Genomic DNA, 55,646 nt, shown 5'->3' on the forward strand with positions numbered 1-55,646 from the left:
ACAGCGACTGGTCCGACGGCGGCTCGCCGATCGAGTCCATGCTGGACGCGGCCCGGATGCTGGGCCGCGAATATCTGGCCTTGACCGACCACTCCCCCACCCTCAAGATCGCTAACGGCCTCAGCGCCGAACGCCTCACCGAGCAGTTGGAGGTGGTCGCAGGGATCGTGGCCGCGCAGGCCCCCGGGACAGGCGCAGGCCACCCCCCGGTCCGCCTGCTCTCCGGCATCGAGGTCGACATCCTGGAGGACGGAGCGCTGGACCAGGCACCGGAACTGCTAAACCGCCTGGACATCGTGGTGGCGAGCGTGCACTCGAAGCTCCGCTCGGACAGCCGGACCATGACCCGGCGGATGCTGGCCGGGATCGAGGATCCGCACACCAGGGTGCTCGGCCACTGCACCGGCCGCCTGCTGAACGGCTCCCGCGGAACGAGGCCGCCCTCGGACTTTGACGCGAGGCGTGTGTTCGCGGCATGCGCGGCGAACGACGTCGCCGTCGAAATCAACGCACGGCCGGAGCGCCAGGACCCCCCGGATGAACTGATCCAGCTCGCGCTCGACGCCGGCTGCCTCTTCAGCATCGACAGCGACGCGCACGCTCCGGGCCAGCTGGACTTCCTGCAATACGGCGCGGAGCGGGCCGCCCGGAACGCCGTGCCTGCGGAGCGGATCATCACCACCTGGCCGCTGGAACGACTCCTCGAGTGGTCCGGACGCGGAGAGTAGCGGCCGGGGCCAGGCGGGCGCGGCGCTTAAGCAAGCAACAACACAGCAAGCGTGATCATCACGACGGCGATTGCGGCGTCGAGCACCCGCCAGGCCGCCCGGCGCCGGAACAGGGAGGCCAGGAAGCGCGCCCCCGCGCCAAGGGCGGTGAACCACGCAATGCTTCCAAGGCCAGCGCCGGCCGCGAACCACCAGCGTCCGGACTCGCCGTGGGCGGCCGCGAGCGACCCGAGCAGCAAGACGGTGTCCAGGTAGACGTGCGGGTTCAGCCAGGTGAAAGCCAGGCAGGTGGCCAGTACGGCCGCCCTGCTGCCCGGGGGCTTATCCCCGGGCAGGTCCAGTTGTTCCCCGCCGATCGCGCGCCGGGCCGCGAGCGCTCCGTAGACGAGCAAAAACGCGGCTCCCGCCCACTTGATCACCACGAGGGCGGCGGGCGCCCGGTCCAAGAGGACGCCGATGCCGGCGACGCCCAGCACGATCAGCACCAGGTCCGAAACGGCACAGACAGCCACCACCATGGCCACATGGGAGCGCTGGATGCCCTGTCGGAGGACGAAGGCATTTTGCGCGCCTATGGCCACAATGAGCGACAGGCCGGCGGAGAGGCCGGAAAACAGGGGAAGGATCACCCTTCGACGGTAAGCGCCGGGCAAAGATGAAGCCAGCTAATCTTTCTGTTGCCACATAAGGTTGGCTAATGATGGACATCTCCCCCGAGCAGGCCCGGACGCTGGCTGCCATCGTCACGCACGGAAGTTTCGACGCCGCAGCCGCCCACCTATCCGTGACCCCCTCGGCCATCAGCCAGCGGATCCGTGCCCTCGAGGCCGCTGTCGGCCGTCCCGTGCTCACCCGGGCCCGGCCGGCGGGACTCACCGAGTCCGGCCAGGCGGTGGTGCGGTTTGCCCGGCAGCTGGAGCTCCTTTCCGCAGACCTTGCCGAGGAGCTGCGGCCGGAGGAACCGCACGGGCGGACGCGCCTGGCCCTGGTGATCAACAGCGATTCCCTGCATACCTGGGCGCTGGCCGGACTGGCCGCGGTGGCGGGAAGGGTCCAGCTCGAGATTCTCCGGGAGGACCAGGACTATTCGCTGGGCCTCCTGCGCAGCGGCGCAGCGGCCGCCGCCATCACCACCACGGCCGAGGCGGCGCCCGGCTGCACCTCACGGCGGCTGGGTGTCATGCGCTACCTGCCGGTCTGCACCCCCGGTTTCGCCGCCCGGTGGTTTTCCGGCGGCGCCTCGGCGGCTACCCTCGCCGCCGCCCCGGTCATTGTTTTCGACCGCAAGGATGATTTACAGGACCGATACCTCCGGTGGGTGAGCCGCACGGCATTGAACGCGCCCCGGCATTACATTCCGGCCGCCCACGAGTTCGGCGAAGCCATCCGCTGGGGGATGGGCTGGGGGCTGCTCCCCGAAATCGAAGTATCGGAGGAACTGCAGCGCGGCACGATGACGGCACTGGATCCCGCGGCGCACGTGGATGTCCCACTCCACTGGCAGCAATGGCGGCACGGATCGGCCGCACTTGACGAGGTCGCGGCGGCCATCCGGGCCGCCGCCCGCCCGCTCCGGTGAATCAGGGCCGCTGAATCTGCGCCGGTGCGCCGGGCCGGGCGCGGCGCTGGGCTTGGCTGCATTTTGGCAGTAAACCGACTAGACCTGACCGATTCCCGCCAGCTGCCGGGCCGCCGCACGGGCTAGATTGGCAGCATGGCAACAACAGCCGAGACAGGCTCCCCCTCCCCGGACAGCGCACATCCGGACAATACCCACCCGGACGGCACGCACCCGGACAGCACGCACGAAGCGGCCTCGCATGCCGCCCCACCGGCCGCGGCGCAGGCAACCCGCCGGCCCGGGCAGATCAGCAGGCTCGGAATCGCCGCCGTCGTCGTCACCGTGGTGCTCTGGGCGTCGGCCTTCGTGGGCATCCGCGCGGTCGGCCCCAGCTTCTCCCCCGGACCGCTGACCCTGGGACGGCTTGCCGTGGCCGCCGTCGTGCTGGGTCTCGTGGTACTGCCGCAGTTCCGCAAGACCGCCGTGCTGCCCCGGGGCCGTGAGTGGTGGCCCATCCTGGCCTACGGCGTGATGTGGTTCGGCGGCTACAACGTTGCCCTGAACGCCGCCGAACACATGCTCGACGCCGGCACCGCCGCCCTGCTGATCAACGTCAACCCCATCCTCGTCGCCGTGATGGCCGGGATCATCCTGAAGGAAGGCTTCCCGCGCTGGCTGATCATCGGCAGCCTGGTGGCCTTCGGCGGCGTGGCAGTGATTGCCCTCGGTTCCGGCCAGCGCTCGACGGCGGACGTTGCCGGCGTGCTGCTCTGCCTGCTCGCGGCCGCTCTCGCGGCGGTGAGCGTGATCGTGCAGAAGCCGGTGCTCCGGAAGTTCCCCGCGGCCCAGGCCACCTGGTTCGGCATCATGGTAGGCGCCGTGTGCTGCCTGCCCTTTAGCGGCCAGCTCGTCGCTGAACTGCAGGCGGCGCCGCTGCCCGCAACGCTGGGGCTGGTGTACCTGGGCGTCTTTCCCACTGCGATCGCGTTCACCACCTGGGCCTATGCGCTCTCGCTGATCGACGCCGGACGGCTTGCCGCCACCACCTACCTGGTGCCCGGGACCACCATCCTGATCTCCTGGCTGGTGCTGGGCGAGATCCCCACCATCTGGGGCCTCGTGGGCGGCGTGATCTGCCTCGCCGGCGTCGCGCTGACCCGGCGCCGTTCCCGGCCGCTGCGGGGCGCACCGGCCAGGGCATAGAGTTCCGGGTATGCCCGCATCACTCCCTCCCGGCCTGCCGATCGTGCCCAGCGGGAACGACGACGCAGGCCACAACCACGACCGCCACCACGGACCGTTCCCGATGTCCGAGGACGAATTCGAAGCCGCGGTGGGCGACGCCCTGGACCGGATCCCGCCGGAATTGGCGAAGACCATGAACAACGTGGCGGTCTTCATCGAGGACGACTACACCCCCCAACCGGACGAGGACCCGGACACGGTTCTGCTGGGCCTCTACGAGGGCGTGCCGCTGACCGAGCGGGATTCCTGGTGGGACGCCGGTTCGCTGCCGGACCGGATCACCATCTACCGCCAGCCGATCCTGGACCTCTGTGCCTCCCGCGAGGACGTGGTCGAGGAAGTGACGGTCACCGTGGTCCATGAGATCGCACACCACTTCGGCATCAGCGACGAACGGCTGCACGATCTCGGCTGGGGCTAGCCGCCTCCGGTGGGACTAGCCTTGGAATCATGGGACACGACCACAGCCACTCACATGGGATCACGGCGACCGGGAAGCACCGCAAGCGCCTGATCGCCGTGCTGGGCATCACCCTGTCCGTGGTCCTGATTCAGGTCGTGGGCGCCCTCGTTTCCGGTTCGCTGGCCCTGCTCGCCGACGCCGGGCACATGCTCTCCGACGCCGCCGGCGTCTTCATCGCGCTGCTGGCGGCCTGGATTGCCGCGCGGCCGGCGAGCGATGCGCGGACCTACGGCTACCAGCGGGCGGAGGTCCTGGCCGCGCTGGCCAACGCGCTGGTCCTGATCGTCATTTCCGTGGTCATCTTCACCGAAGCCATCCGGCGCCTTGGCTCGGCTCCCGAGGTCCACACCGACGTTATGCTGTTCGCCGCCGTCCTGGGCGCGGTCGCCAACCTGGTCTCGCTGATGATCCTCCGCGGCGCACAGAAGGAAAGCCTCAACGTCCGCGGAGCGTACCTGGAAGTCCTGGGCGACCTGTTGGGCTCCTTCGCCGTCATAGTCGCGGCCATCGTCATCATGGTCACCGGCTACCAGGCCGCTGACACCATCGCCTCGATCCTGATCGCGCTGATGATCCTGCCCCGGGCGTGGCACCTGCTCCGGGACGTCGTGGACGTGCTCCTCGAAGCCACTCCCAAGGGCGTGGACGTCCAGATGATCCGCGAACACATCCTGGCCGTCGACGGCGTGGTGTCCGTCCACGACATCCACATCTGGACGATCACCTCAGGGGTGCCGGTCTTCTCTGCCCACGTGGTCGTGGAGGACGCTGCGCTGGGCGCCCGCGGCGCCGACAGGGTGCTGGACAAACTGGTCACCTGCCTTGGCTCGCACTTCGACACCGAACATTGCACCTTCCAGCTCGAACCGGCCACCCATGCGGAACACGAGGCGCACCAGCACGCCTGACCGGCCGGCGCAGCGGTGTACGGGTACATCTGCCCCGCCCCGGCACCCGCCGCAATGCTCGACACGCCCCTGCGAATGTGCCCAAATGACATTGTTGTTGTTTATGTTATTGATGTGACTCTTGTTGCCAAAGTGGTAGTTGGCACGTAGCCTCTTCCCTGCTGGGCGATCCGCAGAGGGGCTTTTTCATGCGCCAATTTCAGACCTCGCTCGCGCCAGCCTGACTGCAACGAGGTTTTTCCATGAGTTGGACCGGACCCGGCGGCAGGGCCGCCGCCCTGTGCACCGCCGTCGTACTGCTCGGAACGTTGGCGATCCCCGCCCAGGCCGCCCCGGCCGCCACGAAGTCGGTCCCCGGCCTGAGGATGCCGGCCGCGCCGGACCTCCCGACGCCCGCGGACATCGCCGCGGCGAAGGCCAGCGAAAGCGCGACGGCGGATCAGGTCAACCGGATCGACCGGATCCTGGCCGACGCTTCCGCGGCCAAGGAGGCCGGCCTGGCCACCTCGCTCGCCGCCAACAACGCCTACGTCGATGCCCTGGTGGAACTCCAGATCCGGCGGGATGCCGCCGAGCTGGCGGAAGCCAAGGCCGCCGCCGCCGAGTCTGAGCAGAAAAAGGCGCGCAAACTGATTGGCCAACTCGCCGGTGATCTCTACCGCAATGGCGGGATGACGCCGGCGCTCGGCAACCTGGTCGGCGGGAACGGCGAGGCGCTGCAACAGGCCGCCACGCTGGAGGCGGTGGCCGCCAGCCGCACCCGCGCCTTCCAATCAGCAGAGACCGCCGCTGCCGCCGCCCGGTCGTCGAAGGATGCCGCCGCCGAGGCCGACCGCGCCGCCGATGATGCTGCCCGCACCGCGGAGTCCCGCAAGGCCGACGCCGAACGCGCCGACGCGGACCGGCAGAAAGCAGTGTCAGAGGCCGCGGCGCAGCGGACGGTCCTGGTCGGCCAACTCGCCACCCTTCGCAACACCACCGTGGCGCTCGAATCAGCGCGGGTGGACGCACTCGACCGGCAGCGCCAGCAGGCACGGCTCGCGGCCCTGACACGGGAGGCGGCGCCCACCGGACAGCCTGCCCGGGCAGCGCAGCCGGCACCGGCCACCCCGGGCCGGCCGTCCGGCACGACGCCCAGGCCGCCCGCACCGCCGGCCTCAGCCGCGCCGCGGCCGGCGCCGACCGTCCCGGCGCCACGGGATCCCGCGCCCGTCCCGCCGTCCCCGGCTCCTCCGCGGGCCCCCACGCCGGCCCCGCCGCCTCCGGCCCCGGTGGCCCCGGTCCCGGCCCCGGCCCCCGGCGGTTCCAACCAGACAGCGCTGTCCTCGGCCATGGGCAAGGTGGGCGCGCCCTACTTCTACCAATACGGCGGAACGGGCGCCTACGGCTTTGACTGTTCCGGTCTGGTCCAGAACGCGTTCGCCGCGGCCGGCAAGAGCCTGCCCCGCACCGCCGCCGAGCAGTTTGCGCAGGCGCCGGTGAAGGTGCCGCTTGCCGCAGCGCAGCCTGGGGATCTGCTGGTCTGGGGCTCGGCCCCGGGGTTCTACCACGTGGCCATCTACCTTGGCGGGGGCCGTGTAGTGCAGGCGCTGAACCCGGAGAGCGGGATCACCGTGACGGACCTCGCGTCCATGGCCGGGATGCAGCTCTACCCCTACGCCGCCCGGTACTGATGCCCGGAACGGCGTCGCCCGGATGCCCTAGGAGAGCACGTCCTTCGTAGTGAACCGGGCGTAGGCGAGGGCGCCGAAGACGGCCAGATAGCCGCCCTGCAGCAGGGCATTGGCGGCGAACGAGTCCCAGACGATGGGCTGGCGCAGTAAGTCGGCGAAGTCGAGCCAGCGGTGGGTAAAGAGCCACGGGTGCAGCCACTCCAGTTGGGGCAGCGCATCGGCGACCTGGGAGACGACGGCGAACACCACCGTTGCCGCCATCGCGCCGACGGGCACGTCCGTGAGGGTGGACATGAACAGGCCGATGGCGGACAGCCCCACGAGGGACACGGCCAGATAGGCGGCAATCAGCAGCAGCCGCCCCAACGCCTCGGCGGCGCCGATCGAGTCCCCTGACAGCAGGGTCACGGGACCCACCGGGAAGAGCGCGGCGCCGATGCCTGCCCCGACCAGGGCCACCGTGAACGGGGCCGCGACGGCGAACACGACCGCGCCCGCGAACTTGGCCACCAGCAGCCTTCCCCGCCCGGCCGGGGCCGCCAGCAGGTACCGCAGGGTTCCCAGTCCTGCCTCGCCCGCCACGGTGTCCCCGGCGACCACCCCGATCGTGAGCGGGAGGAACAAGGGGACGGCGACCAGCATGGCCGTGACGCCGGCGAACAACCCGTTCTGGCTGATCCGGTCCAGGAACGCGGGCCCGCGCCCGGGCGGCACCGCCGAGGAGAGCCGCACGGCCACGGCGATCAGCACCGGAATGGCGGCCAGGGCGAGCAACATGGCCCAGGTCCGGCGGCGCCGGAACAGGACCCCCAGCTCGGAGCCGAGCAGCCGCAGGGTCGGGGCCGTGGCAGGGCCCGCTGCCCCGCCCTGCACCGTCGAATCACTGGGCAACGTCGAACCCCTCCCCTGTCAGCTCGACGAAGCGGTCCTCGAGGCTGCCCTGTTCCACGGTGAAGCCGCGGACCCGGACGTCGGCCGCTACGAGGGCCGCCACCAGCTGTTCGGGCGTGGGGGCGCCTCCGGCGGGGCCGGAAGGCAGCGGCGCATAGAGCACCTCGCCCGCGGCTGCGGATCCCCCGCCGTCGGGCTGTCCGCTGCCAGAACCACCGCCGTCGGGGGTCAATCCCAGGCCGGCCATCACCCTGGCCGCGGCGCCGGGGTCGGGCGTCAGCAGCCGGACCCTGGACTGCCCGGCCTGCCGCAACCCCGCCAGCGGGCCCTGGGCCACCAGGCGTCCGGCACTCATGATGGCCGCGTGCGTGCAGATCTGTTCCACCTCGGCGAGCAGGTGGCTGGAGACGAACACCGTGGCGCCGTCCGCGGCCAGGGACCGCACCAGGTGCCGCACCTCGCGCGTGCCCTGCGGGTCCAGGCCGTTGGTCGGCTCATCCAGCACCAGGAGCTCCCGGGGTGCCAGCAGGGCATTGGCGATCCCCAGCCGCTGCTTCATGCCCAGCGAATAGGCCCGGACTTTCTTGTCCGCGGCGTGCGCCAGGCCCACCCGTTCCAGCGCGGTGCGCACCCGCGCGCGCCGCGTCCCGGCCTGGGCCTCCGGATCGGCGGCGTCGAAGCGCAGCAGGTTCGCGGCTCCCGAGAGGAAGGGGTAGAAGGCCGGCCCCTCGACCAGGGCGCCCACCCGCGGCAGCACGGTGCGCAGTTGCCGCGGCATCTCCTCGCCCAGGACGCGGACCGAGCCGCTCGACGCAGCTGCGAGGCCCAGCATAATCCGGATGGTGGTGGTCTTGCCGGAGCCGTTGGGGCCCAGGAAACCGAAGACCGAGCCCCGGGGTACGGCCAGGTCGACGCCGTCGACCGCCATTTGCCGGCCGAAGCGCTTACTCAAGCCCCGGGTCTCGATGCTCAGTTCGGCGGACGGCAGTTCGGGTAACGGCGCGACGGCGGTCACCGGGCGGCAGCCGCGGCCTGGAGCCGTTCCAGCGGGACCGACCCGGCGAAGACGCGGCCGTCGTCGAGGATCAGCACGTTCAGCAGGGCGGTCGAAAGGAGCCTGCCGCCGGCCACGGGCACCGTCGCCTGGGCCAGCAGCGACGCCGCGCTCCCGGGGCCGCCCTGCTGCTCCGGCCCTCCCTTGGCCGGTGCTGCCTTGGTCAGGGAGCCAGCCGGCAGTTCGACGACGGATTCCCAGCCGGTTCCGCTGACTTTGACCTTGTCCTTCGACGCCGTGCCGGGGGCCTTTGTGGCTGTGCCCGGGGCCTTCGTGGCAGTGCCGCGCTTTTCCTTGGCGCCGGTCGCCTTGTGGTCCGGGACCGGGAGCTCCTTGACGGTGGCACCCGGGGGCGGGCTGAACTGGAAGATCGCGGCGTCCGGCGCCTGCAGCGAAAGTTTGGTGAACGCGACGCTGAACGCCGGATCGGACTGGCCGCGGGCCTTCACTTCAACGCCGAGCGGCATTCCGCTCTGGCCGTCCACCGAAATCGAGACGGAGGCCAGCAGCGTGGCCGTGGACCTGGGGGTGAGCACCAGCTGGTAGGCGGGGCGGCCGGCGACCTCAACATCCGTCCCGACGCTCACATTGCTGCTCCGGTCGAGGGCGGCGAGCAGCTTGGCGGCCAGGCGGTCCGGGGTCGGCACGGATTCCTGTCCGGACGGGTGACGGCCGCCGGCCGGGAGGACCGCGTGCGCGGCGGTGTTGTCCTTGGAGTTGTAGAACCAGAGCTGGTCGCCGTGCCGGATGACGTCACGTTCGGCGAGCCGGTCCAGCACTTGGATGCGGGCACTGTCCGCCCCGTCGCGGTAGACCCGGGCCGTGTGCGGTCCTGTCAGCAGCTCCAGCCAGGCGGTGTCACCGGACGCGGTTCCCGGGCCGGTTTTGGGAAGGTCGGGCAGGCCCAGGTCCGAGGTCTGTTCCAGGGTTCCGGAGAAGGACGGGTCGCGGTGCTGGGCGATCAGCTCCAGCACCTGCTCGGGTGATTTGGCGGGCAGCGGGTCCCCCGCGCTGGCCGGCAGGGATCCCGCCAGCACCCCGGCGGCGATCACGGCGGGAACGGTTGCGGCTGGCAGCCAGCGCAACCAGGTACGGGTCATTGCGACCGCGCTCCATCTTGGCAGCTCATGTTTCAACATTACGCCCGGATGCGGCCGGCATCACCGTGTCCCGGCAGATTCCTCCGGGGCAACGCCCGCCGGTGGCCCGCCGCCGTTCCGCGGCCCGTCCGGGACTACGGTGCCGGCGGCGCCGTCGACCGTGACGGCCTGCCCGGTGACGATCAGCGAGGTGGCGTCCGGGACCCCGACGATTGCGGGAATCCCGTACTCCCGGGCGACGACGGCGCCGTGCGAGTTGGGGCCGCCCATTTCCATCACGAGGCCGCCGGCAGTCAGGAACAGCGGCGTCCAGCCCGGATCCGTGGAGGGTGCCACGAGGATCTCGCCGGGCTCCAGCCGCGCCCCCTGCGGCTCAAGGATGACGCGGGCGCTGCCGGTGACGGTGCCGGCCGATGCGGGCGTGCCGGTCAGCACTCCGGGGGTTCCTGCCCCCGCCCCGGCGGCGCCGTCCTGCAGCGCCTCCGGTTCCGTCCCGTCCGAGAGCAGCACCCGCGGAATGTGGCGGCGGCCCAGTTCGCGGGCATAGGCTGCGCGGCGTTCCGCGACGAGGTGCTGCAGCTGGCTCCCGGCGAGACCGTTACGGACCTCGATCAGGTCCAGGAAGAAGACGTCGTCCGCGTCCGTGAGACGTCCGGACGCCACCAGCTCCGTCCCGATGGCCTGGAGCTGTCCCCGCACCGCGGCCATCGCCTCGACGATGTGGTACTTCGGCAGTTCGCGCAGCCCGGCGAACATCCGGGTGCGCTTCAGTGCCGCCCGCACCAGCGCGGCCCGCAGCCTGCCCCGCTCCCCCGCGGCGGCGACCAGTCGCTCCACCTGGGCCTCGGCGTCGCGCGCCGCCTTGCTGAACTGCCGGTCCGGGGCCTGGCCCGGATCCTCCAGCCGCAGGTAGTTGGCCAGGACGCCGAGGAGGTGGGTCGGATCGTCGGACCAGCGGGGCATCCCGAGGTCTATTTCCGCCACCGCCCGGTGACCGTAGCGGCCCAGGAAGCCGGCGATCCCGGATTGCACGACGGCGGGCAGCGTCCGGTCGCGGTAGCGGCGGACGAGGTCCGGCACGACGGCATCATCGAAGCCTGCGCCGTCGAAGACGGCGGTTGCGCTGGCGTCGGCCCGGATGGCCGAGGCGAGCCGCCAGAGGGCCAGGTCCATTTCGGTGGTGACGTTGTTGGGCAGCCCCCGCAGGACCGGCTGCAGCGCACCTGGGCCGCCGGCAGGTCCCAGCAGCCTGCCGGCGGCCGCGAGCAGGGCAAAGCCCAGGGCCGGCAGCGGGAGGACATTGGGCACCACCGGGAAGAGCTCCCGGCCCAGGATGCGCTCCACGTGGTCCAGCCGCTGCACCGCGGTGGACCCGGCGGGGACCACCAGGGTGCCCCGGAACCGTTCGCCGAACTGTTCCGCCCGGCGCAGCGCGACCTTGGGCCTGAACAGGGCACGAAGCAGCGACCCGGGCACCCTGGCCCGCGCCGCCACGGGGCCGATGTGCCGCAGCAGCCGCCACGGGGACCTGCTGGTGACGGAAAACCGGGGGTCCCCGAACAGCTCCCGCAGCACTGCCGCGGAGCGGGCTTCCATCACGTCGAAAACCCGGGGCACGATGGCCCGCCCGACGGTACTGCGCACCACCGGGGTCAGGTCGAAGAAGAGCCGCTGCCCGGCCTGGACATACGGCGTCGGCCCGTCGTGCGGTGCGGGAACCTCGAAATGCGCCGCCCGCGCCACGGACGAAGCGATCAGCCGGAAGCCTGCCAGCCCCATCGGGGTCAGTGGCCGGGTCAGGCCCTGGGCCAGGCTGAAGCAAAGGTAGACGCGGGTTCCATCGCGGACCGGCGCCCGCTCCGGCCGCTCCGGCAGGGGGTAGAGCGTGGTGATGGGACGCGACTGCGTCAGCCATGCCGCTCCGCCGCTGTCGATCGCCCATTCGAGGTCCTGCGGCGCCCCGAAGTGCACCTCCGCGCGGCGGCCGAGCAGCTCCAGGCCCAGGAGCTGGACGTCGTCGACACAGGGCTGCGGGCCCGCGCCGGACCGGGCGGTCCGCTCGGTCCGCTCCGTTCCGCCGCCCGGCACCGGCCGGATCACCACCGCTTTGCTCCCGATCCGGCGCTCGAGAATTCTCCGGGTGCCGCTGTCAATGACGAAGTGGTCCGGGTTGACCGCCCCGGACACCACCGCCTCGCCGAGGCCCGGGCTGGCATCGATGACCGCCTCGTGCCGCCTGCCGGTGACCGGATTGGCGGTGAACAGGACGCCGGCCACGGCTGCGTCCACCATCCGCTGGACCACAACGGCGAGCGACACGGCCGCCGGACTGATCCCCTGGATGGCGCGGTAGCTCACGGCGCGGTCGGTCCAAAGCGAGGCCCAGCACTGCCGGACGGCGGCCAGGACCGCGTCGGCGCCCACGACGTTCAGGAAGGTGTCCTGCTGTCCGGCGAAGCTGGCGAACGGCAGGTCCTCGGCGGTAGCGGACGAGCGGACCGCCACCGGGGTGTCCGGTCCCAGCGCCGAATAGGCCTCTCTGACGGCCTCGGCAATGTCGGCCGGGATGTCCACGGCCAGGACCAGGCGGCGGGCGGCGGCGGCCAGTCCGGCGAGTCCGGGAAGGTCCCCCGGTGCGGCCGCGGCCAACCCGGCGTGGACGGTGTCGAGCCCTGCACCCGAGGTGGCGCGCCGGTAGGCCTGTGTGGTCAGGCAGAAGCCGGCCGGCACCGGGAGCCGTGCGCGCAGCAGTTCGCCGAGGTTGGCGGCCTTGCCGCCGACGGCGTTCAGCAGTTCCGCGCCGACCAGCTCCAAGCCGAGCACCAGCCCCGGGCCATGCCGGGGCGCGTTTGGAACGGGTAACTGCTCCACCTGCCGGCCCTCCCTTCACTGGGGAAGCGCGTGCTCCCGGGTCCGGGCTACGAGTCGCCGAGCATCGGTCCGAAGCTGGGCCGGTCGGCCAGCCGCGGGTCATCCCGGTCCGGAACCACCATGACGGGGCCCTTCGCGTGGTGCAGGATGCCGTCCGAGGTGGATCCCAGCAGCATCCCGGCGAAGCCGCCGCGGCCGCGGGTGCCCACCACCACGAGTTCCACGTGCCGGCTCGCCTCGACGAGGATGTCGATCGGCGACCCGTCGACGAGCTGGGTTTCGACGTCGAGCCGGGGGAAGTGGCTCTTAATCCAGGCCACGCCGGCGTCGAGCTGGACCCGGATATCGGCAAAGAGGGCCTCGCGGTCCATCGGGGCCGGAACCCAGGCAAGCGAGCCGCTGTACTGCGGAACGGCGCAGACCAGGCGCAGCGTCGCGGAGAGGCGTTCAGCCTGGGCGGCCGCTTCGAGGACCGCCACCCGGGCCTGCTCGGAGCCGTCCACGCCCACCACCACGACGTTTTCCACCGGCTGGTGGCCTGACTTTTCCCGTTCGGCACGGACGTGTTTGTCCTGCGTGGTTTCGCCCAGCCGGTCGCCGCAGATCAGCGGCACCGTGACCGTGGGGCATTTGGCGTGGGCGGGAAGCGCGCTGCTGACCGAACCGAGGAGCCGGCCCACGAAGCCGCCCCGGCCGCGGGTTCCGAAAACCAGCAGCTCGGCGGTTTCCGTCATTTCCAGCAGGACACCGGAGGCGTCGCCATTCTCCACCGAGGCATCGACGTCGATGGAGTACCCGGCGACCTTGTCCAGCGCCTGCTTCAGGATGGCCTCCGCGCCCTCGCGGATTACCGAATCGTCCACCGTCGCGTACCCGCCGTCCAGCCCGGACGCGGCAAAAACCGGCACCGAGTAGGCGGTCACGATGTGCAGCGGACGGTGCCGGCGCTCGGCTTCCCGGGCCGCCCACACCAGGGCGCAGTGGCTGTGGTCCGAGCCGTCAACACCGACCACTATGCCCCGAGGAGCGGAGCCGTGGCCGGCGGCGTCCCCCGCCGGATCCGGATGCACCTGTTCTCGGGCCATGGGGTCCGCCTCCTCGCGTTACGTGGCTGTGTTGCGGCTATTCTGCCAGAAGAGTCAGGCCGCGGCTTCCACCCGGGACGCAGGCAAGGTTTACCCAGTGTTTACACGGCCTCCGTGGCCCCGGAAACCCGCGGATCATTGGTTAATGCGTCTGCCGGAACCCGGACAAACCGGCGAAAACCCGCATAAATACAATGTCGGGCCGGCCCTGTTCACAGCCCGCAATCTTGGGTATCCTCTGAGGCATTGCTGAACCGAGACTCGTCTTTCAGATCGCAGCCTCCCCTGTGGAGTGCGTCGGGACGGATCGCCGGAAAAGCGTTCCGGGCATGGGCCCGGAATCCGCATCATTCGAGGAGGGACCCCGCAGTGTCGAGCATGCCTGTGTACGGCGGAATCGAACGGACCAGCACTGTGGTCATCGGCACGGGCCTGTCCGGGCTGGCGGTCGCCAGCGAGCTGCAGCGCCGGGGGGTTGAAGCCATCGTGGTGGACGGCCTGGATCTGCTCGGGGCAGGGAACCCGGCCAACACTTCCTCGCTGCAGCGCTGCGACGCGGCGGACGCAGCCACCCTCCGGGAGCGCAACGAGATCCTGCGCCACCTGCGGAACTACGCCGCCAGCCACCACCTCGATGTCCGTAACAACGTCCGCGCGCTGCAACTGGACCACCTTGACGCGGATGGCCCGGCGGACGCCAGCCTGGACTTCCAAGGAACCGGGCAGCCGGCACAGCAGTGGGCCGTCAGCACCCCCAACGGAATCCTATACGCCGACCATCTGGTCCTCACCCGCTGCGCGCACAGCCAACTGCGCCGCATGCTCGCTGAGCTGGGGGTTGCCGCGGGCCAGAACCTCATGGCGGCCATGCACGCACTCGGCATGTACCTCGTCGGCGTGGGCGAGCTGATTACCCCCACGCCGAAGGAAGTCCTGCGCCAGGCCAAGCTGGTGGGCCAGGCGATTTCCGCCAAAGTCCATCCGGAAGGCATGCCCGCGCTGCTGTCCGCGGGACTGGCGCTGCCGGCCTAGGAGCCGTCTGCGGCCTCCAGCCTAGCTCCGGGGTCCCCCGGTGGATTCGTCCGGGTTGGTGGCTGTGTCGGCGTCTGTCTCGGCGTCGCCGTAGCCGTCTTCGTCGTCGCCGCCATTGAGCCGCCGCTTTGCCATCAGGCCCAGGGCCACCAGGATGCCGACCGCCACCGCCACGAAGATGACGATGCTCCACGGAAAGGGCTGCGAGGCGTCCGGCGCCGGCGAGGGCGCGATGGTCGTTCCCGGCTGGGCGGTACCCAGCGTCGGTACCGTGCCCGGCGCAGGTGCGCTGCCGGCCGCCGTCGCGCCGGCCGCCGCGGTAAAGGTGAAGGTGCCCTCTATCGGGTGGCCGTCCGAACTGGCCACCCGCCACTGCACCGTGTAGAGCCCGGCCGGCGCGCCCGCCTTGAGCTTTTGCGAGGCCACGTTGTCCACGATGTCCACACCGCCATCGGCCCAGTTGCTGCCGGTGGCGTCGCTGACCTTGATCTGTGTGCCGAGGGCGAGCGGATGATTGCTGAGCGTGATCGCAACCGCTGCCGGCGGGGTGGGCACCGTCGCGCCGGCGGCGGGACTGGTCGACTCCACGGCGTCGTGGGCCGACGCCGGACCGGCAGCCAGGAGGGCTGAGCCCAGCAGGACCGTGGCCGCCACGATCAGGCCCAGCAGGGCGCCCGGAAGTTGTCGGATGAAACGCATGGCTGGCCTGCTCCTTGTGTTGGCTTCCTTACAGACTAGGCGAGTTTGGCGGGTGGGCGCCGTCACGCCTAATAGGATTTAGCTAACACCCCTTTTCCCTCCCGGAGGACCAATGCTTAAGCAGGGCTCTGCACTCGACCGGTATTTCAAGATTTCCGAGCGGGGGTCGAACTTCTCGCGCGAGATCCGTGGCGGGTTCGCCACGTTCTTCGCCATGAGCTACATCGTGGTGCTGAACCCGCTGATCCTTTCCGGCCCGGATTCGTCCGGTGGAACGCTCGGTTTCCCGGCCGTCGCCGCCGTGACCGCCCTCGTGGCCGGCATCCTGACCATCCTGATGGGAGCCTGGGCCAAGCATCCCTTCGCGCTGGCAACCGGCCTCGGCGTCAACGCCTTCGTGGCCGTCACCGTCGCCACCAACCCGGGCCTGACCTGGCCGGACATGATGGGCCTGGTGGTCCTCTCCGGCGTCACCATGCTGATCCTGGTGCTCACCGGTTTCCGGACCGCCGTGTTCCGGGCGGTCCCGGAAGGGCTGAAGACGGCGATCGTCGTCGGCATCGGCCTCTTCATCGCCCTGATCGGCCTGGTCAACGCCGGCTTCGTCCGCCGCATCCCGGACGTCGCGGGCACCACGGTCCCCGTCGGCCTCGGCTTCGACGGCAAGCTGCTGGGCTGGCCCACGCTGGTGTTCGTGATCGGCCTGGTCCTGACCATCGCCCTCGTGGTTCGCAAGGTCAAGGGCGCGATCCTGATCGGCATCATCACCTCCACCATCCTGTCCGTGATCCTGGAATTCACCCTGCACATCGGGCCCAGCTTCGACGGCAAGAACTTCAACCCGCAGGGCTGGTCCCTCGTGGCGCCCAAGTTCACCGAATGGGCCGCCCCGGACCTGTCCCTGATCGGCAAGGCCAACCCGTTCGGCGCCTTCGAGCACCTCGGCTTCGTGGCCGCGACCCTGCTGGCGTTCGTGATCCTGCTGAGCATCTTCTTCGACGCCATGGGCACCATGGTTGGCCTGGCCACCGAGGCCGGCACCATCGACAAGGACGGCAACATCCCCAACGTGGACCGCGTGCTGCAGATTGACGCCCTGGGCGCAATCGTGGGCGGCGGCGCGTCCGTCTCCTCCAACCAGATCTACGTCGAATCGGGCGCAGGCATCGGCGAAGGCGCCCGCACGGGCCTGGCCTCGATCGTCACCGGCCTGCTGTTCCTCGTTGCCATGTTCTTCACCCCGCTGATTAACCTGGTGCCGTTCGAAGCCGTGGCTCCGGCGCTCGTCGTCGTCGGCTTCATGATGGTCTCCCAGGTCGGCAAGATCGACTGGCAGGACTGGGGCATCGCGATTCCCGCGTTCCTGACCTTCACGCTGATGCCGTTCACCTACTCGATCGCCAACGGCCTCGGCGCCGGATTCATCTCCTTCGTGCTGATCCGCCTGGTCCAGGGCCGCGCCCGCGAGGTGCACCCGCTGATGTGGGCCGTGGCCGCCGCGTTCCTGCTGTTCTTCGGGATCGGCCCGATCGAGGCCGCGCTCGGCATCCACTAAGGATCCCGGACCGACTCCCATCCGCCGAGATGGCATTTCGCGGCAGTGTTTTCGTAGAACATTGCCGTGAAATGTCATCTCGGCGGCGTTTAAGCAGGGTTTCCGGGATTTCGGACACTCCGACGGCGGCGCTGCTGGTTTTCCGGCACGGGCTGCGGTGAGCTAGGGACATGCCTTCTTCCGCCCGCACCGCCGACGTCCCGCCGCAGCCCTGGACCGGACGGTTCGACGGCGACGGCGCCGACCACCGCCGCTGGTGGCAGGCCGTGACGCCCTACACTGCCCACCCGCTCGGGCACCGGCAGCCGGCCGCGTCCGCCGGCGCGCGTCCCGCTGTCATCCTCGGCTTCGGCAGCGACGCCGGAGTGCGGCGCAACAAGGGCCGGGTCGGGGCCGCCGCCGCGCCGGCCGCCATCCGCGCCGCCCTCGGCCCGCTCGCGTTCCATCTGGACCGGGAAGTGCACGACGCCGGCGACGTCACCGTCACCGGGGACGCGCTGGAGGCCGGGCAGGCACGGGCCGGGCTCGCCATCACCGGCCTGCTCGACGCCGGCGCCCTGCCGGTGGTCCTCGGCGGCGGCCACGAGACCGCCTTCGCCAGCTACCTTGGCGTGGCCGGCTCCGCCGCGGTCCGGGAGGGGCTGAAGGTGGGCGTGCTGAACCTGGATGCGCACTTCGACCTCCGCGACGAGCCGGTGCCCAGTTCCGGCACCCCGTTCCTGCAGATGGCCCGGGCGGAAGCCGCCGCGGGACGCGAACTAAAGTACGCCGTCGTCGGGATTTCCGAACCGAACAACACCAAGGCGCTGTTCCGGACCGCCGCGGAACTGGGCGTGGACTACCTGCTGGACGAGGACTGTACCGCGGACGCCGCGCAGGCTTTCGTGGCCGCGTTCCTGGCCCAGGTGGACGCGCTGTACCTGACCATCGACCTGGACGTGCTGCCGGCGTCGGTGGCGCCCGGGGTGAGCGCCCCGGCGGCCTACGGCGTCCCGCTGCCGGTGATCAGCGCCGTCTGCCGGCAGGTGGCCGCGAGCGGGAAACTGCTGCACCTTGATGTCGCGGAGCTGAACCCGGACTTCGACGTCGACGGTCGTACCGCCAGGGTCGCCGCGCGGCTGATCAACACACTGCTGCGGTAGCTGGCCGGCGGCGCGGCACGGCTCGCCGGGGCGCTCAGATGGCGGTGCGCGGCGCCTGCCCCTCGTCGCCGTGCTGCTCCACCGCGCGGCGCTCACGCAGCCGGTCCAGCCGGTTCATCACCGGCGCCGTCGTCGCGCCGTGCAGCACGATCGACATGGCCACGACCAGTCCCACAAACGCCCAGAGTTCCTGCGCCTGGGCGCTGAAGTTGCCGCGGCCGAGGGCGTAGCCGAGGTAGTACAGCGAGCCGATGCCGCGGATGCCGAAGAAGGAGATGGCGATGCGTTCCCGCGGGCCGGTCTTGCCCCGGGCCAGCCCGAGCCAGCCCGCCAGCGGTCGGACCAGGAGCAGGAACGCCAACGCCACCAGCACCTCGGCCCAGCCGATCCCGGCCAGCAGGCCGCGTGCGATCGCCCCGCCCAGCAGCACCAGGATGACCACGGTCATGAGCCGTTCCAGCTGCTCCACGTACGAGTGCATCACCCGGTGGAAGCCGTGCGTGCGCTCGGCGGCCCGGATGGTGACAGCGCAGACGAACACTGCGACGAAGCCGTAACCCTCGACCATCTGCGTGACGCCGTAGGCAAGGAATGTCGCCGCGAGGGCCACAAAGCCCTCGGAGTGGTTGGAGAGCCGGACGCTCTCATGCCGGGCCGTGAAGAAAAGCCGCCCCAGCAGCTTGCCCGTCGCGAGTCCCAGCAGCACGCCGATGCCGATCCGCCAGAGCACGTCCACGGCCAGCCAGTGACCCAGCCAGCCCGACGGCGAGGCGCCCACGAAGCTGATGGCGATGGCCAGGTAGACGAAGGGGAACGCCAGCCCGTCGTTCAGGCCCGCTTCGGAGGTGAGGCCGAAGCGGATCTCGTCCTCGCGCTCGGTCTCGCCTTCCTCGTCCGCGGGCTCCCCCACCTGCACCTCGGAGGCCAGGACCGGGTCGGTCGGGGCCAGGGCGGCCGCGACCAGGAGCGCGGCCCCAAGGCCGAGCCCCAGGAACCACATTCCCAGCAGGGTCAGGCCGATGATGCACAGCGGCATGGCCAGGCCCAGCATCCGCCAGGTCGTGGACCACCGCCGGCGACCGACGGGCCGGTCCAGCGCCAGTCCGGCGCCCATCAGCGAGATGATGACGCAGACTTCGGTCAGGTGGGTGAAGAACTCCCCGTGCTGCAGGGGGTCGGGGTTCGGCAGGGCCGGCATCAGCGTGAACGCCAGCATCCCTGCCCCGAGGAAAACCATCGGCATCGACAGGGGCGCGTTGCGCAGCAGCTTGGGCAGCACCGCCGCGATGAAGACGGCGATTCCGGCCGCAAAAAAGACAATACTGGGAGCTTCGAACATGTGCACGCCCTCCTGCCACAACCGGGGTGCAGGCCCGGAATGGGTCGGGGCGCCGTTCCAACAGAACGGCGCCCCTCGCCTAAAAAGATATACCGCCACCTGCACACTATCGGCTCCGGACCCGGACGCCACGCCGGACAGACTAGAATAGCGGGTGGCCAACCGGCCAGATTCTAGGAAAGACCAGTCAATGAACACACACACCATGCGGACCCAGGCCTCTGACGCCACGTCCATCAAGCTCTCGTTTGCCAGGGCGGAGGAGGTCCACCACGGCCTCGAAAACGCCGTCAACACTCTGATCGCTTCGGCCGTCCAGGACCGCCGCTGCGGGATCCGGGTTACCCGCCACGAGCCGGGCGCCTACACCGTGGCGCTGGACGACACCGTGCCCTTCGGTGAGACCCACGAGGACGTCGCGGCCTAGTCAGCGCGGGCCGGAACAGGCCAAGGGCCGGTGAGGGATGCACCCCTCACCGGCCCTTCTTTGTGCTTGATTCTGCGCCGCGGCGCCGGCGCCTAGCTGCGCCGCACCTGCACACCGTCGGACTTCAGGAACAGCTGCGCCTCCGAGGGTGTACCCGGCACCAGCCAGAGCACATTTCCGCTGGACGACACTTCTTCGACTTCCCCGGCTGCCAGCAGCTGTGCGTGCTTGAGGATTTCGACCTGGTCCCCCGCCTTGAGGCTCCTCCAGTCGGAGACCGTGGCGGCGAACGCCGTGCGCCTGGACATGACCGTCCCGCGTGATTTCATGAACTTCTACCCCTTTGTAGGTTCGTTTTTTACTTTTCCGCCACAACGTCTTTGGTGTGGGCTACATCATATTCTTACTACATTTGCTGCGCCCCCGGCGGCCGTGTTGCCGAACATTTCGGGGGCGCCGGGAAATGCCCGGCCGGCTCGTATTTTCTTTGCCGTCAGGCCAGATTTCCGACGGCGGATTCGGCGGCGGCGCGCACCTTGCCTGAGGCCACGAGCAGGTCGGCTGCCTCCAGCTCAGGTGAGAGGAACCGGTCGGTTCCGGGCCCCTCGACGACGTCGCGCAGCACCGCGATCACTGCGGCCCCTGCCGGGCCCGGCGTGAGTTCGCCGCCGGAGAGCTGGGTGCGGATGTCCAGGGCCCGGGCGGAGGTCACCAGCTCGATCGCCAGGACGCGGCGCAGGTTCTCCACCGCGCGGCGCAGCTTGCGGGCCGCGTGCCAGCCCATCGAGACATGGTCTTCCTGCATGGCCGAACTCGGGATCGAATCCACCGACGCCGGAACGGCCAGCCGCTTGTTGTCCGAGACCAGCCCGGCCTGGGTGTACTGCGCAATCATCAGGCCGGAGTCGACGCCGGGATCCGCGGCGAGGAAGGCCGGCAGCCCGTGCGAGCGGGCCGGGTCCAGCATCCGGTCGGTCCGGCGCTCGGCGATGGAGCTCAGGTCCGCGACGGCGATCGCGAGGAAGTCCAGCACGTAGGCCACCGGCGCGCCGTGGAAATTGCCGTTGGAGCTGACCCGGCCGTCCGGCAGGACCACGGGGTTGTCGATCGCGGCGGCGAGTTCGCGCGAAGCGACCAGCGCGGCGTGGTCGACGGTGTCGCGGACGGCGCCGGCCACCTGGGGGGCGCAGCGCAGCGAGTAGGCGTCCTGGACCTTGGTGTCGTTGACCCGGTGCGAGGCCACGATCGGGGAGTCGGACAGCACCCGCAGCATGTTGTCCGCGGAAGCGGCCTGGCCCGGGTGCGGCCGGAGCGCGGCGTGCAGCTCCGGCAGAAACACCTGGTCCGTGCCGAGCAGCGCCTCGACGCTGAGCGCGGCGGTGATGTCCGCCGTCGTGAGCAGCTGGCGGATGTCCGCGATGGCCATGAGCAGCATGCCCAGCATGCCCTCGGTGCCGTTGACGAGCGCCAGGCCTTCCTTCTCGGCGAGGGTGACGGGTTCAATGCCGTGCGCGGCGAGGAGCTCGGCGACGGGGCGTCCGCCCTTGCCGCCGAACAGTTCGCCGTCCGGGCCCACCGCTTCGCCCTCGCCCATCAGGACCAGGGCGCAGTGCGAGAGAGGCGCGAGGTCGCCCGAGCAGCCCAGCGAACCGAATTCGCGGACCACCGGCGTGATGCCGGCGTTGAGCACGTCCACCATGGTCTGCAGCACCACGGGGCGGACGCCGGTGCGGCCGGAAGCGAGGGTCTTGGCGCGCAGGAACATGATGCCGCGGACCACCTCGCGTTCCACGGCCGGGCCCATGCCGGCGGCGTGGCTGCGGATCAGCGACTTCTGCAGCTGGGTGCGCAGCCCGCCCGGGATGTGCCGGTTGGCCAGGGCGCCGAAGCCGGTGGAGATGCCGTAGGCCGGCGTCTCGCTGTGCGCGAGGTCGTCGATGTGGGCGCGGACCTTGGCGACGGCGTCGAGGGCGTCCTGGGCGATGGTCACGTGGACGCCGTGGCGGGCGACGGCGACGACGTCCTCGGGGGTGACGCCGCTGGAGCCGAGGGTGACGGTGAGCGGTGAGTGGGTCGTAAGGGTCACTTTGTGGTTCCTTCGTTCATGGGGATGCGGACGCCGCGTTCCTTGGCGACCTCGACGGCGCGCTCGTAGCCGGCGTCGGCGTGGCGGATGACACCCATGCCGGGGTCGTTGGTGAGCAGGCGCTCAAGCTTCTGCGCGGCGAGCTCGGTGCCGTCGGCGACGGAGACCTGGCCGGCGTGGATGGAGCGGCCGATGCCCACGCCGCCGCCGTGGTGGATGGAGACCCAGGTGGCGCCGGACGCGGTGTTGAGCAGGGCGTTGAGCAGCGGCCAGTCGGCGATCGCGTCGGAGCCGTCCGCCATTGCTTCGGTTTCGCGGTACGGGGAGGCGACGGAGCCGGAGTCGAGGTGGTCCCGGCCGATCACGATGGGTGCCTTGACCTTGCCCTCCTTGACCAGCTGGTTGAACAGCAGGCCGGCTTTGGCCCGCTCGCCGTAGCCCAGCCAGCAGATGCGGGCCGGCAGGCCTTCGAATTCGACGCGCTCCTGCGCGGCGTCGATCCAGCGGTGCAGGTGCTTGTTCTCCGGGAAGAGCTCCTTGATGGCCTTGTCCGTCACCGCGATGTCCTCGGGGTCGCCGGACAGGGCCACCCAGCGGAACGGGCCCAGGCCCTCGCAGAAGAGCGGGCGGATGTAGGCCGGCACGAAGCCGGGGAACTCGAAGGCCCGGTTGTAGCCGCCCTTGCGGGCCTCGTCGCGGATGGAGTTGCCGTAGTCGAAGACCTCGGCGCCGGCGTCCTGGAATTCCACCATGGCCTGGACGTGCTTGGCCATCGAGGCCTGCGCCTTCTTGGTGAAGCCTTCCGGGTCGGCGGCGGCCTCGCGGTGCCACTCCTCCACCGTGATGCCCTCGGGCAGGTAGCTCAGCGGGTCGTGCGCCGAGGTCTGGTCCGTGACGATGTCCACGGTGAGCTCGCCGGCGTTGTGGCGGCGCAGGATCTCGGGGAAGACGGTGGCGGCGTTGCCGACGTAGCCCACCGACCAGCCGCGGCGCTCCTCCTTGGCTTTGAGCACTTTGGCGATGGCGGTGTCGAGGTCGGTCTCCACCTCGTCGAGGTAGCGCTTGCCGGCCCGGCGGCGCAGGTGGCTCTCGTCGACGTCGACGATCAGGCAGGCGCCCTCGTTGAGGGTGACGGCGAGCGGTTGCGCGCCGCCCATCCCGCCGCAGCCGCCGGTGAGGGTCAGGGTGCCGGCGAGGGTGCCGTTTTCGTCCCCGGTGAGCTTGCGGGCGATCGCTGCGAAGGTCTCGAAGGTGCCCTGCAGGATGCCCTGGGTGCCGATGTAGATCCAGGACCCGGCGGTCATCTGGCCGTACATCATCAGGCCCTCGGCCTCGAGCCGGCGGAATTCGGGCCAGTTGGCCCAGTCGCCGACGAGGTTGGAGTTGGCCAGCAGCACGCGCGGAGCCCACTCGTTGGTGCGGAAGACGCCGACCGGCTTGCCGGACTGGACCAGGAGGGTTTCGTCCTTTTCCATGGTTTCCAGGGTGCGGGTGATCGCGTCGAACGCCGCCCAGGACCGGACCGCGCGGCCGGTGCCGCCGTAGACCACGAGGTCATCCGGGCGCTCGGCCACCTCGGGGTCCAGGTTGTTCATCAGCATGCGCAGCGGGGCTTCGGTCTGCCAGCTCTTGGCGGTGAGCTCGGTGCCGCGGGCTGCTTTGACCGGGCGGGCACCGGTGGTGAAATCGGCGGGTGCCATGGGGGCTCCTTCGTTGTTTCGGGTGGTTCCTGGGAGAGGTTCTGTATCAACTAAAGCCTGTCCGGAGCCCCGGAAACAGGGGCTTCGCGCGGGTGCTGTCCGGGATTCCAGACCCAACTGGCTAGCAGTAGTTGTCGTTTTGCGCAGCCATAACGACAACTACTGCGAGCTAGTTGGGCTGGGGCGGCCGTGGATCCGGACCGAGAGATCGTCCGCGACCTTCTTGACCCGCGCGGCCAGGACCGGCCACTGGTCCGTGGGCAGCTTGTCCTCCAGGAACGTCACGGCGACGGCGGCCGTCGGCCAGCCCGTGTGGTCCGTGACGGCGGCCGCGATCGAGCCGAAGCCGGGGGTCACTTCGCCGTGTTCGGTGGCGTAGCCCCGCTGCCGGACCTGGTCCAGATGCGAGGACAGTGCGGAGTACTTGGTGATCGGCGATTCGGTCTCGTGCCGGGCACTGAAGGCCGCGGCGTTCGGGTACAGCGCCCGGACCTGGGACTTCGGCAGTGCGGCCAGGATCGCCCGGCCGCTCGCGGTGAGGTGGCTGGGAAGCCTGACGCCGACGTCGGTCACGAGGGAGGGCCGGTTTTTCGCCCGCTCCTCGACGATGTAGAGCACGTCCCTGCCGTGCAGAACGGCGAGGTGGGCGCTCTCCCCGATCACGTCCACCAGCGTCGCAAGCATCGGCCGGCCGAGCCTGGAGAGCGGCTCCTGGCGGGAGTAGGCGGAGCTGAGCTCGAAGGCGCTGATGCCGAGCCCGTACCGCTGCTCCTCGTGCAGGTGCAGCACAAAACCGTTCGCCTCCATCACGCCGAGCAGATGGTAGACACTGGAGCGCGGCAGGCCCAGCGCGGTGGCAATGTTCGACGCCGCCATCGGCCCGCGCTTGGAGGCCAGCAGTTTCAGGATCCGCAGCGTGTTCTCGGCCGCCGGCACCTTGGACGCCGGCCTGGCGGCGGCCGGCTTGGCCGCAGCCGGCTTCGGCAGGGCACTGGGGGTTCCCACGGGCGGGGTGGTGGCGTTGGCGGCTGACATGTGGTCCTCTTCGTTTCGGGTGTGTCCGGTATCCCGTACTTAAGCATGCGCCCGGCTGTCTACCCTCAAGGACTCAGCGCATCTCACGTTGTCTGGAATACCAGACGTTCATGCTAGATCGGGCGGGGGACTTCCGCCCCTAGCCCGGCCACGGGAGAAGGTGCTTCGCTGAACGAAGCCGCCGGAACATCAGGAGGACCGCCGTGCGCTGGATCGCAGGACTGTTCTTAATCGCCCACGGCCTCGTTCATCTCGCCATCTGGCTGCCGCGGCCGGACGAAAAGGCGCCGTTCGACGTCGGCCGGTCCCCCTTCGCCGGGGAGGTGCGCCGTCTCGCTGTTGCCCTGGCCATCGCCGCCGCGGCGGTACTGGGGCTGGCGGGCCTGGGACTCCTGGTGGCGGCGCCGTGGTGGATCCCGGTCACGGTAGCCGGGGCCGGAATCTCGGCCGCCCTGCTGGTGCTCACGTTCAACCCGTGGTGGCTGATCGGGCTGGGCATTAACGCAGCCATCATCGTCCTCGCCCTGCAGCAGCCCGGGTGACGGGTGTGGTTACCCGGCGCACGGAGTTCCAGGGGGCGCAGCTGAAAGCGGTGAAGGCGGTCCACACCCTGGCGTGGTTCACGATCGAGGCGTCGACGGTCTATGTCCTGTACTCCGGGGTCCGGGGACGCTCCGACCGGAGGGCGGGCGTCGCCGGCGCCGTGGTCTTCGCCGAAACCGCGGTCTTTGCGGGCAACGGCTTCCATTGCCCGTTGACGGCGGTCGCTCAACGGCTCGGCGACAGCACCGGCTCCGTCACGGACATCTATTTGCCGAAGTGGTTTGCCCACAACCTCCCGGCGATCCACGTCCCGCTCATCGTGCTGGCGGTGGCGCTCCACTGGCGGAACCTGCGCCGTCAGCCCCGGTAGAGCCGGACCATCGCCGCCGCGGTGGCTGCCCTCAACCGCGACGGGTGCATCCCGTCGTTAGGCAGCCCCGCCGTCGCGCCTTCCCAGACGGCGGCCCAGGAAGCATCGGGACCATTAGCGGCAGCGGCCGGCGGGCGCAGGTACCAGTCGAAGCCGCGCGGGCGGGGCGGCAGGCCGGCATGAACCAGATAGGTGTCGATATCGTCGTCGATCGACTCCAGGTCCGCGTCGGTCAGGAGCGAAGGTTCCCGGGTCACGCGTCCGTCGCTGTATTGGGTAACGACGACGGTCTCACGGTTGCGGGGCGCGGCGGGGACCCGCACGACGTTTGGCGGACCGGCGGCCCACACCATAAGCGCGCCCCAGCCGTTTTCGGGCGCCGGAATCCAGCCTCCGGGCGCGGTGGACGCCTGCCTGGCACCCCACGGGTCGTCACTCATAGGCCCACCCTAACCATCGCGCCGGAATCGCGCCGGAATTCGTTGCCCCGAGTATCCCGTGACCGGGATCCAAGTGGTGGTCGGCGAACAAGGGGTACGTGTTACGCGTGTTACTGGTGGGACGAGTTCGTACAGTGGGCGGACGGGGGCGCCGGAACGAAGACGGCGAGGCTGGGGAGTCCGTCCACGTCGTTTCGGTCCCCCGTGAAGGAACTTCGTTCGCTGGCAAGGAGCAGCCCGATGCGCATTTCCCCAGCACGGTCAATCAGCACAGCACGGCCAATCAGCACAGAACAGCCAATCAGCACAGCCCAGCCCGCACGCCCGCAGCCGGCTGTCCGTGTCGCCCGGGCCTTGCGGCAGGCTGCACGCCGCGTCTACGAAGGCCGCGTCCCTTTCCGCATCGGCCAACTGGTCGTGGGCGACGACCCGTTCAATGGGCGCAGGGAAGGGACGGTCGAGGTCATCCGCGCCCCGTTCGTCGGCCTGCGCGTCCCCGGGACTCCCGCCGGAACCCTGTTCTACTTTGATCACCGCAACGTACGGCAACCCGAATAGGCAGACCAGGACGTCCTTTGCAGTCCGCTCCGGGAAGTCCTTCCGTCTCCCCGGCTCGGCGCTGCAGGACGACATCCCACAGACCGCCACGACGACCTCCTGGCAGCATCAAGCCGGCTGCTCGCCGGCCCGGGCCCCTACGCGGGCGGCTAAGCCTGCCGTTCGGCCCTCCGCCGGAAATCGCCCGGCCAGTCGGACCTCCGGATCCGGCCCAGTTCCTGGACCGGCCCCAGGTGCCCCCACTCGTCGCGCCCGAGCCGGGCCAGCGGCCCGAGCAGGTCGATGCGCGGGTGGCTGCCATCCAGGACATCGGCAGAGACCGCAGCGTGGGTGACCTCGCCGAACACCAGCACGCAGTCACCCATGGCCAGCGTCGAATGCAGGCGGCACTCCAGGGCCGCCGGCGACTCCGCCACCCGGGGCACGCTGACCGTCAGGCTGGCCTCCCGGGTGAGATTGGCGGCATCGAACTCGCTGACCTCCGGCGGGAAGTTGGTGCCGGTCGCGTTGACCTCGGCGAGGAAGTCGGCCGGCGCAAGATTGACCACAAATTCGCCTCGCGCGGAGATGTTCCGCAACGTGTCCTTCCGGCCCACCGAGGTGAACTGGATGATCGGCGGTGTCACCGACGCGACAGTGAAGAAGGAATGCGGAGCGAGGTTGTCCACCCCGTCGACGGAGGTGCTGGAAACCCAGGCAATAGGACGGGGCACGACGACGGCTGTCAGCAGCCGGTAAAACTCTGCGGAGGGCAAGTCGGCGGGGCTGAAATCCTTGCGCATGCCCCCAGCCTAGCGGCACGCCCCGCGGCGAAGCCGCCACCAAACCTGGCCCGGCTGACAGACAACTGACCCGCCCGGGCAGAGATGCCCGGGCGGGTCAGGGCCAGCGCGTCAGAGCCAGCGGGTCGGAGGTGTGAGCGCCCTATCGGGCGGACCAGCCGCCGTCCATGGTGTAGCTGGCGCCGGTGACCATGCCGGCGTCGTTCGAGGCCAGCCACGCCACCAGCGAGGCCACCTCCTCGGGTTCGACCAGCCGCTTCACGGCCGCCTCGGTGAGCATGATCTTGGCCAGCACCTCGGACTCCGGAATGCCGTGCACCTTGGCCTGGTCCGCAATCTGCGACTCGACCAGCGGCGTCCGGACATACCCGGGGTTGATGCAGTTGGACGTGACACCGTGGGCACCGCCCTCCAGCGCCGTCACCTTGCTCAGCCCTTCCAGGCCGTGCTTGGCGGAGACGTAGGCGCTCTTGAACGGCGAGGCCCGAAGCCCGTGGACCGACGACAGGTTAATGATCCGGCCGAAGCCGTTGGCGTACATGTGCGGCAACGCAGCCCGGATCAGCAGGAACGGCGCCTCAAGCATGAGGGTGACGATGCGGCGGAAATCTGCCGGATCAAAGTCCTCGATCGGACTGATGCGCTGGATCCCGGCGTTGTTGACCAGGATGTCGCAATCCAGGCTGAGCGTCTGCAGGGCCTCGACGTCGAGCAGGTTCACCGCCCACGCGGTGCCCCCGACTTCGTCGGCGAGGGCGGTGGCGGCGGCTTCGTCGACGTCGGCAACCACCACCTTCGCGCCCCTGGCAGCGAGGGCACGGACGCTGGCAGCGCCGATCCCGCCCGCGCCGCCGGTGACCAATGCCTTGCGGCCGTTGAGTGTATTTTCCATTACCCAGCCTTCCAGTTCAGAGATTCACGGTCATCAGATTCAAGCAGTTCAGCGGATGTTCAAGCAGCTCAGCGGACGGCCGCTACTGCAAGGCCTTCACGTTCGGCGTCGGCCCGGTCCACGTCCTCGAGGGCGATGCCCTTGGTTTCCTTGAGGCTGAGCACTGCCACCGTGGTGATGGCGCAGGCCACCAGGAGGTAGATGGCGGTGGGCAGCCAGGAACCGGTGTCCTTGAGCCACGCGGTGGCCAGCAGCGGCGCGAGCGAGCCGGCGAAGATCGAGGTGACCTGCGAACCCAGCGAGACGCCCGCGTAACGCATCCGGGTCGGGAACAGCTCCGACATCAGCGCCGGCTGGCCGGCGTACATGAAGGCGTGCAGGCACAGGCCGATCGTCACGGCGAGCACGATGACGACGGGGTTGCGGGTGTCGAACATCGGGAAGGCGAAGAACGGCCAGGTGGCTCCGGTGATGGCTCCGACCAGGTAGACCGGCTTGCGGCCCCAGCTGTCCACAAGCCGTCCGACCTGCGGGATGACCAGGAAGTGGATGAGGTGGGCAATCAACAGGGCCAGCAGCAGCGAGGACGTGTCGTACTTGTGGACGCTCTTGAGGTAGACAATCGCGAAGCTCACCACGAGGTAGTACATGATGTTTTCCGCGAACCGGAGGCCCATGGCCTGCAGGATGCCCTTGGGATACTTGCGGATGACTTCGCGGACGCCGTAGCTGGCGGCCTGCTCCTGCTCCAGCTGCGCCTTGGCCTCGAGGAAGATCGGGGCTTCGGAGACGTTGGTGCGGATGTAGTAGCCGACGAACACGATCACCGCGGAGAGCCAGAACGCCACGCGCCAGCCCCAGCCGAGGAAGTCCGCGGCGCTGAGCACATTGGACATGATGAACAGGACCAGGGTGGCCAGCAGGTTGCCGACCGGGACCGCCGCCTGGGGCCAGCTGGACCAGAAGCCGCGGGACTCGTTGGGGCTGTGCTCGGCAACGAGCAGCACGGCGCCGCCCCATTCGCCGCCCAGCGCGAAGCCCTGGATGAAGCGCAGCGCCACCAGCAGGGCCGGCGCGAGGTAGCCGATGTCGACGAAGCCCGGGAGGCAGCCCATCAGGAAGGTGGACACACCGATGATCACGATGGTCAGCTGCAGGGTGGGCTTGCGGCCCAGCTTGTCGCCGATCTGGCCGAAGACGATGCCGCCGAGCGGGCGGGCGACGAAACCGACGGCGTAGGTCAGGAACGCCTGGATGATGCCGTCCAGTTCATTGCCGGTGGCGGGGAAGAAGTACTTGCCGAACACCAGGGTGGCGGCGGTGGCGTAGAGGAAGAATTCGTACCACTCCACGACGGTGCCGACCATCGATGCGGCGACGATTTTCTTCAGGCCTGCACCCTTGGTGGCTGCGGCGGGGGGTGTTGCGGAGCGTTGGTCTACGCTCATTTCGTTCTCCTTAGTGTCCACGATGACACGCGGCGTGATGCACAGCACTGAAAATGGGCTTCATCGAGTATTGCCGCAGATTCCTTGCGGTTCAATGGCCAAACCGGCACGATGTATGTGCAGAATTGCAGATATGAATGCAAATCCCGACGACCTGCTGGTGCTGCTGGCGGTCTCGCGCTCGGCCAAATTTACGACGGCAGCCCAGGTCCTGGGCTTGAACCACACCACGGTCTCCCGCCGGATCGCTGCCCTGGAGAAGGCCCTCGGCGGCCGCGTGCTGTCGCGGGCCGCGGGCGGCTGGGAACTGACGGAACTCGGCGCCTCCGCGGTCGCCGTCGCCGAGCAGGTGGAAGGCGCCGTGCGCTCGCTCGAAAAGCCCGGCACGACGCCGGATCCCGTCACCGGCGTCGTGCGGATGACCGCCACCGACGGTTTCAGCGCCTACATCGCGGCCCCCGCGGTGGCCCGGCTGCGCCGCCACCACCCCGGGCTCAGCGTGGAGATCATCACGGTGACCCGGCGGGCGCTGCAGCAGCGCTCCGGCCTGGACATCGAGGTGGTGGTCGGCGAGCCGCAGGTGCATCGGGCCGAGGCGGCCCGGCTCGGCGAATACATGCTGGGGATGTACGCCTCGCGGAGCTACCTGGCCGAGTACGGGACGCCGCGCTCCGTGGACGAACTGGAGGCGCATCCGCTGGTCTACTTCGTCGATTCCATGCTCCAGGTGGACGACCTCGATGCCCCGCGGCGGCTGGTGCCGACCATGCGGGACGGGCTGAGTTCCACGAATGTCTTTGTCCACGTGGAGGCGACGCGGGCCGGGGCCGGAATCGGCTTCCTGCCCTGCTTCGCCGCGGACCTGCATCCGGACCTGGTCAGGCTGTTGCCGGAGGAGTTCGCCGAACGGCTGCCCTACTGGATGGTCCTGCGGCCCGACTCGATGCGCCGGCCGGCCGTCGCCGCCGTGGTCCAGGCCCTGCGCGAGCAGACCGACGCTCACCGCGAGGCGCTGATGGGCCGGGGCGGGTACGCAGCGATTGCTCCGTAGGCGCCGTTTTGGGGCCGCAGAAGGGCCGTTACGGAGCTGTCGACGACGTCGGGACCGCGGCTTTCGGGTCCGCGGCTTTCGGGTTCGCCGACGTCGGGACTACCGCCAGCGGGACCGCCGCCTCCGGGTCGTGGCGGACGGCGGCGCCGGCGGCGAAGGCGCGCACCTTGGCATCGTGCCAGATGTGCGCCGGCACCGCGCCGCCCAGCAGGCGCCGTGCGAGGCCGGGGTCGTCGTCGAACGGCGCGTCGCTGCCGGCGATGATCATGTTGCCGTAGCGCCGGCCCTTGAGCATGGCCGGGTCGGCGATGATTACCGTGTGCTCGAAGGCCGCAGCGATCGTGGCAGCGTCTTCGCGCGCGTTGGCCAGCGCCGGGGCGTCGCCGGAATTCACCAGGTAGATCCCGCCGGGCGCCAGGACACGCTTGGCGTGGCCGGTGAATTCGCTGGTGGTGAGCGGCCGCGGGGTGACGGAGCCGGCGAAGACGTCGCGGATGATGAGGTCCCGCGTCTGCGGCGTGAGGCTCTCGGTAACCTCGCGGGCCTCCCCCACGCGCAGGCGCAGCAGCGGCGCCTTGGGCAAGTCGAACCAGCCGCGGACGTACTCGGCAAGTTTCCCGTCCAGCTCCACCACCACCTGCCGGGCGTCCGGATAGGCGGCGTGGAAGTAGCGCGCCAGCGAGCAGGCTCCCCCGCCCAGGTGCAGGGCACGCAGCTTCGGCCGGGTCGGCGGCGGCCAACGCGACTCCACCAGCGCCGCAATCCAGCGCATGTACTCGAAGTCAAGGAACAGCGGGTCGGCGAGGTCGATATGGGAGCTCATCACGCCGTTGATCCGCAGCAGCCACCCGGTCGAGTTGTCCTGGTCCGGGATCAGCTCGCAGTCGCCGGTGTCGATGTAGTAGACGCCCGCGACCGGGCCGTCCGGGCGGCTGCCCTTCGGCACTTCCACCACTCCCGGCGTCGACGTCCCGGCGTTTCGCCCGGCCGCCCTGCCGCGCTTTGCCATCAGCTATCCGCCATTCCGCTCATGGACCAACCCTAGCTGGCCAGCGACGGCCGATTTTCAAAATTTCCTTGTAATCAAATGCGAAGCGTGCTTACTATCTAATAGTAATCATGCTTACTATTCGCGTTCGGCGCTGCTGGTTTGCTAACCGGCAGCAGATCTACAAGGAAAGAGAGCGACGATGACAGAGAACCAATGGCCCCAGGACGGTAGCTACGGAACCCCGACGGCGACGCAGGGCACGGAGCTAGGTACAGAGCCGGCGCTGCGGCAGAGCTCGACGTTCCCGCCCGCCTCCACCGGGACGCCCTCGAAGACCGACACCGCCAGGGGCGAAGCCGGCGAGGTCAAGCAGCAGGCCGCGGAATCGGCCCAGAACGTCACCGAAACGGCAAAGGCCGAAGCGGCCAACGTGGCCGGCGAGGTCAAGAGCAACGCCAAGGACCTCATCAACCAGGCCCGGACGGACCTGACCGCCCAGGCCGGCACGCAGCAGCAGAAGGCTGCCCAGGGCCTGCGCTCCATTTCCAGCGAACTCCACACCATGGCTGAGGCCTCGGACCAGCCCGGCGTCGCGACCGACCTGATCCGCCAGGCCGCCGAGCGGTCACAGTCCGTGGCGACGTGGCTTGACAACCGCGACCCCGGTTCGTTGCTCAATGAGGTCAAGTCCTTCGCCCGCCAGCGGCCCGGCACCTTCCTGCTGGCCGCTGCCGGCGCCGGCATCCTGGCCGGACGCCTCAGCCGCAGCCTCAGCGCCGGGGCTCCAGATACGACGTCCACCGGCACCACCGGCACCCCGGCGCAGTACAGCGCCCCGGTCACCCGGGTGCCCGACGCCGGCGTCGCGGTCCCCCCGCCGCCGGTGACCTACCCGGAGACGACGACCGCCGGCGTAGCCGATACCTACCCGCCCAGCCCGCTTGAGGGCACCGGCGCGCACGCCGACCAGTGGGCTAACGACCCGCTGGCCGCCGATCCGTACCGCATTGATCCCACCGTCGACCCCGACCGTAAGGATCCGTTCGACGGAGGCCGTCGATGAGCAGCGAGATGCCCACGGGCGCCCCGATGCCTCCCACCGAGGCCCATGTGAAAGCGGAAACCAACTCCCTGGGCGATCTACTAGGTGACGTCACGCGGGACATGTCCACCCTGATGCGTCAGGAAGTGGAGCTCGCCAAGGCCGAACTGAAGCAGACCGCCGGCCGGGCCGGCAAGGGCGGCGGCATGTTCGCCGGTGCCGGCGTCGCAGGCCACTTCGTCCTGCTGTTCCTCTCCCTCGCCCTCTGGTGGGGTTTGGGAACGCTGATGGGGCTGGGATGGTCCGGCGTCGTCGTCGCGATCATCTGGGGCATCATCGGCGCCGTCCTGGCCTCGATGGGCCGCAAGGAACTCAAGGCGATGAAGGGCATGCCGCAGACCGCGGAAACCCTCCAGGAAATCCCCCCGACCCTCAAGCCCAGCCACTAGAGCGAGGAAAACACAATGACTGAAAACCCGGATGCCATCCGCGCCGACATTGAAGCAACCCGCGCCCGGCTCGGCACCAACGTCGACGCCGTGGCCGACAAGGTCACGCCGTCGCACATCGTCCAGCGCCAAACCGACAAGGTCAAGGACGCCGTCTTCGGAGTGAAGGAGAAAGTCATGGGAGCAGCCGACCACACCGCCGGCAACGTGCATTCCGCAGGCGGCAGTGCCGCCTGGCACCTGAACGACGCCGGCTCCGCCGTCGCCGACGCACCGCACCTGGCCAAGACCAAGACGCAGGGCAACCCGCTCGCGGCAGGGCTCATCGCCTTCGGCGCCGGCCTGCTGGTGTCCTCGCTGATCCCGGCGAGCCAGAAGGAACGCGAGGCAGCGGACGCCTTGAAGACGGCCGCCGAGCCGCTCACCACGGAGCTGACCGAAGCCGCGCAGCACGTGGCCGAGGGTCTGAAGGAGCCTGCCCAGGCCGCCATGGAGAACGTCAAGGCCACGGCCACCGACGCCGCCCAGAACGTCAAGGGTGAAGGCCAGACGGCCGTCGCCGACGTGAAGGACCGCGCGGCCGACGCCAAGGACAACGTCCAGCAGGCCTAGCCCGACCCGGAAGACGGCCGGTTGCCCTCGCTGACGCGCTGGGCAGCCGGCCGCTGCGCTTAACCACGAAAGAAGATTCCGATGGCCAAGAACCTCACCAAGGCGGACACTGGCTCCATGGACGACGCCGAAACCCCCGAGAGCAGCACCGCCAAGGCGCGCACTGCCCCCGCCCCGGACGACGCGCGCAAGCCGGACCGCCCCACCGATGTCACCAAGCCCTCCTGGAAGTACATCGCCAAGAAGACCCTGCGGGAATTCACCAAAGACCAGTGCCCCGACCTCGCGGCGTCGCTGACCTACTACTCGGTGCTCTCAATCTTCCCGGCGCTCCTGGCGCTGGTGTCCCTGCTGGGTCTCTTCGGAGACGCCCAGAAAACCACCTCGGCGCTGCTGGACATCGTCCAGGGCATCGCACCCGGCCAGACCGTGGACACGATCCGCCCGGTAGTCGAAGAACTGGCCAGCTCCTCGGCCGCGGGCCTGACGTTCATCGTGGGCCTCCTCACCGCCCTCTGGTCCGCCTCCGGCTATGTCGGGGCGTTCGGGCGGGCCATGAACCGGGTGTATGAGACCGACGAGGGCCGGCCGTTCCTGAAGCTGCGCGGCACCATGCTCGGTGTCACGGTCGTCAACCTGCTGATCGTCGTCGTGCTGGCCGCGATGCTCGTGCTCAGCGGCCCGGTGGCCGAGTCCGTCGGAAACATCATCGGTCTGGGCGGGGCGTTCCTGGCCGTCTGGAACATCGCCAAGTGGCCGGTGATGCTGGTGCTCGTGATCGTGGCTATTGCCATCCTCTACTACGCCACCCCCAACGTTAAGCAGCCCAAATTCCGCTGGATGAGCATGGGATCGGCGATCGCCCTGGTGGTCTTCCTGCTGGCATCCCTGGCGTTCGGCTTCTACGTGGCCTACTCCAACAGCTACAACAAGACCTACGGTGCAATCGGCGGCGTCATCATCGCGCTGCTCTGGCTGTGGATCCTGAACATGTCGCTGCTCTTCGGCGCCGAGTTCGACGCCGAAACCGAACGCGGCCGCCAGCTCCAGGCCGGCATCGAGGCCGAGGAAGCCATCCAGCTGCCGCCGCGCGACACGAAGAAGAGCGACAAGCTGCAGGCCAAGGAGGAAGAGGACATCCGCCGCGGACGGGAGCTGCGGGAAGAACATAGCGGCCCCGAACGGGCGGGGGACTAAAGCCCCTAGCCGTCCCGTTCCCCGCACCGGTAGTACTGGGGGACGCACCGCTGGGGAGTGCTACGTCCGCCTACCCGGGAGGATCCATGCCGGCACCCGCAGCAGGTCCCCGGCCCGCCGCCGTCGCCGTGGGCTACGACGGCTCCGAATCCTCTCAACTCGCTGTCCGCTGGGCCGCCGACCACGCCGCCCTCCGGGGAGTCCCCCTGCGGGTGGTCCACGCCTGGGTCTGGCCGATGTTCACCAAGGACCTGGGACCCGTCAAAGGCGTGGCCGGCAGCGGCCTCCGGCATTCCGCCGAGACCATCCTCGCCGAGGGCGTGGGGCTGGCCCACGGCGTTGACCCCGGGCTCGCCGTCGACGGTGTCATGGAGGCCGGACTGCCCGCACAGGTCCTGCGCCGCGCCGCCGCGGACGCCTCCCTCCTTGTGGTGGGTAGCCGGGGTATAGGCGGCGTGCTCGGCCACCTCGCCGGCTCGGTCTGCCTGGAGCTGGCCGGCGCCGCCCCGTGCCCGCTGATGGTGGTCCGCCGTCCGCACCTGCCCGGCAGGCCCGTCGTCGTCGGCGTCGATGCCGCGGCCCACAGCTCGGCGGTGCTGGCCGACGCCGCCCGCCTCGCCGTCGCAATGGGCGCCGAGTTGCAGCTGATCCATGTTGATCCGGACCATGGCGGCGACCTGGCGGAGCACGGCCGCCACGCCCCGCTCCACGGCGCGGAACTGCTGGAGTACTCCCTCGGCGAAGCAGGGAGACTCGCCCCCGGGCTGGCACTCTCCGGCACGCTGAAGGAGGGCCGGGCGGCGGCCAAGGAATTCGTGGAGGCAGCCGAAGATGCGGATGTGCTGGTGCTGGGCACCCACAACCGCGGCGGAGGCATTGGCAACACCGTCTCCGCGGTGCTGCACAAGGCGGCCTGCAACGTCATGATCACGCGCTGATTCCGACCCCGGGATCACGGCCGCCGCAGCCCGGGTCAGGAAGATGAGCCAGAAAAGGAGGCCCTGTGCGAGCCTGGTGGGTTGCGCAGCCCGGACCAATCGCGACGGGTCCGCTGGTATCCGGCGAGCGGCCGGACCCCAGCCCCGGCCACGGGGAAGTCCTTTTGCGCGTGCGGGTGTGCGGGGTGTGCCGCACGGACTTGCACCTGGCCGAAGGCGAGCTGGCCCCCAGACGGGCCGGCGTCGTTCCCGGGCACGAAGTGATCGGCGAGGTGATCGGCGCCGGCCCGGGCGCGGACCGGTTCCGCCCGGGCGAGCGGGTGGGGGTGGCCTGGCTCGGCGGCACCTGCCGGTCCTGCCGGTTCTGCCTGCGCGGGCAGGAAAACCTGTGCCTGTCCCCCACCTTTACGGGCTGGGACCGCGACGGCGGCTACGCCGAACTCATCACCGTCGCCGAGGACTTCGCCTACCGGGTGCCCGAAATCTTCCCGGATGAGGAGGCGGCTCCGCTGCTGTGCGCGGGCATCATCGGCTTCCGCGCCCTGAGCCGGGCGGAACTGCCGATCGGCGGCCGGCTGGGCATTTACGGCTTCGGCGCCTCGGCCCACCTCGCCGCACAGATTGCGCTCTACCAGGGGGCCCGGGTCTACGTCATGACGCGGTCTCCCGAAGCCCGCCGCCTCGCCCTGGACCTCGGCGCCACCTTCGCCGGCGGAGCCGAGGATGAGCCCCCGGACCCCCTCGACTCCGCCATCCTCTTCGCTCCCGCCGGGACCCTCGTGCCGCCGGCGCTGCGTGCCCTCGACCGTGGCGGAACCCTCGCCGTCGCAGGCATCCACCTCAGCGACATTCCGCCGCTGCACTACGCCGCCGAGCTGTTCCAGGAGCGCCAACTGCGCAGCGTCACCGCCAACACCAGGGCCGACGGCGAGGAGTTCTTCCGGCTCGCCGCCGAGATTCCGCTGCGCCCCACCACGGTGGCCTACCCCTTCGACGCCGCAGACCAGGCGCTGCGGGACCTCGCCGGGGACCGGGTGACCGGCGCCGCCGTCATCCGCGTGGCCTCCTGAAGCAGGCCCCGCCCAACTGGCTCGCAGTTGTTGTCGTTTTGAGGGCTCAAAACGACAACAACTGCCAGCTAGTTGGGTGCGGAATCGGCGCGGAGGAATTCATGCTGTTCGCCGGCCCGCAGCAGCACCTTCCGGGGGCCAACCCGGACCAGCACGGGGGCGGCGTCCCCGGGGGCGGCGGAGACCATGAGCCGGTCCGTTTCCAGATGCACCGCCAGCAGCTGGTCGCGGTAGCGGACCTGGAACTCGACCCGGCGCAGTTCAGCCGGGAGCCTGGGCGTGAAGTCGAGGGCGTCCCGGGTGATCCGCAGTCCAGCGAAGCTGCGCTGGACGACGTCGATCGAGCCGGCCATGGCGCCCAGGTGGATGCCCGAGCTCGTGGTCCCGCCCTGGGTATCGTCCAGGTCCGCGTCCAAGGCTTCGCGGAACGTGGCCCACGCCCGCTCAGGATCCCGTTGCGCGAGGACCGAGGCGTGCGCCACCCGGCTGAGTGTGGAGCCGTGCGCGGTCCGGGCCAGGTAGAAGTCCACGGTCGCGGCCATCTGGGCGGCGGTGACGTTGTAGCCCATCCGGCCGAGGAATCCCACGAGCTGGTCCTCGCCCAGGACGTAGAGCAGCATCAGGACGTCGGCCTGCTTGGCCAGCCGGTAGTGGTTGGTGCTGTCCCCTTCGGCTTCCAGGATCAGGTCCAGCCGTTCAATGTTGCGGTAGCTGCGGCGGTAGTGGGTCCAGTCCAGTTCCCGGAGCGCGCCATAGCCGGCGAACTGGCTGATGATGCCGTCCCCGTGGAAGGGCACGAACATGCGCCGGCTCAGCCGCTCCCAGCCAGCGATTTCCGCTGCCGTAATGCCGAGCCTGGCCCGGAGGTCCTCCATGTCGAACCCCTGGACGGAGCGCATAATCCACTCCGCCTGGTCGAACACCCACGCGGCCATGATGTTGGTGTAGGCGTTGTCATCGAGGCCTCCGCCCGGGTTGCCCTGGGTGCCGGTGTGGTACTCATCCGGCCCCATCACACCCCTGAGATGGAACCGGTCCTCGATGGCGTCGTAGTCCGCCATCGAGGCGAACAGGCGGGCGACGTCGACAATGAGTTCCGCGCCGTGCTGGGTCAGCCAGCCGCGGTCCTGGGTGGCCTCGAAGTACTGCCAGGCGTTGTAGGCCACGGCCAGGCCCACGTGGCGCTGGAGGTGCGAGTAGTCCGGCATCCAGTGCCCGGACAGCTTGTTGAAGAGCAGCTTGGGCGTCTGCTCGGTGCCGTCGCTGCCGCTCTGCCAAGGGAACAGCGCGCCCCGCAGCCCGGCCGCCCGCGCCGCATCCCGGGCCGTGCCGAGACGGCGCCAGCGGTAGTCGATGAGCTCCCGCGCGAGCGAGGGCAGCCGGGAGTTCAGCACCGGCAGGACAAACAGTTCGTCCCAGAAGACATGCCCGCGGTAGCCCTCTCCGTGCAGTCCGCGGGCCGGCACGCCCGCGTCCAGCTCGGCGGTGTGGGTCGTCAGTGTCTGCAGCAGGTGGAACACGTGCAGGTTCAGGATCAGCTGCGCCTGCGACGGGGCGTCGGATTCGATGATGAACGGAGCCAGCAGCAGGGACCAGGCCTTCTCATGGTCCGCCAGCAGCGCCTCGAAGCCGCCCGCGCGCGCCAGCACCGCCTCCGCCCCGGTCAGCGGAGAGGAAACCGCGTGGTCCCGGGAGCTGGCGACCCCCACCGTCTTGGTCACCGTCACCGCTGTCCCGTCCGCGGCCGCCACCTCGAAGCGGTGCGCGTACAGGCCGCCAAGCTGCTCGAAGGCGGAGTTAGCCGGCCCTGACACCTCGGTGCGGACCGCCAGGGCGATGCCGACCCGGCTCTGGCTGGTTTGCACCTGGACGTTCAGCACGACGGCGCCCCGTCGGGCAGTACTCTGCCCGCGGGCGGTGTGCCCCCCGGCGGTCTGCCCACCGGCGCTCCGCCCTCCGGCGGTCCGCCCACCGGCGGACTGCCCACCGGCGGATTCCGTCACCTGCACCGCCGTCAGGTGCCGGTTGGACAGCTGAGCGTCCTCCGGGACGTTGGAGTTGGTCACGTCCGTGTCGCAGCCGCTGCGGACGCTGATGCTGCCGCTCCAGCCGTCCGCGGTCAGCACCGTCTCCAGCGCGGCTAGGTGCGGCTCCGCCATCGACACAAGGCGGCGCTGCACCAGCCTCAGCCGCCGGCCGGCGTCGTCCTCCAGCAGCGCCTCCCGGGTGAGCAGCGCGCGTTTAAGGTCCAGGGTGCGGCGCTCCTGCTTGAGCACCAGGCCTCCCTCCGACCACCAAGCGCCGCCCTCGATCCGCAGGTCCAGGTGCAGCCAGTCCGGAATGTTCACCATGTGCTCGTCCACCGTCTTCTGGCCCTCCACGACGCTGGCCAGCCGGTTGTAGACCCCTGCCAGGTAGCTCCCGCGGTAGTGGATCTCACCGCCGCGGTGCTCCGGCGCCGCACCCCGGGTGGCCATGTAGCCGTTGCCCAGCGTGGTCAGCGCCTCCCGGTGCCCTTCGTGGGCCGGGTCGAAACCCTCGTAGACCAGCATCCAGGGGTGCGTGATGACCAGGCCGATGTCCAGTTCGCTGACGTCTTCGACCACGATGTCGGCGCCGGCGGTTTCCAGTTCGGCCCGCCGGCCGGTCCGGTCGATCCCGACGACGAGCCCGAAGCCGCCGCGGCGGCCCGCTTCGACCCCGGCGACGGCCGCTTCGATGACCATGGCCCGGCCGGGCGGGATGTCCAGCCGCCGCACCGCTTCGAGGGCCAGGGCCGGCGACGGCTTGCCGGGGATGGCCTGCCGCAGCGCCGCCTGGCCGTCCGCGACATGGTCGAAGAAGCCTTCCAGGCCGACGGTGGCGAGCAGCGCGCCCGCGTTGGGCGCCGACGTGGCCAGCAGCACCGGAATCCGGCCGGCCCGGAGCCGTTCCAGCAGGGCCAGGGTGCCGGGGAAGGCCCGGGGCGGCTGGCCGCGCAGCAGTTGGCCGAAGAGTTCGTCCTGGCGTTTCCCGAGTCCGAATGCCGTCCAGTCGCCCGGACCATCCGCCGGCGAACCCCGCGTAAGCGAGACGCCGCGCGAGGCCAGGAACGCCGAGGCAGCCTCGGCGGGCGTCCTGCCTTCGATGTAAAGGGTGTAGTCGGCGTCGGCAATCGGGTCCCGGCGGGCGCGCGACGGCAACCGGGGGTCCCGGAAGACGTCATCGAGGAGCCGCTTCCAGGCAGCGGCACGGAGTTCCGCGGTATCAAGCACCACGCCGTCCAGTTCAAAGACCACCGCGTCGACGGGTGCCAGGGCAGCTGCAACTGTGGGCGACTCCGTCATGCGTTATTCGTAGCAGTCATCCCCGTCGGGGAACAGTGGCGGTCGGCCCGGTTACGGGCGGTCAGCCGAGGAGCGCGTCCAGGGTCGTGAAGCCGTAACCGGCCTGGCGGATCCGGTTGATGAGTTGCGGCAGCGCGTCGGCGTCCAGGGTGGTGCCGTCGTCGGGGTTGGAGCCGATGTGCATCAGGACGATCTCCCCCGGCTGCAGGCCGGCGAGCGCCCGGTCGGCGACGATCTGGACCGTAACGCCGCCGCTGGTGCCCTTCCAGCCGAGGGTGTCGACCGTCCAGCGCACCGGCAGGTAGCCCCGCGCGTTCACGGCGGCGATGGTCCGTGCGTCCCGCTCGCCGAACGGGAAGCGGAAAAGCGGCCGGGAATCCGCGCCTCCGGCCGTGATAGCGGCCTGCGCGCCGGCGAGCTGCTGGGCGATCTGGGCGTCGGTGAGGGAGGTGAACCCCGGATGCGTCATCGAGTGGTTGCCCACCCGGTGGCCGGCGGCCACGATCGAGGCAACGCCCGCGGGGTTGGCGCTGGCCCAGTTGCCCGTCAGGAAGAACGTTGCCCGCACTCCGGCGGCGCCGAGGGTGCGCAGAATGCTGGGCAGGCCCGCCGAATTGGCCCCGGCGTCGAAAGTCAGGGCAACCACGGGGCCCGCGCCGGGGATGACCTCGACGTCGGCGCCCCGGAGCGCCGCGGGGAACGGGGCCGCGGGTGCCGGGGGCGGCGGGGGCGGCGGGGGCGGCGTCTGGGTCACGGGCGCCGTCGTGGCCGGCGGAGGGATCGGAGCGGCGCTCGACGGCGGCAGGGGCGGCCGGCTTGGCGTCGCAGCGGGTGAGGGGGTGCCCGGCGCAGTGCGCGTCGGCGAAGAGGTAACGGAAGCCGACGCCGCGCCGGTGGCCGGGGCCGTCGACGGAGCGGCGGCAGGGGGTCCCCCGGAGAGCACAACTGCCGTCACCACCGCGCCGACCACCAGCAGCACCGCAGCCACCAGCGCAAGGACCCGGCGCCGGCGCCCGGCGAAGATCGACCACATGCCTCACCATGGCACCACAGGCCCCAGCGGGGTAGGGCTGAAAGGCCCGACGAACCCCCAGGTGTCCGCCCGGCCGGGAGCCCGGGAGGGGAGGGCCGCGCAGTAGGATGCAAGTAGGCGCAGACGCCGGGTCTTGCGCGAGGAACGAGGCGGGACAACCGTGAAAATTGCGCTCCGGTATCCGCTTGTCACGGGCACGGTCGCCGCCCTCCTGGCGGTGATACTGCTGCTTGCCTCCGGCCAGGAAGCTATCGCGCGGATCGCCGCCAGCATCTATGCGCTGACTGTGGCGGCCTACCTCGCCGTCGGCATGGTCCGCCGCCTGGTCGGCGGCCAGTGGGGCATCGACATCCTGGCCGTAACCGCCATTGTCAGCACCGTACTGGTGGGCGAATTCGTCGCCTCGATGATCATCGTGCTCATGATGGCCGGCGGCACCGCCCTTGAGGACTACGCCGCCGGCCGTGCCAAGAAGGAACTGACGTCCCTGCTGGAGCGCGTCCCGCAGACAGCCCACCGGGAACGCAACGGCGGTGCCGCCGGAAGCCACGCCGCCGAAACCGACAGCCAGCATGAGGACGTGGCGGCCACCGACGTCGAAGTCGGCGACATCCTGCTGGTGCGGCCCGGCGAAGTGGTGCCGCTGGACGGGCTGCTGCTTTCCGAGTCCGGAACGTTTGATGAATCCTCGCTGACCGGGGAGAGCCTGCCGGTGGAGCGTGCCGCCGGCGAGGGCCTGATGAGCGGGTCGTTGAACGGCCAAGCGGCCATCCGGATGCAGGTCACGGCGCTGATGGAGGACTCGCAGTACAGCCGCATCGTCGCGCTGGTGAAAGAAGCGGCCGACAGCAAGTCACCCATGGTCCGCCTGGCCGACCGCTACGCCGTCCCGTTCACCGCCCTCGCCTACGTTCTCGGGGCGATCGGCTGGATCGTCAGCGGCAGCCCGGTCCGATTCGCGGAGGTGCTGGTGGTGGCCACGCCGTGTCCCCTGCTGATCGCCGCCCCCGTGGCGTTCCTGGGCGGCATGAGCCGTGCCGCGCGTGGCGGCATCATCGTCAAGTACGCCGGGGTTCTCGAGCAGCTGAGCCGGATCAAAACGGTGGCCTTCGACAAGACCGGCACCCTTACCTACGGCCGCCCCTCCCTGGTGGGCATCCGGACCGCGGGGTCCTTCACCGAGGACCGGGTCCTCGGGCTCGCGGCCTCCGCCGAGCAATATTCTTCCCACGTGCTCGCCGCCTCGGTGATGGACGCGGCACGGTCCCGTGGCTTGGTTTTCGAGTCCGCCACGGAGGCCACCGAATTCGCCACGCACGGCGTCCGGGCGCGCTTCGACGGCCGGGACGTCGTCGTCGGCAAGCCAAATTTCGTGTCGGAATCGGCCGCCGGTGTCGTCGAAACCGAGCTGGCCAGCGGTGAGCTCGCCATCTACGTGGGTGTGGCCGGGGAGTTCGCCGGGGCCCTGGTGATGAGCGACCCGATCCGCGGGGAAACCCGCCGCACCGTGGCCGAACTCCGGGAACTCGGCGCCACCCGGACGGTCATGCTCACCGGCGACGCCCTCGCCACCGCCGAGCACATCGCGGCAGAGGCCGGGCTGACCGATGTCCGCGCCGAGTGCCTGCCGCCGGACAAGGTGGAGGCCGTGCGCTCTCTGCCCCGCCGTCCGGTCATGATGGTGGGCGACGGCGTCAACGACGCCCCCGTCCTGGCCGTCGCCGACGTCGGGATCGCGATGGGCGCGCGGGGTTCGACGGCGGCCGGCGAGTCCGCCGACGTCGTGATCATCCTGGACGACCTGTCCAAGGTGGCCTCGGCCGTGCGGATCGGCCAGCGCACCGTGAAGGTGGCGCTGCAGAGCATCTGGATCGGCATCGCGCTGAGCGTGGCGCTGATGCTGGCTGCAGCCGCGGGCTACGTTCCGGCGATCGCCGGCGCCCTCTCCCAGGAGGTGGTGGACCTCGCCACGATCCTGAACGCGCTCCGGGCGCTGGGCTCCGGGACGCGGACCCCGCGGCCGGGCAGGCCGGCCGGCCGGCCTAGCCCGCGGACGCCAGCTTCTCGGCTTCCGCGATCCGCGGGACGGTCCTGAGGTAGCTGTCCGGGTTCAGCGAGATCGAATCGATGCCCTCGCCAACCAGGAACGCCGCGAACTCCGGGTGGTTGCTGGGGCCCTGGCCGCAGATACCGATCTTGATCCCTGCCGCGTGCGCCTTCCGGATCGCCTCGCTGATCATCGCCATGACGGCCTCGTCGCGCTCGTCGAACAGCGCCGCCAGCTGCGCCGAGTCCCGGTCCACGCCGAGGACCAGCTGGGTGAGGTCGTTCGAGCCGATCGAGAAGCCGTCGAAGCGGGTGGCGAATTTTTCAGCCAGGACCACGTTGGAGGGGATCTCGCACATCATGTAGACCTGTAGGCCGTGCTCGCCGCGGACCAGCCCGTTCTCAGCCATCACCGCCAGCACCTTGTCCGCCTCCTGCGGTGTCCGGCAGAACGGGACCATGACGATGATGTTGCTGAAGCCGATCCGCTCCCGGACCCGTTTCAGCGCCCGGCATTCGAGCGCGAAGCCTTCCCGGTACCGGTCGTCGTAGTAGCGCGAGGCACCCCGGAAGCCGAGCATCGGGTTCTCCTCGGCCTCCTCGAAGGAGGCGCCGCCGATCAGGTGCGCGTACTCGTTGGTCTTGAAATCGCTGAGCCTCACGATCACCGGGTTCGGATGGTAGGGCGCGGCGATCTTCGCGATGCCCAGCGCCAGGGCGTCCACGAAGTAGTCGCCTGGATCGGCGTAGCCGCGCGTCAGTTCCCGGATCTGCGCTGCTTCCTGCGGGTCCGCGACCCGTTCCGGGTGGACCAGCGCCATCGGATGGACCCGGATCAGGGCGCTGATGATGAACTCCATCCGGGCCAGCCCGACGCCGTCCGCGGGCAGCCGCCACCACTGGAAGGCGGCCGCGGGGCTGGCGATGTTCACCATGACTTTGGTGCGCGTCGCCGGCAGCTCGCCCAGATCCACGTCCTCGGTTTCGAACGCGAGGCTGCCGGCATAGACGCGGCCCGTATCCCCTTCGGCGCAGGACAGGGTCACGGCCTGATCCTCGGCCAGGACACTGGTGGCGTTGCCGGTCCCGACGACGGCGGGCACCCCCAGTTCCCGGCTCACGATGGCCGCGTGGCTGGTGGGGCCGCCGTGGTCGGTGACGATCCCGGCGGCGCGCTTCATGATGGGCACCCAGTCCGGGTCGGTCATTTCGGTGACCAGGATGGCGCCGTCCCGGAACTTGTCGATGTCAGCGGCGCTCCTGATCACGCACGCCGTCCCCTGCGCGATCGAGTCGCCGATGGCCGCCCCGGTCACCAGCACCGCACCGGTTTCCAGCAGGTGGTGGAGCGTGAAGCGGGAACCGGTCTTTTGCGACTGCACCGTCTCCGGCCGGGCCTGGACCATGAAGAGCTCGCCCGTCACGCCGTCCCGGGCCCATTCCATGTCCATCGGCCGGCGGTAGTGCTCCTCGACGCTCACGGCCCAGCGGGCCAGGGTGAGGATCTCGGCGTCGGCCAGGACGAAGGACCGGCGTTCCGCTTCCGAGGTGTCGACGGTGCGGGTGCGGGCGTGGCCGCCGCGGCTGTAGACCATCTTCTGCGCCTTGGAGCCGAGGGTCTTTTCGATGATCGGGCTGGGCCTTTCCGCCAGCCCTTCCGCCGGTCCTTCCGCCGGTCCTTCCGCCGCCGCGGCCTCGCTCAGGAGCGGCTTGAAGACGAGGTACTTGTCCGGGTTGATCGTGCCCTGCACCACCGTCTCGCCGAGACCCCAGGCGGCGCTGATCACGGCAGCCCGCGGGAACCCGGAGTCTGTATCGATCGAGAACATCACTCCGGAGGCGCCGACGTCGGAGCGCACCATCCGCTGGACCCCGATCGAGAGTGCGACGTCGAGGTGGTCGAAGCCCTTGACTTCCCGGTAGCTGATGGCCCGGTCCGTGAACAGCGAGGCGTAGCACCGCCGGCAGGCGTCCATCAGTTCCCGGTCGCCGGTGACGTTCAGGAAGGTTTCCTGCTGGCCGGCGAAGCTGGCATCGGGAAGGTCCTCGGCCGTGGCGCTGCTGCGGACCGCGACCGACAGCCGCTCCAGGCCGGCGCGCTGGCCCAGATCGCGGTAGTGCGAGCGGATGGAGTCGGCGATGTCCGGCGGGAAATCGCTGGCCAGGAACAGCTCCCGGATGGCTTCCCCGGTCTCGCGGAGCGTCGCGTCCCCGGAGCGGTAGGCCAGGATCCGCGAGCGCATCGCCGGTTCGATCCCGTTCGCCGCGACGAAGGTCCGGTAGGCCGCGGCGGTGGTGGCGAAGCCGTCGGGAACCCGTACGCCCCGGGCCTTGAGGGACTGGATGAGCTCGCCCAGGGAGGCATTCTTGCCGCCGACCTGCGGGACGTCCCCCATGCCAATTTCTTCAAACCACTTCACGTGCTCGGGCATGCCGGCGCTCCTTTGGGCGTTTGTCCATCCATGGTCCGATCCTGCGGCCCGGGGCGGTGTGGGGTCAGAGGCTTTGGACCTCTTAGCCGGCGCGTTGGGCGGGCCGCCCGGACGTGCCGTGCCGGGCCAGCTTGTAGAGCCAGTCCGCGACCAAGACCGCCGGAATGGCGGCGAGGGCCACGGCCAGCCCGCCGGGTGTCGGCGGGGCATGTCCCAGCAGGCCGGCGACAGGGCCAAGGAACAGGAAGACGGAGAGCAGCCCCAGCTCCGCCAGCACGGCCCAGAGCAGCAGCCGGTTGGTGAACCAGCCCAGCTGCCAGGGCGGGGAGGTGGCGCTGCGGCAGGCGAAGGCGTTGGCGAGCTGGGCCAGGACCACGGTGGTGAACGCGGCGCCGGAGGCCGCCATCAGCGCGTCCGACGGCGGCAGTGCGGCTCCGGGGCTCCAGCCGGCTCCGAAGAGAACGGCGGTGTAAGCGGTCATCTCCATCAGCGCCTCTACCGGGCCCAGCAGGCCGAAGACCCGGAACATCAGGGCCCGGTCCATCAGGTGCCGGCGCTCCGGCGGACGTTTCAGGGCCCCTTTGCTGGGCGCTTCGCTGCCGAGGGCCAGGGCCGGCAGCAGGTCGGTGCCGATGTCCAGGGCGAGGATCTGAAGCACGCTCAGGGCCAGCGGGAACCGGCCACCGGACAGGGCCCAGAACACGAACGGCGTCAGCTCGGCGACGTTGTCCGTGAGGTGGTACGTCAGGAAACGGCGGATATTCGCGTAGGTGGCGCGGCCCTGCTCCACGGCCGCGATGATCGTCGCAAAGTCGTCGTCGAGCAGCACCAGGTCCGCCGCCTCGCGGGCCACATCCGTGCCGCTGAGGCCCATCGCGACGCCGATGTCCGCCTGCTGCAGCGCAGGCCCGTCGTTGACGCCGTCACCGGTCATGGCCAGCACGTGGCCGCGGTGCTGCAGCAGCCGGGCCACCCGGAGCTTTTGTTCCGGCGTTACCCGGCTGACCACGACGCCGTCGCGGTCCAGCAACGCGGCCAGGACCTCGTCATCCTCCGGCAGGTTGTGGCCCTCCAGCACCAGCTCCGGGGAGCCGATCAGGCCGGTTTCCCGGGCAATGGCGGCGGCCGTGAAGGCGTGGTCGCCGGTGACCATACCCACCTTGATGCCAGCGTCGCGGGCCGCCTGCAGCGAGAGCCGGACCTCGGCGCGGGGCGGATCGTGCAGGCCGATCAGGCCCAGCAGCGTCAGCCCGCTCTCCACTTCGTCCGCCGTCGTGCCGTCCCGCACCGGTCCGGGCAGGCTCCGCTGCGCGACCGCGAGGACCCTGAGCCCGTGCGAGGCCATCTGGTCCACCATCTGCAGGGCACGGTCGGCGCCGCCGGCGCCGTCCACGTCGCCGTCGCCCTCACTGTCGCCGTCGCCCCGGCACAAGGGGATCACGGACTCCGGGGCCCCCTTGACGAACAGCGTCGTACCGACGATGGCGGACTCGCGCAGCCGTCGCGGATCGAAGGCGAAGCGGTGCGACGGCGTTGGCTCCGCCGGCCCGCCGCCGGGGCCGGCCAGCCGCGTGGCCAGCGCGTCGATGGCGGCCTCCATCGGATCTCCCTCGGCGATCCACTGCCCGTCGTGCGGCACCGCCCGGCCCACCGAGGCGGCACGGGCGGCGGCGCTGAGCCGCTGCCCCGCCTGGAACGCCGCCGCTCCGGCGTCCGCGCCACCCTCCCCCGTGACCTCGGCTTCCGGCGCGTAGCCGTTCCCGGTGACGCCGAGCAGCCCGGAGGGTGTCCAGACCTCGACGGCGTTCATCCGGTTCTGGGTGAGGGTTCCGGTCTTGTCCGTGCAGATGAACGTGGTGGAGCCAAGCGTCTCGACCGCCTGCAGGTTCCGCACCAGGGCCTTGCGCGCGGCCATCCGCTGGGCTCCGATGGCGAGCGAGAGGGTGACGGTGGGGAGCAGGCCCTCGGGCACCAGCGCCACCGCCACGCCGATCGCGAAGAGGAACGCATCGCGCCAGGAGATGCCCACCAGCAGCGAGAGGATGAAGAACAAGGCGCCGATGCCCAGGGCCACGCCGGCGACAATCCTGACAATCCGCTGCAGTTCCAGGGCCAGCGGGCTCGGCGGCGCCTCGACCTTGCCGGTCAGTGACGCGATCTCGGCGAGCCGTGTCTGTCCCCCGGTGCTGGCCACCACCCCTTCGGCCGTGCCGATGACCAGGAAGGTTCCACCGAACACGGTGTCCCCCGCGGCCTTGCTGACCGCTTCGCTTTCGCCGGTGAGCATCGATTCGTCCACCGTGCAGCCCGCAGCCAGGGCCAGGCGGAGATCCGCCGGCACCCGATCGCCGGCAACCAGCACGACGGCGTCTCCGGGCACCAGCTCGGTGGTGTGCACTTTGACGATGCGATTGTCCCGGCGCACCGAGACCATGGCGGGCAACAATTCGCGCAGCTTGGCGGCCGCGTGCTGGGCGCGCTCCTGCTGGATGTAGGCGAATACCCCGTTCACCACGATCACGACGATGATGGCGATGCCCAGTTGCGGCATGCCGGCGACAAAGGCGAGGGCGGCCGCCACCCAGAGCATGACGGCAAAAAAGTGGGTCAGTTCTGCCAGCAGCCGCCGCCAGCCCGGCACGGCACGGACCTCGGGCAGCCGGTTTGCCCCGGCACGCTCCAGCCTCAGGGCAGCCTCCGCCGAGCTCAGTCCGGAGATCCCGGGCAGCGGCCCGGCCGCGGCAGGGTTCACCGTCCGCCGCCCGTCATGCGCAGCACCTAACGCCGGCACTGCCCAGGTGCATCATGCCTCCGAGGATGCTCCGGCGCGGCACCCCTGGTTAGGGCCAAAGGTCACCGGGCGCCGGCGCGCGGCTGCGCTGCCCCGGAACGGCTTCGGTTGCCGGGCCCGCCCTCAGCTGCCAGTGGCGGCAGGCGGCCGCTGCCGTCCCAGCGAACGCAGGTACGTCCCGAAGCCGTGGGGCGCCCGTGCGTGGGTCCGGCCGGAGGTCAGCACCCGCATGCTGTCCGTTGCGAGGACGGTGAAGGCGAGGCTGCGCAGGCTCTGGACCAGGGTGCGGTCCTCGTGCGTTTCCAGGTGCGAGAACCCGCCCGCGGCCAGGTAGGCCGAGGCCCGGACGCCGAAGTTGGCGCCGTAGATGTGCGGGTGGTTTTCCTCGAAGGGGTGGCGGTCCAGCCAGCGGCGCAGCAGTTCCGGGTCCATCCCGACCGGGTCCGGTTCCACCGAGCCGAGCACCGCGTCGGCACCGGCTTCGGCGAATTCGAGCTGCCGCACCAGCCAGTTCACCGGGACCTGCGAATCGGCGTCGGTGTTGGCCAGCCAGGTCCGTCCCGGCCAGGGCCGCGGTTCGGAACGCTGGCCGGGGGCGCGCCGTTGCGGGCCGAGCACGGCGGCGCGGACGCCTGCCGCCCGGCTCGCGCCGGCGCTGCGCAGCCGGACGTCGAGCGCGCCGAAGCGCGGGTCGGCGTCGACGTAACCTGCGGTGATCTCGGCGGAGCGGTCGGTGCAGCTGTCCAGGACCACTGTCACCCGGACGGCGACGCCGGGCCGCTGCCGCTGCAGCTCGTCGGCGGCGCGCTGCACTGCCCGCAGCGCCCGGTCCAGGTGCTGGTCCTCGTTGTGGGCCGGCATCACGACGGCGACGGCGTCGATGCCGGGGCGTCGTTGCGGGGGCCCGGCCGGGGCCGCCACGTTGCTCACGCGAGCGGCTCCGGGGCGCGGAAGATTTCCAGCACGAAGTCGCGCTCCCGGTAGAGGCCGGCGTCGGCCCAGCGAAGTTGCCTGCGGGCTGCTGCGTGGACGGTGTCGCCGTCGAGCTCCCAGCCCTCGATCGGGTGCCGCCAGTGGCAGAGCGCCAGGGTGCCGCCGGGCAGCAGCGTGGCCTCGACCCGTTCGAACAGGGCCGCCAGCTCCTCCGGCGAGAGGTAGTAGCCCACCTCCGACACCACGATCAGATCAAACGCGCCCTCCGGCCAGTCCTGCGGCACCGTCAGGTGGCGGGTCCGCGCGGCCGGCAGGTGCGCGAGCCGCCGGGCAGCGTGGGCCAGTGCCGCGCTGCTCGCGTCGACGGCCAGGAAGCTGCCGCAGCGTTCAGCGAGTTCGACGCTGAGGGTGCCGATCGAGCAGCCGATTTCAAGGCCGGCGGAGTAGCTCCGGCCGGGGAGCGCCGCGAGCGTCAGCGCGCGCTTGCGGTGTTCGTACCAGCTGGTGGTGTACTCCCAGGGGTCCTCGCTCCGGGCGTGGACAGTGTCAAAGAGGCCCTCCGCGTCCGCCGCGGCGTAGGCGGAGGGCGCGACTGCGGCGTGTGCCGCCGTGCTGGCCGGTGGGACAGCCGGAGTGCCGGGCCGTTGCCAGGCGAAGGTCTCCCAGTGCCGGGAAAAATGCTGCAGGAAGGCCGACGGGAGCAGCACTTCGTCCCCCGGCTGGTCCGAGAGCGCCCGGACCTGCGAGGTGTGCGCCGCCATGGCCTGCGCCTTGGCCTGCTCCTCGGCCGGGGTCAGCGGGAGCCGCAGCCAGGACTGCCAGGCCGGGTCCTCGGGGCCGGCCCAGAGCCAGTACCAGACCGGGTACTCCAGCAGCCCGTAGCCGGAGGCGGCTGCCGCTTCCGCGGCGGCGGAGCCCAGGGCGTCGTGGTCGGTATGGCCGTCGTTCCGGTAGGGCGCCACCAGGACGACGCGGTCCGCGGGCCGGCCCGTGGCAGCCGCGGCCTCGCGGATCGCGGCGAGGACCTGGTACCGGTGGCCCGCGAGCTTCCCGTCCGGCAGCCCGAGGTACTGCCAGCCGGCGTCCGGGACGAGCCGCCCGAGGGCGCCGGCGAATTCGCGCAGCCGCAGGTCGGCAAGCTGTTTGGGTGTGGTGCTGGGCGAATCGGGGTGGGAGGCCTCCCCTGCCGTGCACAGCAGCACCCGCACCTCCGCGCCGAGCCCGTGCAGCCGGGCCATCAGGCCGCCGGCGCCCAGGGATTCGTCGTCGGGGTGGGCGGCCAGGACGATGAATGCCCTGCCGGCCAGCTCCCCGGCGTCGAGCGGGAGTTCCGGCAGGGCGGCGGCGCCGCTGCGGGCCCAGTCCTCTTCGGGCGTCCCGGCGTCGTTGTGCGTGAAGCTCACCATGGGTGGTCCCCTTTGAACGTCAGGGCGCCGAGTTGGGCGTCGTCGCGCATGGCGTGGTGCTGCCGGATGTAGAGCGAGAGGTCGGCCATGCGTTTGCCGTAGCGTGCGTCGAAGGCCAGCGGGGCGGGCCCTAGGTTTTGGCTGACCAGCGACTGAATGCGTGCGACGGCGGCGGCCACGCTGCCGCGGACGCGCAGCGCCTCGCTCCACGCGCCGGCGCCGGAGAGCTCCCCGGCGTCGATCCGGGCCGCGGTCCGGGCAAGGTACTGGGTGAGCCCGGTCAGCGTGCGGTCGATTTCGCCGAGGTGGGCGAGGGCGAGCTGGTCCGGTTCGCGGCCGCCGTCGGCCGCTTGTTTCAGGGACTCAACATAGTTGCGGGCCACGGCGACGGCGCCGCCGAACCAGCAGGCGGCGACCCCCATGCCGCCCCAGGCGAACCCGGGACGCTGGTAGTACCAGCCGGCCGGGCCGAGCGGTATGGCCGGCACGGCGTCGAAGTGCACGGTGCCGCTGGGGACCTCGCGCAGGCCCAGGCTGGTCCATTCCGGGTCCGCGAAGCCGACCCCGGCGGCGTGCAGGTCGACGGCGAAGGCGGCGCGGCCGCCGCCGTCGAGGTGCGCGGTCAGCACCGCGTGGTCGAGCTGCGCGGCGATGGAGCACCACGGTTTCGAGCCGGTCAGCACGACGGCGCCGCCGGCGTCCTTGGCTTCCAGCTTCAGCCCGGGGGCCTCGGCGGCGAAGACGCCCCAGGTGCCGTCGAAGGGGAGATCGGCGGGGGCATCATCGAAATCCGCCGCAGCGGCCTGGGCGAGGATCGCGGCGGCGTCGAGGTGGGGTTCCAGGATCCGTCCGGCGGCGACGTCGACGGCGGTGACCGACGCGAGGATCTCCCACAGCAACGCGGTGTTGCCCGCCCCGGGCTTCGGGGCGCACTCCCCCGCGTCCTTGGCGAGTGCCAGCAGGGCCGGGACGTCCCCGACGCCCGCCTCGGCGGCGTCCAGCAGCGGTGATATCCCGGCCAGCTCGCCCGTCGTGGAGCTGATCCGCACGGCCTTGGGAGGGCGGGCTTCCTGGGTCGCGTTCATTGCCTCGTCCGTGTCCTTTGCGATGTGCGCCTGGTGTTGTCCGTGCCTGTAGCGGCCGGTCGAAGCCGCCGCTGGGTAAATCTAAGCATACTTAGCACTTCGCCCGGTCCTCGCCCGCCGGACCGGGACGCCGCACCGAGCACCATCCCGTGCTACCGCACGAGGGCGAGCGCGAAGCCGTCCCAGCCCTTCGATCCCACCGTCTGGATCACGGTGGCGTCCAGCCGCGGGTCCTCGCCCATCATCTCCAGCGCCGCGACGATCCCCGGGGCGTTGACGGGATCCAGGGCCGGTTCCAGCACCGCGCCCTCCCACACCACGTTGTCCATCACCACCGTGGTGCCGGGCCGGCCAAGCCTGACGGCCCAGTCCAGGTATTGCGGGTTGTGTTCCTTGTCCGCGTCGATGAAGACGAAATCGAAGGGCCCTGCACCCTCGCTTTCCAGAGCGGGCAGCGTGTCCAGGGCCGTGCCCACCCGGATTTCCACGAGGTGGCCCAGCCCGGCCTGGTCGAGATTGGCGCGCGCCACCTCGGCGTGCCGGGGCAGGTATTCGCAGGTGACAAGCCTGCCGCCGTCGGGCAGGCCCTGTGCCATCCAAATGGTGCTGAACCCGGCCAGCGTGCCGATCTCCAGCACCCGGCGGGCGCCGGAAAGCTGGACCAGCAGCTTCAGCAGCTTGCCGGCGTTCGGGGCGACCTCGATGGGCGGCATCCCTGCTTCCAGGGAGGCGGCCTTGGCGCGCCGCAGCGAGGTATCGGGCCGGACCACCACGCCGGAGAGGTACTCCTCGACGGCGATCCAGCGGGATGTGGGCTGATGCTCGATCATGCGGCCCAGTCTTTCAGCTGCCCCCGCCGGTGGGTAGGGCCGGCGGCCGCCCGGCCCAGGCCCGGAGCGGCTACTCGCCCAGGGCCTTCTCCAGCCGGTCCAGTTTCCCGGTCAGTTCGCCCGTGTAGCCCGGGCGGATGTCGGCCTTGATCACGAGCGAGACGCGGCTGCCATAGCGGCCCACGGCTTCCGTGGCGCGCTTCACGACGTCGAACACCTCATCCCATTCGCCCTCGATGGTGGTGAACATCGAGTCCGTGTGGTTCGGCAGCCCGGACTCACGGACGATCCGCACCGCCTCGGCGACGGCATGGTGGACCGAGGCGTCGTCGGCTTCGGAGCCGGCGGGAGCGCCGCTGGGACGGCCGGAGGGTGCGACAGAAAATGCAAGCAACATGGCTCCAGTCTGCCACGCGGGATCCGGCCTGCCCGGGCCCGCAATCGCGGGCCGACACGTCACAATTGGGCGTACCCGCCGGTAACAGGTTTCCTCCACCTCCGCGTTGCTACCCTGAGCAAATGAACCGGGCAGTAGACCGCAGGCCGCTCCGTGCGGATGCAGCGCGCAACGTCAACAAGATCATTGCCGCGGCCCGCCAGTGCTTCCGTGAGCACGGCCCCGAAGTCCCGCTCCAGACCATCGCCGTCACGGCCGGGGTGGGCCCCGCGACGCTGTTCCGGAACTTCGCCGACAAGGAAGAACTCGTGCTTGCCGCGCTGCACCAGCAGCTGAAACTGCGGGTGAACCCGGTCATCGAAGAGGCCCTGGCCGGCAAGGACGCGGCGGAGGGCCTGTTCCGCGTCGTCGACGCGCTGATGGGGGTTGCCAGCGACGAAGCCAACCTCCTCGGCGCGGTGGCCGGCCGCCGCGGGGTGCTGACCGGCATCACCGGCGACCTGATCGAATCGGTAGCCGTCCTGCTGGGCCGCGGCCAGGGCCAGGGCACGCTGCGCAGCGACATCTCGATGACGGACATGATCCGGCTGCTGGCCATGCTGATCGGCGTGGTGGACACGATGGAGGCCGGTTCGGATGCCTGGCGCCGTCCGGTCGCCCTGGTCGAGGACGCCATCCGCGCAGAACGGCCCGATCGTCCGCTGCCACCGCAGTCGCTGGTGCCAGGGACCGCGTACGGCACCGCATTCGGCGTCGGCTTCGGCTCTACCTACGGAAACACGTACCGTTGAGCCCATGACATGGGAAACCGCTGCCGGCGTCCTCGGCGGCCTCTTGCTGGTGTATGCCGCGCTGCTGGTGCTGCTCTGGGGCTACGCGCGGCGGCACCCCGAAACTGTCACCATGAAGGACGCCCTGCGGCTGCTGCCGGACCTGCTCCGGCTGATCCGGCGGCTGGTGGCCGACCGCACCGTCGCGGTGGGCGTGCGCGTCCGGCTCGCCCTGCTGCTGGCGTACCTTCTCTCGCCGATCGACCTGGTGCCCGACTTCCTGCCCGTGATCGGCTACGCGGACGACGTCGTGATCGTCGCCCTGGTGCTGCGCTCCGTGGTCGCCCGGGCCGGCGCGGAGTCCGTCGAACGGCACTGGCCCGGGACGCCGGAGGGCCTGCAGCTGATCCTGAAACTGGCCGGCCTCGGCACCGCCCGGTGAGCTGGCCCACTCGTTGGCCGGACGCGGAATAGGGTCCCGGAAGCAGTCGTTGACGCCTGCATGAAGGCGATAACGTACAGCGAATATGGAAATCCGGACATCCTCGAGTTGGCCGACCGCCCGATGCCAAAGGTCGGGCCGGGCATGGTCCTGGTCAAGGTCAAGGCAGCCTCGGTAAATCCGGTCGACTGGAAGATCATGGCCGGCTACCTGGATGCCGTCATGGACCTGCAGTTCCCGGCGATTCCCGGCTGGGATGTGGCCGGCGTCGTGGAATCGGTCGGCATCGACGCGCCGCATTTCCAGCCCGGCGATGAAGTCATCGCCTATGGCCGCAAAGACTATGTCCACGGCGGGAGCTTCGCTGAATACATCGCCCTCCCGGAACGCCTCCTCGCCCGCAAGCCCGCCTCGCTGGGGTGGAACGAGTCCGCCGGGCTTCCCCTGGCGGGACTGACGGCCTATCAGGTCCTCACGCGCCTGGGCCTCAAGGCCGGCGAGACCGTATTGATCCATGGCGGGGCCGGCGGCGTCGGGTCCCTCGGAATCCAGATCGCCGCGGCGACGGGTGCCCATGTGATCGCGACGGCATCAGAAAAGAACCACGAGTTCCTGCGCTCCCTCGGCGCCGAACCCGTCAGCTACGGTGATGGACTCGCGGACCGGGTGCGGGCACTTCGCCCCGAAGGAGTGGAAGTCGTGGCGGACTTCGTCGGCGGGAACCTCGACACCACCCTGGCGGTGCTGGCCGACGGCGGCCGGCACGCCTCCATCGCTGACAGCGACGTTGAGCAGCACGGCGGCACCTGGATGTGGGTGAACCCCGTGGGCGCCGATCTGCGGGAGCTCGCCGAGCTGGTCGATATGCGCAAGCTCCGGGTCGAGGTGGCGCAGACCTTCCCGCTGGCGCAGTCGGCAGACGCCTTCCGCCTCAGCATGGAAGGACACACCCGCGGCAAGATTGTCGTGACCGTCGACGCCTGATGAGCGGCGGCAGCCGGAGTCCGGCTGCCGCCGTCCCGCCGACCCCTGAAACTGAACCCGTCAGTGCCCGCCCTGATCCTCCGCGGGCTTTTCCTTGACCTCGTGCAGGTGGTGCGCCTCCTGCAAATGCTGTTGCAGCTTCTCTTCGGCCTCACGGCGGCGGCGGGCCATTTCGCGCAGTTCCCGAGTGGATT

51 protein-coding genes (2 of these 51 cut by a window edge) are annotated in these 55,646 nt (G+C 70.3%); 24 read left to right on the forward strand and 27 right to left on the reverse strand.

Annotated elements, in window-relative coordinates:
* Window positions 1-728 carry the 3' portion of a PHP domain-containing protein gene (locus AB4Y91_RS08155; RefSeq protein ID WP_441417986.1) on the forward strand. The gene continues 316 nt to the left of window position 1, outside the view, so the window shows 728 of its 1,044 coding nt (coding positions 317-1,044); the start codon falls outside the window, past its left edge; its stop codon occupies window positions 726-728.
* A gap of 26 nt (window positions 729-754) precedes the next feature.
* On the opposite strand, the gene AB4Y91_RS08160 is transcribed toward AB4Y91_RS08155, so the two are convergent.
* Window positions 755-1,357 carry a LysE/ArgO family amino acid transporter gene (locus AB4Y91_RS08160; protein WP_441417987.1) on the reverse strand — a complete coding sequence of 201 codons (603 nt, stop codon included), beginning with the start codon at window positions 1,355-1,357 and terminating at the stop codon, window positions 755-757.
* A 68-nt stretch (window positions 1,358-1,425) separates the two neighbouring features.
* On the opposite strand from AB4Y91_RS08160, the gene AB4Y91_RS08165 reads away from it, so the two are divergent.
* The 5 genes from AB4Y91_RS08165 (at window position 1,426) to AB4Y91_RS08185 (ending at window position 6,578) form a co-directional block, all read left to right on the forward strand.
* Complete coding sequence (locus tag AB4Y91_RS08165) at window positions 1,426-2,307, forward strand: ArgP/LysG family DNA-binding transcriptional regulator (RefSeq protein WP_441417988.1); 882 nt, start codon at window positions 1,426-1,428, stop codon at window positions 2,305-2,307.
* A gap of 135 nt (window positions 2,308-2,442) precedes the next feature.
* Window positions 2,443-3,492, forward strand: coding sequence for a DMT family transporter (locus AB4Y91_RS08170; protein ID WP_441417989.1), 1,050 nt, complete (start codon window positions 2,443-2,445; stop codon window positions 3,490-3,492).
* A 10-nt stretch (window positions 3,493-3,502) separates the two neighbouring features.
* On the forward strand, window positions 3,503-3,955 hold the full coding sequence (locus AB4Y91_RS08175) for a metallopeptidase family protein (RefSeq protein ID WP_441417990.1): 453 nt from the start codon (window positions 3,503-3,505) through the stop codon (window positions 3,953-3,955).
* Between the two features lie 29 nt (window positions 3,956-3,984).
* Window positions 3,985-4,905: a cation diffusion facilitator family transporter gene (locus tag AB4Y91_RS08180; protein WP_441417991.1), complete on the forward strand. Its 921-nt coding sequence runs from the start codon at window positions 3,985-3,987 to the stop codon at window positions 4,903-4,905.
* 242 nt (window positions 4,906-5,147) lie between these two features.
* Window positions 5,148-6,578: a C40 family peptidase gene (locus tag AB4Y91_RS08185; protein ID WP_441417992.1), complete on the forward strand. Its 1,431-nt coding sequence runs from the start codon at window positions 5,148-5,150 to the stop codon at window positions 6,576-6,578.
* Window positions 6,579-6,605: 27 nt separating this feature from the next.
* Here the strand turns inward: AB4Y91_RS08185 and AB4Y91_RS08190 are convergent, their stop codons facing one another.
* From AB4Y91_RS08190 to AB4Y91_RS08210, 5 genes are all read right to left on the reverse strand, one after another.
* Window positions 6,606-7,451, reverse strand: coding sequence for an ABC transporter permease (locus AB4Y91_RS08190; protein WP_441418174.1), 846 nt, complete (start codon window positions 7,449-7,451; stop codon window positions 6,606-6,608).
* A 7-nt stretch (window positions 7,452-7,458) separates the two neighbouring features.
* Window positions 7,459-8,397 carry an ABC transporter ATP-binding protein gene (locus AB4Y91_RS08195; RefSeq protein ID WP_441418175.1) on the reverse strand — a complete coding sequence of 313 codons (939 nt, stop codon included), beginning with the start codon at window positions 8,395-8,397 and terminating at the stop codon, window positions 7,459-7,461.
* 83 nt (window positions 8,398-8,480) lie between these two features.
* The gene (locus AB4Y91_RS08200; RefSeq protein ID WP_441417993.1) at window positions 8,481-9,623 is read right to left on the reverse strand and encodes a LolA family protein; all 1,143 of its coding nucleotides are present in this window, start codon (window positions 9,621-9,623) and stop codon (window positions 8,481-8,483) included.
* 60 nt (window positions 9,624-9,683) lie between these two features.
* Complete coding sequence (locus AB4Y91_RS08205; RefSeq protein WP_441417994.1) at window positions 9,684-12,494, reverse strand: PEP/pyruvate-binding domain-containing protein; 2,811 nt, start codon at window positions 12,492-12,494, stop codon at window positions 9,684-9,686.
* Window positions 12,495-12,541: 47 nt separating this feature from the next.
* A complete protein-coding gene (locus AB4Y91_RS08210) occupies window positions 12,542-13,579 on the reverse strand; it encodes a universal stress protein (RefSeq protein ID WP_441417995.1) in 1,038 nt (345 codons plus the stop codon).
* Window positions 13,580-13,957: 378 nt separating this feature from the next.
* Here AB4Y91_RS08210 and AB4Y91_RS08215 point away from each other — a divergent pair, with 378 nt between their 5' ends.
* Window positions 13,958-14,611, forward strand: a complete 654-nt coding sequence (locus tag AB4Y91_RS08215; protein WP_441418176.1) for an FAD-binding protein — start codon at window positions 13,958-13,960, stop codon at window positions 14,609-14,611.
* 21 nt (window positions 14,612-14,632) lie between these two features.
* Here the strand turns inward: AB4Y91_RS08215 and AB4Y91_RS08220 are convergent, their stop codons facing one another.
* Window positions 14,633-15,310, reverse strand: a complete 678-nt coding sequence (locus AB4Y91_RS08220; protein ID WP_441417996.1) for a copper resistance CopC family protein — start codon at window positions 15,308-15,310, stop codon at window positions 14,633-14,635.
* Between the two features lie 112 nt (window positions 15,311-15,422).
* Between AB4Y91_RS08220 and AB4Y91_RS08225 the strand changes: the two genes are divergently transcribed.
* Window positions 15,423-16,865 (forward strand): NCS2 family permease, encoded by a 1,443-nt coding sequence (locus tag AB4Y91_RS08225; protein ID WP_441417997.1) that lies wholly within the window; start codon window positions 15,423-15,425, stop codon window positions 16,863-16,865.
* Window positions 16,866-17,035: 170 nt separating this feature from the next.
* On the forward strand, window positions 17,036-18,007 hold the full coding sequence (gene hutG, locus AB4Y91_RS08230; RefSeq protein WP_441417998.1) for a formimidoylglutamase: 972 nt from the start codon (window positions 17,036-17,038) through the stop codon (window positions 18,005-18,007).
* 34 nt (window positions 18,008-18,041) lie between these two features.
* Here the strand turns inward: hutG and AB4Y91_RS08235 are convergent, their stop codons facing one another.
* Window positions 18,042-19,346, reverse strand: a complete 1,305-nt coding sequence (locus AB4Y91_RS08235; protein WP_441417999.1) for a cation:proton antiporter — start codon at window positions 19,344-19,346, stop codon at window positions 18,042-18,044.
* Between the two features lie 190 nt (window positions 19,347-19,536).
* Here AB4Y91_RS08235 and AB4Y91_RS08240 point away from each other — a divergent pair, with 190 nt between their 5' ends.
* Window positions 19,537-19,773, forward strand: a complete 237-nt coding sequence (locus AB4Y91_RS08240) for a hypothetical protein (RefSeq protein WP_441418000.1) — start codon at window positions 19,537-19,539, stop codon at window positions 19,771-19,773.
* 92 nt (window positions 19,774-19,865) lie between these two features.
* On the opposite strand, the gene AB4Y91_RS08245 is transcribed toward AB4Y91_RS08240, so the two are convergent.
* The 4 genes from AB4Y91_RS08245 to AB4Y91_RS08260 all read right to left on the reverse strand — a co-directional run bounded on the left by AB4Y91_RS08245 (window position 19,866) and on the right by AB4Y91_RS08260 (window position 24,594).
* Window positions 19,866-20,102, reverse strand: coding sequence for a hypothetical protein (locus AB4Y91_RS08245; protein WP_441418001.1), 237 nt, complete (start codon window positions 20,100-20,102; stop codon window positions 19,866-19,868).
* Between the two features lie 164 nt (window positions 20,103-20,266).
* Entirely contained in the window at window positions 20,267-21,859 is a 1,593-nt protein-coding gene (gene hutH / locus AB4Y91_RS08250) for a histidine ammonia-lyase (protein ID WP_441418002.1), read from the reverse strand.
* Entirely contained in the window at window positions 21,856-23,559 is a 1,704-nt protein-coding gene (locus tag AB4Y91_RS08255) for a urocanate hydratase (protein ID WP_441418003.1), read from the reverse strand. Before AB4Y91_RS08255 ends, hutH begins: the two co-directional genes overlap by 4 nt.
* A gap of 159 nt (window positions 23,560-23,718) precedes the next feature.
* Entirely contained in the window at window positions 23,719-24,594 is an 876-nt protein-coding gene (locus tag AB4Y91_RS08260) for an IclR family transcriptional regulator (RefSeq protein ID WP_441418004.1), read from the reverse strand.
* Window positions 24,595-24,797: 203 nt separating this feature from the next.
* Here AB4Y91_RS08260 and AB4Y91_RS08265 point away from each other — a divergent pair, with 203 nt between their 5' ends.
* Both AB4Y91_RS08265 and AB4Y91_RS08270 read left to right on the forward strand, forming a co-directional pair.
* Window positions 24,798-25,136, forward strand: a complete 339-nt coding sequence (locus tag AB4Y91_RS08265; RefSeq protein WP_441418005.1) for a hypothetical protein — start codon at window positions 24,798-24,800, stop codon at window positions 25,134-25,136.
* Window positions 25,133-25,507, forward strand: coding sequence for a hypothetical protein (locus AB4Y91_RS08270; protein WP_441418006.1), 375 nt, complete (start codon window positions 25,133-25,135; stop codon window positions 25,505-25,507). The genes AB4Y91_RS08265 and AB4Y91_RS08270 overlap by 4 nt, the downstream gene beginning before the upstream one ends.
* Here AB4Y91_RS08270 and AB4Y91_RS08275 read toward each other — a convergent pair.
* Window positions 25,495-25,947: a DUF5956 family protein gene (locus tag AB4Y91_RS08275; RefSeq protein WP_441418007.1), complete on the reverse strand. Its 453-nt coding sequence runs from the start codon at window positions 25,945-25,947 to the stop codon at window positions 25,495-25,497. The two genes, AB4Y91_RS08270 and AB4Y91_RS08275, sit on opposite strands and share 13 nt — an antisense overlap.
* A gap of 240 nt (window positions 25,948-26,187) precedes the next feature.
* Here AB4Y91_RS08275 and AB4Y91_RS08280 point away from each other — a divergent pair, with 240 nt between their 5' ends.
* A complete protein-coding gene (locus AB4Y91_RS08280) occupies window positions 26,188-26,505 on the forward strand; it encodes a hypothetical protein (RefSeq protein ID WP_441418008.1) in 318 nt (105 codons plus the stop codon).
* Window positions 26,506-26,654: 149 nt separating this feature from the next.
* Here AB4Y91_RS08280 and AB4Y91_RS08285 read toward each other — a convergent pair whose 3' ends face one another.
* From AB4Y91_RS08285 to AB4Y91_RS08295, 3 genes are all read right to left on the reverse strand, one after another.
* Entirely contained in the window at window positions 26,655-27,287 is a 633-nt protein-coding gene (locus AB4Y91_RS08285; protein WP_441418009.1) for a flavin reductase family protein, read from the reverse strand.
* 142 nt (window positions 27,288-27,429) lie between these two features.
* Window positions 27,430-28,179, reverse strand: a complete 750-nt coding sequence (locus tag AB4Y91_RS08290; RefSeq protein WP_175322546.1) for a 3-hydroxybutyrate dehydrogenase — start codon at window positions 28,177-28,179, stop codon at window positions 27,430-27,432.
* 68 nt (window positions 28,180-28,247) lie between these two features.
* Window positions 28,248-29,627, reverse strand: coding sequence for an MFS transporter (locus AB4Y91_RS08295; RefSeq protein ID WP_441418010.1), 1,380 nt, complete (start codon window positions 29,625-29,627; stop codon window positions 28,248-28,250).
* A gap of 133 nt (window positions 29,628-29,760) precedes the next feature.
* Here AB4Y91_RS08295 and AB4Y91_RS08300 point away from each other — a divergent pair, with 133 nt between their 5' ends.
* A complete protein-coding gene (locus AB4Y91_RS08300) occupies window positions 29,761-30,678 on the forward strand; it encodes a LysR family transcriptional regulator (RefSeq protein WP_441418011.1) in 918 nt (305 codons plus the stop codon).
* Window positions 30,679-30,706: 28 nt separating this feature from the next.
* Here AB4Y91_RS08300 and AB4Y91_RS08305 read toward each other — a convergent pair whose 3' ends face one another.
* Entirely contained in the window at window positions 30,707-31,687 is a 981-nt protein-coding gene (locus AB4Y91_RS08305; RefSeq protein ID WP_441418012.1) for a spermidine synthase, read from the reverse strand.
* Window positions 31,688-31,868: 181 nt separating this feature from the next.
* Between AB4Y91_RS08305 and AB4Y91_RS08310 the strand changes: the two genes are divergently transcribed.
* The 6 genes from AB4Y91_RS08310 (at window position 31,869) to AB4Y91_RS08335 (ending at window position 36,977) form a co-directional block, all read left to right on the forward strand.
* Window positions 31,869-32,732 (forward strand): hypothetical protein, encoded by an 864-nt coding sequence (locus tag AB4Y91_RS08310; protein WP_441418013.1) that lies wholly within the window; start codon window positions 31,869-31,871, stop codon window positions 32,730-32,732.
* Entirely contained in the window at window positions 32,729-33,160 is a 432-nt protein-coding gene (locus AB4Y91_RS08315; RefSeq protein ID WP_441418014.1) for a phage holin family protein, read from the forward strand. The genes AB4Y91_RS08310 and AB4Y91_RS08315 overlap by 4 nt, the downstream gene beginning before the upstream one ends.
* Before the next feature lie 15 nt (window positions 33,161-33,175).
* A complete protein-coding gene (locus AB4Y91_RS08320; protein ID WP_441418015.1) occupies window positions 33,176-33,772 on the forward strand; it encodes a DUF3618 domain-containing protein in 597 nt (198 codons plus the stop codon).
* 81 nt (window positions 33,773-33,853) lie between these two features.
* The gene (locus tag AB4Y91_RS08325; RefSeq protein WP_441418016.1) at window positions 33,854-34,969 is read left to right on the forward strand and encodes a YihY/virulence factor BrkB family protein; all 1,116 of its coding nucleotides are present in this window, start codon (window positions 33,854-33,856) and stop codon (window positions 34,967-34,969) included.
* A gap of 86 nt (window positions 34,970-35,055) precedes the next feature.
* Window positions 35,056-35,907 carry a universal stress protein gene (locus tag AB4Y91_RS08330; protein ID WP_441418017.1) on the forward strand — a complete coding sequence of 284 codons (852 nt, stop codon included), beginning with the start codon at window positions 35,056-35,058 and terminating at the stop codon, window positions 35,905-35,907.
* A gap of 65 nt (window positions 35,908-35,972) precedes the next feature.
* Window positions 35,973-36,977 (forward strand): zinc-dependent alcohol dehydrogenase family protein, encoded by a 1,005-nt coding sequence (locus AB4Y91_RS08335; protein WP_441418018.1) that lies wholly within the window; start codon window positions 35,973-35,975, stop codon window positions 36,975-36,977.
* A gap of 68 nt (window positions 36,978-37,045) precedes the next feature.
* On the opposite strand, the gene AB4Y91_RS08340 is transcribed toward AB4Y91_RS08335, so the two are convergent.
* Together AB4Y91_RS08340 and AB4Y91_RS08345 are read right to left on the reverse strand one after the other, a co-directional pair.
* Window positions 37,046-40,303 carry an HAD family hydrolase gene (locus tag AB4Y91_RS08340; RefSeq protein ID WP_441418019.1) on the reverse strand — a complete coding sequence of 1,086 codons (3,258 nt, stop codon included), beginning with the start codon at window positions 40,301-40,303 and terminating at the stop codon, window positions 37,046-37,048.
* Between the two features lie 61 nt (window positions 40,304-40,364).
* Complete coding sequence (locus AB4Y91_RS08345; RefSeq protein ID WP_441418020.1) at window positions 40,365-41,336, reverse strand: polysaccharide deacetylase family protein; 972 nt, start codon at window positions 41,334-41,336, stop codon at window positions 40,365-40,367.
* Window positions 41,337-41,496: 160 nt separating this feature from the next.
* On the opposite strand from AB4Y91_RS08345, the gene AB4Y91_RS08350 reads away from it, so the two are divergent.
* Complete coding sequence (locus tag AB4Y91_RS08350) at window positions 41,497-43,431, forward strand: heavy metal translocating P-type ATPase (protein ID WP_441418021.1); 1,935 nt, start codon at window positions 41,497-41,499, stop codon at window positions 43,429-43,431.
* On the opposite strand, the gene ppsA is transcribed toward AB4Y91_RS08350, so the two are convergent.
* The 7 genes from ppsA to AB4Y91_RS08385 all read right to left on the reverse strand — a co-directional run bounded on the left by ppsA (window position 43,379) and on the right by AB4Y91_RS08385 (window position 53,256).
* Window positions 43,379-45,814 (reverse strand): phosphoenolpyruvate synthase, encoded by a 2,436-nt coding sequence (ppsA, locus tag AB4Y91_RS08355; protein WP_441418022.1) that lies wholly within the window; start codon window positions 45,812-45,814, stop codon window positions 43,379-43,381. The two genes, AB4Y91_RS08350 and ppsA, sit on opposite strands and share 53 nt — an antisense overlap.
* Before the next feature lie 82 nt (window positions 45,815-45,896).
* Window positions 45,897-48,566, reverse strand: coding sequence for a cation-translocating P-type ATPase (locus AB4Y91_RS08360; RefSeq protein WP_441418023.1), 2,670 nt, complete (start codon window positions 48,564-48,566; stop codon window positions 45,897-45,899).
* Between the two features lie 162 nt (window positions 48,567-48,728).
* Window positions 48,729-49,466, reverse strand: coding sequence for a glycosyltransferase (locus tag AB4Y91_RS08365; protein WP_441418177.1), 738 nt, complete (start codon window positions 49,464-49,466; stop codon window positions 48,729-48,731).
* A 65-nt stretch (window positions 49,467-49,531) separates the two neighbouring features.
* A complete protein-coding gene (locus tag AB4Y91_RS08370; RefSeq protein ID WP_441418024.1) occupies window positions 49,532-50,944 on the reverse strand; it encodes a PIG-L family deacetylase in 1,413 nt (470 codons plus the stop codon).
* Entirely contained in the window at window positions 50,938-52,029 is a 1,092-nt protein-coding gene (locus tag AB4Y91_RS08375; protein ID WP_441418025.1) for a hypothetical protein, read from the reverse strand. The genes AB4Y91_RS08370 and AB4Y91_RS08375 overlap by 7 nt, the downstream gene beginning before the upstream one ends.
* Window positions 52,030-52,181: 152 nt before the next feature.
* Window positions 52,182-52,859: an O-methyltransferase gene (locus AB4Y91_RS08380; protein ID WP_441418026.1), complete on the reverse strand. Its 678-nt coding sequence runs from the start codon at window positions 52,857-52,859 to the stop codon at window positions 52,182-52,184.
* Window positions 52,860-52,929: 70 nt separating this feature from the next.
* Window positions 52,930-53,256 (reverse strand): thiamine-binding protein, encoded by a 327-nt coding sequence (locus tag AB4Y91_RS08385; protein ID WP_441418027.1) that lies wholly within the window; start codon window positions 53,254-53,256, stop codon window positions 52,930-52,932.
* 122 nt (window positions 53,257-53,378) lie between these two features.
* Here AB4Y91_RS08385 and AB4Y91_RS08390 point away from each other — a divergent pair, with 122 nt between their 5' ends.
* The 3 genes from AB4Y91_RS08390 to AB4Y91_RS08400 are packed head-to-tail and all read left to right on the forward strand — an operon-like array spanning window position 53,379 to window position 55,452.
* Window positions 53,379-54,047: a TetR/AcrR family transcriptional regulator gene (locus AB4Y91_RS08390; protein ID WP_441418028.1), complete on the forward strand. Its 669-nt coding sequence runs from the start codon at window positions 53,379-53,381 to the stop codon at window positions 54,045-54,047.
* A gap of 4 nt (window positions 54,048-54,051) precedes the next feature.
* A complete protein-coding gene (locus AB4Y91_RS08395; RefSeq protein WP_441418029.1) occupies window positions 54,052-54,468 on the forward strand; it encodes a YkvA family protein in 417 nt (138 codons plus the stop codon).
* A gap of 60 nt (window positions 54,469-54,528) precedes the next feature.
* The gene (locus AB4Y91_RS08400; RefSeq protein WP_441418030.1) at window positions 54,529-55,452 is read left to right on the forward strand and encodes an NADP-dependent oxidoreductase; all 924 of its coding nucleotides are present in this window, start codon (window positions 54,529-54,531) and stop codon (window positions 55,450-55,452) included.
* 60 nt (window positions 55,453-55,512) lie between these two features.
* On the opposite strand, the gene AB4Y91_RS08405 is transcribed toward AB4Y91_RS08400, so the two are convergent.
* Window positions 55,513-55,646 carry the final stretch of a hypothetical protein gene (locus AB4Y91_RS08405; protein ID WP_441418031.1) on the reverse strand. 142 nt of this gene lie beyond the right edge of the window, so only the last 134 of its 276 coding nucleotides appear in the window; its start codon lies beyond the right edge, outside the window; it ends in the stop codon at window positions 55,513-55,515.

The sequence above is a fragment of the Arthrobacter sp. YAF16 genome (assembly GCF_052113385.1).
Classification (GTDB): domain Bacteria; phylum Actinomycetota; class Actinomycetes; order Actinomycetales; family Micrococcaceae; genus Arthrobacter.

Coding starts and splice junctions, on each gene's coding strand:
- AB4Y91_RS08300 (WP_441418011.1), top strand. CDS start 29,761: ATGAATGCAAATCCCGACGACCTGCTGGTGCTGCTGGCGGTCTCGCGC.
- AB4Y91_RS08285 (WP_441418009.1), bottom strand. CDS start 27,287: ATGCGCAAGGATTTCAGCCCCGCCGACTTGCCCTCCGCAGAGTTTTAC.
- hutG (WP_441417998.1), top strand. CDS start 17,036: ATGCCTTCTTCCGCCCGCACCGCCGACGTCCCGCCGCAGCCCTGGACC.
- AB4Y91_RS08315 (WP_441418014.1), top strand. CDS start 32,729: ATGAGCAGCGAGATGCCCACGGGCGCCCCGATGCCTCCCACCGAGGCC.
- AB4Y91_RS08320 (WP_441418015.1), top strand. CDS start 33,176: ATGACTGAAAACCCGGATGCCATCCGCGCCGACATTGAAGCAACCCGC.
- AB4Y91_RS08235 (WP_441417999.1), bottom strand. CDS start 19,346: ATGTTCGAAGCTCCCAGTATTGTCTTTTTTGCGGCCGGAATCGCCGTC.
- AB4Y91_RS08170 (WP_441417989.1), top strand. CDS start 2,443: ATGGCAACAACAGCCGAGACAGGCTCCCCCTCCCCGGACAGCGCACAT.
- AB4Y91_RS08395 (WP_441418029.1), top strand. CDS start 54,052: ATGACATGGGAAACCGCTGCCGGCGTCCTCGGCGGCCTCTTGCTGGTG.
- AB4Y91_RS08370 (WP_441418024.1), bottom strand. CDS start 50,944: ATGGTGAGCTTCACGCACAACGACGCCGGGACGCCCGAAGAGGACTGG.
- AB4Y91_RS08255 (WP_441418003.1), bottom strand. CDS start 23,559: ATGGCACCCGCCGATTTCACCACCGGTGCCCGCCCGGTCAAAGCAGCC.
- AB4Y91_RS08365 (WP_441418177.1), bottom strand. CDS start 49,466: ATGCCGGCCCACAACGAGGACCAGCACCTGGACCGGGCGCTGCGGGCA.
- ppsA (WP_441418022.1), bottom strand. CDS start 45,814: ATGCCCGAGCACGTGAAGTGGTTTGAAGAAATTGGCATGGGGGACGTC.
- AB4Y91_RS08290 (WP_175322546.1), bottom strand. CDS start 28,179: ATGGAAAATACACTCAACGGCCGCAAGGCATTGGTCACCGGCGGCGCG.
- AB4Y91_RS08380 (WP_441418026.1), bottom strand. CDS start 52,859: ATGATCGAGCATCAGCCCACATCCCGCTGGATCGCCGTCGAGGAGTAC.
- AB4Y91_RS08245 (WP_441418001.1), bottom strand. CDS start 20,102: ATGAAATCACGCGGGACGGTCATGTCCAGGCGCACGGCGTTCGCCGCC.
- AB4Y91_RS08225 (WP_441417997.1), top strand. CDS start 15,423: ATGCTTAAGCAGGGCTCTGCACTCGACCGGTATTTCAAGATTTCCGAG.
- AB4Y91_RS08340 (WP_441418019.1), bottom strand. CDS start 40,303: ATGACGGAGTCGCCCACAGTTGCAGCTGCCCTGGCACCCGTCGACGCG.
- AB4Y91_RS08390 (WP_441418028.1), top strand. CDS start 53,379: ATGAACCGGGCAGTAGACCGCAGGCCGCTCCGTGCGGATGCAGCGCGC.
- AB4Y91_RS08325 (WP_441418016.1), top strand. CDS start 33,854: ATGGCCAAGAACCTCACCAAGGCGGACACTGGCTCCATGGACGACGCC.
- AB4Y91_RS08310 (WP_441418013.1), top strand. CDS start 31,869: ATGACAGAGAACCAATGGCCCCAGGACGGTAGCTACGGAACCCCGACG.
- AB4Y91_RS08400 (WP_441418030.1), top strand. CDS start 54,529: ATGAAGGCGATAACGTACAGCGAATATGGAAATCCGGACATCCTCGAG.
- AB4Y91_RS08345 (WP_441418020.1), bottom strand. CDS start 41,336: ATGTGGTCGATCTTCGCCGGGCGCCGGCGCCGGGTCCTTGCGCTGGTG.
- AB4Y91_RS08175 (WP_441417990.1), top strand. CDS start 3,503: ATGCCCGCATCACTCCCTCCCGGCCTGCCGATCGTGCCCAGCGGGAAC.
- AB4Y91_RS08295 (WP_441418010.1), bottom strand. CDS start 29,627: ATGAGCGTAGACCAACGCTCCGCAACACCCCCCGCCGCAGCCACCAAG.
- AB4Y91_RS08195 (WP_441418175.1), bottom strand. CDS start 8,397: ATGGCGGTCGACGGCGTCGACCTGGCCGTACCCCGGGGCTCGGTCTTC.
- AB4Y91_RS08220 (WP_441417996.1), bottom strand. CDS start 15,310: ATGCGTTTCATCCGACAACTTCCGGGCGCCCTGCTGGGCCTGATCGTG.
- AB4Y91_RS08180 (WP_441417991.1), top strand. CDS start 3,985: ATGGGACACGACCACAGCCACTCACATGGGATCACGGCGACCGGGAAG.
- AB4Y91_RS08375 (WP_441418025.1), bottom strand. CDS start 52,029: ATGAACGCGACCCAGGAAGCCCGCCCTCCCAAGGCCGTGCGGATCAGC.
- AB4Y91_RS08260 (WP_441418004.1), bottom strand. CDS start 24,594: ATGTCAGCCGCCAACGCCACCACCCCGCCCGTGGGAACCCCCAGTGCC.
- AB4Y91_RS08305 (WP_441418012.1), bottom strand. CDS start 31,687: ATGGCAAAGCGCGGCAGGGCGGCCGGGCGAAACGCCGGGACGTCGACG.
- AB4Y91_RS08210 (WP_441417995.1), bottom strand. CDS start 13,579: ATGGCCCGAGAACAGGTGCATCCGGATCCGGCGGGGGACGCCGCCGGC.
- AB4Y91_RS08275 (WP_441418007.1), bottom strand. CDS start 25,947: ATGAGTGACGACCCGTGGGGTGCCAGGCAGGCGTCCACCGCGCCCGGA.
- AB4Y91_RS08200 (WP_441417993.1), bottom strand. CDS start 9,623: ATGACCCGTACCTGGTTGCGCTGGCTGCCAGCCGCAACCGTTCCCGCC.
- AB4Y91_RS08280 (WP_441418008.1), top strand. CDS start 26,188: ATGCGCATTTCCCCAGCACGGTCAATCAGCACAGCACGGCCAATCAGC.
- AB4Y91_RS08385 (WP_441418027.1), bottom strand. CDS start 53,256: ATGTTGCTTGCATTTTCTGTCGCACCCTCCGGCCGTCCCAGCGGCGCT.
- AB4Y91_RS08240 (WP_441418000.1), top strand. CDS start 19,537: ATGAACACACACACCATGCGGACCCAGGCCTCTGACGCCACGTCCATC.
- AB4Y91_RS08330 (WP_441418017.1), top strand. CDS start 35,056: ATGCCGGCACCCGCAGCAGGTCCCCGGCCCGCCGCCGTCGCCGTGGGC.
- AB4Y91_RS08215 (WP_441418176.1), top strand. CDS start 13,958: ATGCCTGTGTACGGCGGAATCGAACGGACCAGCACTGTGGTCATCGGC.
- AB4Y91_RS08165 (WP_441417988.1), top strand. CDS start 1,426: ATGATGGACATCTCCCCCGAGCAGGCCCGGACGCTGGCTGCCATCGTC.
- AB4Y91_RS08185 (WP_441417992.1), top strand. CDS start 5,148: ATGAGTTGGACCGGACCCGGCGGCAGGGCCGCCGCCCTGTGCACCGCC.